Below are 56,594 nucleotides of genomic sequence, written 5' to 3'. Positions count from 1 at the left end.
CAAAATCATGTTCGAAACCATCTCGGCGTTTGCCACCGTCGGCCTCTCCACCGGCATCACCCCGAGCCTGAGCGGCCCGGGCAAGTTCATTCTGGTGCTGGTGATGATCTGCGGCCGTCTCGGCCCGCTCACCCTCGCCTTTATGCTGGCCCGCCCGAGCGAGACCCGCATCAAGTATCCGGAAGAGAGCGTCTACACCGGCTAATGACCGCTGGCCGTTACGCCGACAAAAAGAGAGGGGCCATCATGGCCCCTCTCTTTTTCCTGCTGACACCCCATGGTCAGGCCGCCTGGCTTTTGGTCGTCCGCTTGCCCGTGCTCCTGCCTGCACTTTTGCCTGAACTCTTGCGAGGCGCAGCGCCGCCAGCGGCCGGACTCTTGCGCTTGGCAAAGCGCCGCTTGCCGGCCCCCGGCGCCTCCTTGGGCAGGGCGCTGAAACTGGCACCAGAGTCCTGCCGCGCCCCCTCAATCAGACCGTGCAGCTGCTCGGTGAGCGGCCCCATAAACTGCTGGTAGCTGCCGTGACGCTCGGCGATCTGGCCGAGGCTCTGCTCCCACAGCGCCGTCATATCCGGCGTGGTGGCAGTGGCAGGCAGCGCCTGCACCAGCGCCCGCCCGGTCGGTGTCGCCTTGATGCTCTTGCCCTGACGCACCAGAAAGCGGCGCTTGAACAGCAGGTCGATGATACCGGCCCGGGTCGCCTCGGTGCCGAGGCCATCGGTCTCGCGCAGGGTCTTGCGGATCTCGGGATCCTGCACATAGCGGGCGATACCGGTCATGGCCGCCAGCAGGGTGGCATCGGTAAATGACTTGGGTGGCTGGGTCATCTTCTCCTGCAACTCGCCACGCTCGCAGAGCAGCTGTTCGCCCTCCTTCAAAGCGGGCAGCGTGCCCGCCTTCTCTTCGTCGTCATCCTCCTCCACCCCGAGCAATGCCTTCCAGCCCGCTTTCAGAATGCGGCGCGCCTTGGCCTGAAACAGGCCACCGGCGATGCGCAGCAGCACCTTGCTGTCGTTGTATTCGAACGGGGGGTAGAACTGCAGCAGGTACTGGCGTGCAATCAGGCCGTAAAGCTTCGCCTCGTCGGCCCCCAGCGTGGCGGGGTTGCCCTGCTTCTCGGTGGGGATGATGGCGTGGTGGGCATCCACCTTGCTGTCGTTCCACGCCTTGCTGCGGATCTTGCCGTCAGCCTCGGCAACCGCCCTGGCCAGCGCGGGCGCCGTAGCGGCAATGGCGCCGCGCACCTGCTCCGCCCGCTTGAAGTGGTCGGTCGGCAGATAACGGCTGTCAGAGCGCGGATAGGTGATGAGCTTGTGGCGCTCGTAGAGGCTCTGGCAGATGTCGAGCACCCGCTTGGCATCCATGCCGAAGCGTTTGGCGGCATCGATCTGCAGGCTGGAGAGGTTATAGGGGAGCGGCGCCGCCTGCTTGCGGGCCTGCTCCTCCACCGACTCAACCTGAGCGGGCTGACCGTTGATCCGGCTCACCACCTTGTCGGCCAGCGCCCGGTTGAGCACCCGCCCCTCCTCGTCCTGCCACGGCAGGCAGGCTTCGGACGGCAGCCACTTGGCGGTGAAGCGCTCGTGGCTATCGGTCAGCAGATGGGCCAGCACTTCGTAGAAGGGTTTGGGGACGAAGGCCTCGATCTCGAGATCCCGCCGCACCACCAGCCCGAGCAGCGGTGTTTGCACCCGACCAACCGAGAGCAGCTCGCTGCAACCGGCTTTGCGCCCGAGCAGGGTGTAGGCACGGGTCATGTTGATACCGTAGAGCCAGTCGGCCCGGCTGCGAGCCAGCGCCGAGACCGCCAGCGGCACGAACTCCTTGTTGTCTCTGAGCTTGTCGAGGGCACGGCGCACCGCGGGCGGGTTGAGATCGCTGATGAGACAGCGCTGCACCGGCCTGGTTTTCGGGTAGCCGAGAAAGTCGATCACCTCGTCCACCAGCAGTTGCCCTTCCCGGTCAGGGTCACCGGCGTTGACCACGCAGTCGGCCTGCTTGATCAACCGCTTGATGACGGTGAGCTGGGTTTTGGTCTTGGGCTTGGCCACCAGCTGCCACTGGGCGGGGACGATGGGGAGATGCTCCATCCGCCACTGCTTGAAGGCGGCGTCATAGGCATCGGGTTCTGCCTGCTCCAGCAGATGGCCGATGCACCAGGTGACTACATCCCCCTGGGCGGTCTCGATAAAACCATCGCCCTTCTTGTGGGGCTTGGGCAGGGCATCGGCAATGGCGCGCCCCAGAGTGGGCTTCTCGGCGATGAAGAGTCGCATCGGTGACTACCTGAAACACTGTATATGCAGACAGTATACAGCGCCCACCGATAAAGCCCAACCGCGACTATTCGTCGAACGGATTGTCGTGAATGGCGGCAAACAGCCGCGCCTGATTGAGCACAGGGGCATAGTGGAAGGCGTTGTCGCCATCCTCCGTCAGCAGGTAGTCGGTCAGCTGCTCGCGCACCGCCTCCTGCAAGCTCTCCAGCTTCCACGGCTTGGCGAGGTAGTAGTGCAATCCGCCGCGGTTGACCGCCTCTATGGTCGCCTCCAACCCCGCCTGCCCGGTCAGCAGCAGCTTTCGGCTGGCCCGGGTCGCGCTACGCCGGTTCAACTCCACCAGAAAATCGACCCCCAAGGTTCCCGGCATGATGTGATCGCAGAGGATCAGCGCCAGCCTGCCCCCCTCCCGCTCCCACTCGTGCACCACCTCGCGCGCTTCGTCGACGCTCTCGGCGCCATCCAGCTCGAAATGGCTGCGAAACGGTGCGAGGTCGTGGAGCACCGCCTCCAGCACCTCCCGCTCATCGTCCACACACAGGATCAGATAGTGTTTGTTCATTGCTCCTCCTTGGCGGCGCACCACGGCACGCCCTCTTATGGCAGATGCGTCCGCTCAGGCCGCATGCTCGTTGTGGCGGGGCTCTCCCCCGTAGTCGGCCATCCCTATATCCCCCAGCGGCAGGCAGACCCGCATCCGGGTGTAGCGTCCAGACTCGGAGGCCACCTCGATCCGACCGTGATGCTGCTGCACGATCTGCAGCGAGACGCTCAGGCCAATGCCAAGGCCGAAATGGCCCTCCCGCTTGGTGGTGAAGTTGAGATCGAAGATCCGCTGCCACAGCTCGGGCTCGATGCCGCAGCCGCTATCCTCCACCTCCACCATCACCCAGCCGGGCTCCGGCAGGCCGGTGCGCACCGTCAATCTTCCCGGCTCGCTCATGGCATCCAGACTGTTGGCGATGAGGTTGGTTCACACCTGCTGCAGGGCGGCGGGATGGCAGCGCACCAGAGGCAGGGGTTGGTACTCCTTGCAGAGCTCATGCTGCTTGAGGCGGTTCTCGAACATCAGCAGGGTATCTTCCAGCCCCTCGTGCAAGTCCACCAGCGAGGGCTCGTCCCTGTCCTGCCGGGCATACTGCTTGAGGCTCTTGACCAGATCGCCGATGCGGCGGGCACACACCTCGATATTGCGCAGGAAGCTGCCGGTCTGCTGGAACAGCTCCAGCTGCACCAGCAGTGCTTCCCGCTCGCTGGCGGTGCGCCCGGCAAACCAGCGCTGCCAGCTCAGCTCATCATCCAGATTCATCTGCACCGCCAGCCGCGCCTGCTGACGCTCGCCAAAGCGCCGCTCGGCCTGCCGGGTCTTGTCGCGGATCTCGCTGGTCGAGACCGGCTGGGAGGAGAGCGCCTGACAGAGAGTCTGATTGCCCAGCCCCTTGAGGGCGGCAGGCAGTTCGAGGTTGATGAGATCGGGGATGGCGGCGCGCAGGGTCTCGCTGCCGCGAATGATGGCCGCCACCGGGTTGTTGAGCTCGTGGGCGACACCGGCCACCAGCTGCCCCAGCATCGCCATCTTCTCGCTCTCCATCAGCTGGGCATGAGCCGCTTCGAGGGAGTCGAGGGTCTGTTGCAACCGCATCTCGGTGCGGATGCTGTTTTGCAGGCGGCGGTTGAAGTGGCGCAGCAGCAGGTTGGTAAAGGAGGGGAGCAGCTCGCTGCGCGCCTCCATGACGCGGGAGAACTGCAGCTTGTCGAGCTTGATCACCTCGGCGCCGGTCAGGGTCACTCCGGTGGTAAAGGCGGGTTCGCCGGTGACGAAGGACATGCCCCCCACCAGCGCGCCGGAGCGGTAGTGCACCACCTCCTGATCGACCCCGTGGGCGTCGCGCTTGCGCAGCACCACCTCCCCCTTGGCGATAAACCAGAGGAAGCTGTTGGGCTCCCCCTCGCGGGTCAGCACATGGCCCGGACTGTAGTGGCGGCAGACCCGCGCCTCGTCGTTACCTTCGAAAAACTGGTAGAGGCCGTCGATCACCACCCGCGACAACTCCTCGTCGCTGCAGCGGGTGTAATCCATAAAGCCCTGACGATACTCGGCCAACTGGCGATCGACATGAGCCCGCAGCAGTCGCTGGTTGTCGAGCACGGTTGCATAGCTCAGCAGATCCGCCTCCGGGCAGTGCAGCACGAACTGGCTCGCCTGCTCGATGACGGCGCGGCGCAGGCTGCCGTCGCGCCAGGGGCGCTGCAGGTAGTAGTCGAGGCGGCCAAGGTTGACCGCCTCGATGATCGATTTCATCTCGGGCTGGCTGCCCAGCAGGATCTTGCGGCACGCCTCGTGCTGGCTGCCGAGGCGGATCAGAAAGTCGGCCCCGCGCCCATCCCCCAGATCGCTGTCGCACACCACCACGGCCGGCGGCTGCCCCTTGCGCTCCAGCTCCTCAAGCGCCAGCTCGGCCGACTCCTGCCCGGTGGCGACCACCAGCGCAAAGCGGCTGAGCAGCGGGGCCAGCTCCTGTTCGAACTCGGCCAGCAGCTGGACATCGGCGGCGACACACAGCAGGGAGAAAGGGCTCATCAGCGACACTCCGTTGAGGCTCAATCCTGACTATATCAACGAATCCGTCAGGGTTTTGCGAGGGGGCTAACAGCGGCAGAAGAAAGTAAAATAATCATTAAATCGACAATTTTCAGAACTAAATTCGACAAATCAGTCAATAACAAAACATTAATCACAATGTGACGCGCATCTTAAAATTCAAACCATGATTGAGGTCAACGCCCCCTGCGCCCCTGATGACTACCATGTACCTACTACTATGTTGGTATTCATCGACCACAGGACACAGCCCCCATGATTGGAAAACTGATAAGAAAAACCTGGTTCTGGCTCCTGCTGCTGGGCGCCATGCTGGGTATCGCCGCCCTCGGCGTCACCGTGACCGTGCTGCACAAGACCAGCTCCACCGAATTCTGCGTCTCCTGCCACTCCATGCAGACCCCGCTGGCCGAGTATCAGGGCAGCGTCCACTTCCAGAACACCAAGGGGATCCGCGCCGAGTGTGCCGACTGCCACATCCCGGGCGACCCCAGCTCCTATCTGTGGACCAAGATCCGCGCCGTGAAGGATATCTATCACGAGGCGATCGGCACCCTCGACACGCCCGAGAAATACGAGGCCCACAAGCTGCGGATGGCCCAGACCGTGTGGGACGAGCTGAAAGCCAGTGACTCCGCCACCTGCCGCAGCTGCCACAGCTACGCAGCGATGGACATTCTGGCCCAGCGCCCCAACGCCCGCGCCGAACACCCCATCGCCATCAAGGATGGCCAGACCTGCATCGACTGCCACCGCGGCGTTGCCCACATCATGCCCGACATGAGCGGTCTGGCTGCCGCCGGTGCCAGCGAACTGGCGCAGGCCGCCGCCCAGACCCCGGCCAGCGTCACCACCCGCTACGCCATCGCCACCACCCCGCTCTATCTGGATGCCAGCGCCAAGACCGATGAAGGCACCCTGATGCCCTCCACTCAGGTTGAGATGATGGGCAAGGAGAATGGCCGCGCCCGGGTGCGCATCGACGGCTGGCAGCAGGATGGCGTGAGCGAAGTGTTCTACGCCGCCCCCGGCAAACGGATCCTCAGCGTACTGGTCGGCGATGCCGCCAAGAAAGCGCTGGTCACCGGCAAGAGCGAAACCGACAGCGCCACCAACCTCACCTGGCATCAGGTCAGCCTGACCGCCTGGGTAGACGAGAGCCAGCTCATCGGCGATCAGGGCAAGCTATGGCAGTACGCCTCCACCCTGATGTCCAACAACTGCACCGGTTGCCACGGCCTCACCGCGCTGGATCACTTCAACGCCAACCAGTGGATCGGCGTCATCAAGGGGATGGAGTCTCGTACCTCCCTCACCCCGGAACAGGCACGCATGCTGACCCAGTATGTCCAGAAACACGCCAGCGACATGAGCGCGGCCCACTGAGGCTGGTAGAGGAGAATCCCAATGACCCGTTTTAACGACAAGAAGACCAATCTCTCCCGCCGCAACCTGCTCAAGGGGCTCGGTGCCTGCGCCGCCCTGCCCCTGCTTGGCGGCATTTTCCCGAAAAGCGCGCTGGCGCAAGCCATCAGCACCGCATTGAGCCAGTTCCCGACTCTGGTGCCCGCCCAGAAGGGCATTCTGACTGGCGCCCACTGGGGTGCCTTCGAGGCGATCGTCGAGGATGGCCGCATGGTGCGCGTCCAGCCGGTAGCCGATGATCCGGCGCCGAACGATCTCATCGACATGGCGCCGTTCCAGGTGCACGCCAAGAACCGCATCAAGTACCCCATGGTACGCAAAAGCTGGCTGGAGCATGGCCCGGGCGCCAAACCCGAGCTGCGCGGTGCCGACGAGTGGGTACGGGTGAGCTGGGAGAAAGCCATCGAACTGGTGGCCGGCGAGATCCAGCGGGTCCAGTCTGATTTCGGCCCGCAGGCGATCCACGCCGGTTCCTACGGCTGGAAGAGCGTCGGCATGTTCCACAACAGCCGCACCCTGCTGCACCGCCTGATGAACCTCTCCGGCGGCTTCACCGGTTATGCCGGTGACTACTCCACCGGCGCGGCTCAGGTGATCATGTCCCACGTGATGGGCTCCATCGAGGTGTACGAGCAGCAGACCGCCTGGCCAAACGTGGTGGAGAACGCCGAGCTGGTGGTGCTGTGGGGGGTCAATGCTCAGGTCACCCTGAAGAACAGCTGGAACATGCCGGATCACGAAGGTCAGGCCGGATTCAAGGCGCTGAAAGAGAAAGGCACCCGCGTCATCAGCATCGATCCGGTCTACAACGAAACCGCCAAGCTGGTCGGCGCCGAGTGGATTGCCCCGAACGCCTACACCGATGTGGCCATGATGCTGGGTGTGGCCCACACCCTCTACAGCGAGAAGAAGCACGATCAGGCCTTCCTCGATCGCTACACCGTCGGCTTCGACAAGTTCCTCGCCTATCTGCTCGGCGAGGATGATGGTCAGCCGAAGAGCGCCGAATGGGCGAGCACTGTCTGCGGCGTCGATGCCAAGGTGATCCGCCAGCTGGCCCTCGACATGGCCGCCAAGCGCACCATGATCATGGCCGGTTGGGGCATGCAGCGTCAGCAGCACGGCGAACAGCCGAACTGGATGCTGGTCACTCTGGCCTCCATGCTGGGCCAGATCGGCCTGCCGGGCGGCGGCTACGGCTTCAGCTACCACTACTCCTCCGGTGGCAGCCCCACCGCCAAGGGCGGCATTCTGGCCGGTATCTCTGCCGGCAACGCACCGAAGAACAGCCCGGCACCGATCCCGGTGGCCCGCATCGCCGACTGTCTCGCCAACCCGGGCAAGACCATCGACTTCAACGGCCGCAAGGTGACCTATCCGGACATCAAGCTGGTCTACGTGGCGGGCGGCAACCCCTTCCACCACCATCAGGACACCAACAACCTGCTGCAGGCGTGGCGCAAGCCGCAAACCGTGATCGTCCACGAGCCCTACTGGACCGCCACCGCCAAGCACGCCGACATCGTGCTGCCGGTCACCACCAGCTACGAGCGCAACGATCTGGAGATGGGCGGCGACTACTCCCAGCGCTACGTGTTCCCGATGCACCAGTGCGTACCGCCGCAGTTTGAAGCCCGCAACGACTTCGACATCTTCAGCGCCATCGCCGCCAAGCTGGGCGTGCAGGAGCAGTACACCGAAGGGAAGGACGAGATGCTGTGGCTCAAGCAGATGTACGACGGCATGGCGGCGCAGGCCCGCGGCGCCCGCGTCGCGCTGCCGCCGTTCAACATGTTCTGGGAGTCCAACAACTACATCCGCTTCCCGATCCCCGAGGCCAACCGCCAGTGGATCCGTCACGCCGATTTTCGCGAGAACCCGCTGCTCAACCCGCTCGGCACCCCGTCCGGCAAGATCGAGATCTTCTCCAACACGGTGGCGGGGATGGGTTATGCCGACTGCGCCGGCCACCCCAAGTGGTATGAGCCCAAAGAGTGGGTGAAGAGCGAGGTGGCGGCGCGCTATCCGCTGTCGCTCAACACCTCCCACCCGACCCAGCGGCTGCACTCCCAGCTCGACAACACCCCGCTGCGGGACAAGTTCGCCATCGCCGACCGCGAGGCGATCATGATCCATCCCGCCGACGCCAAGGCCCGTGGCATCGCTCAGGGGGATCTGGTGCGCGCCTTCAACGAGCGCGGCCAGATCCTGGTGGGCGCCCTGCTCTCCGAAGATGTGCGTCAGGGGGTGGTGCGGATCTGCGAAGGGGCCTGGTATGACCCGGCCAAGCCGGGCGAAGCGGGCAGCATCTGCAAGAACGGCAACGTCAACTGCCTCACCTTCGACGAGGGCTCGTCCAGTCTGGCGCAGGGCAACTGCGGCCACATGGCCCAGCTGCAGATCGAGAAGTACACAGGGCCGATGCTGGCCAACACCGCCCACGCGGTACCGGTCAACGGCTAAGGCGGTTGCTACTGGACAAAACGGCGCCATCATGGCGCCGTTTTTTTATCCCGGTTGTGGCGGGGAGATCCCTTGTCGGGATAAGTGCCAGCGCCAATAGCGAAGATCGGCAGATCCCCTCCCACAGCGCTGGCGGCGTTCGCTGGCACCGTGAGGGTGCCTGATTCTCCTGCATAAATTTAATTTATGACTTTTCCGATAATGACCCGATTTTTACTTATACCAATAACCAAGCGCCCCATGGCGGCCCTACCCGGCTCTTGTACCGCCCCACAGGGCAGCGCCCGATCACCATAAGGACGCGCCATCCGCGCCAATAAAAACGGCGCCCGAAGGCGCCGATTTTTTATCGCTGCGATGAGAGGAGAGAGGGAAATCAGAACTCGCCCTCTTCCATATACTCCTGCGCGCACTCCACCAGTTGCGGCCAGAGCTCTTCCGGCACCCAGGCATCCGGGTCATCTTCGTCGCCATCGTACTGGCTCCAGAAGTAGCGGCGCAGGCCGGAGGCAAAGTCGTCGCTGATCTCGGCAAGCTCGGAGAGCGGCCCCAGCCAGGCGATGCGACGCAGGCCGGAGGCGAGATCGTTGATGGCATCCATCAGGGTACGATCGTCGAAGCTCTGCTCCACCAGCAGGGTGAAGCGGTCGCGCGCCTGCTCGGTCTGCTCCTCTTCCAGTTCGCCCACGTCGGCCAGCAGATCGACATAATCCTCCAGCAGGTAGGCAATCAGGCCATCCCGATCTTCAAACCACTGGATCTGGGCACCCTTGATCCCCAGAACCGAAGCATCGAATGAGTCGTCGAGGTGACACAGTGCCCATGGATCATCAGTCATGGTTCTCTTCCTCAGGCTAAAACAGGTGCCATATCTTATGCCTAGCTCTCCACTCTTGCCACCTTGGGCAGCGAGAGTGAAGCAGCCAGCCCGCCCAGTTCGGCGCGCCCCATGATGAAGCTGCCGCGGTAGGCTTCCGCCAGATCGGAGACGATGTTGAGGCCAAGGCCCGAGCCCGGCACCTTCTCGTCGAGCCGCACCCCGCGCAGCACCGCTTTGGCGATCTGATCCTCGCTCATGCCGGGGCCGTCATCCTCGATGCGCAAGGTGATCCAGCCCCCCAGCTCGGCGCTGGAGATGCGCAGCTCGCTGGCGGACCACTTGAAAGCGTTCTCCAGCAGGTTGCCCACCATCTCGTCAAAGTCCTGTTCCTCCACCCCGACCGCCAGTTCGGCCGGCACCTGCAAGTCCACCGTCTTGCCCGGATAGAGGCGGGAGAAAGCACGGCAGATGTACTCCACCCGCGCCCGCACCGGAGTCGAGACCCCGAGGATCTTGGCTGCGCCGGTCACCCGCGCCTTGCCGAGGTGGTAATCGATATGGCGCTGGATCTGGTCGAGCTGCTCGCCGATGGCGGCCTGATCCTCGGGCGAGAGTTGGGCCACCTGATTGCGCATGATGCTGAGCGGCGTCTTGAGGGCGTGGGCCAGATTGCCGGTGTGGGATCGCGCCCGCTGCAACAGCTCGCCGTAGTGGTGCAGCAGCCGGTTGATATCCTCTACCAGCGGCTGGATCTCCAGCGGATAGCGCAGCCGGAACCCCTCCTGATGGCCCTGATGGACCCGCCCCAGCTCCCGCCGCAACAGGTTTAAGGGGCGCAGGCCGTAGACAATCTGGAACATGAAGCCCAGCACCAGACCGGTCGCGGCAAAGCCGAGGCCGAGGAACAGACTGATGCGGGTCTTGTTGAGGGTCTGGGTCAGGGCGCTGCTGTCTTTCGCCATCACCAGGGTAAACAGCCGATCCGAGCCCGGCAGCAGCACGGCCCGGGTCATGATCAGCAGCGGCTCCTTGTTGGGCCCCTTGCCAAAGAAGAGGTCGGGGTCGCCAAAGGCGGACTTGAGGCCGCGGCTCTCCAGATGGGTATCCCACAGGGAGCGGGAGCGCCCCACTACCTTGTGATCCAGCTCCAGCTGCCAGTAGTAGCCGGAGTAAGGCTGGCTGAAACGGGGATCTGACATCGGCTCGGTCACTACCGGCAAGCCGGTCTTCGCCACTTCCAGCCGGGAGAGCAGATCATAGAGCTGCAGACGCAGGCCGTCGGCTTCCGCCTCCTGCCAGTAGTTGCGCATCATGGTCTGCAGGCTGAAGCCGGTGGCGAACAGAAACAGCCCGCACCACACCAGCGCGATGGCGAGCAGTCGCCCCCGCAGGGTTCTCACCAGCCTCATTCGTTGATCCGGTACCCGAGGCCGCGCACTGTCTCAATCAGATCGGGGTTGGTCTTCTTGCGGATCCGGCCGATGAACACCTCGACGGTGTTGGAGTCGCGGTCAAAATCCTGAGCGTAGATGTGGTCGATCAGCTCGCTGCGCGACACCACCTTGCCCCGGTGCTGCATCAGATAACCGAGCACCCGGAACTCGTGGGCGGTCAGCTTGATGGGGGTCCCTTCGTACCACACCTGCGATGCCGCCATGTCGAGACGCACCCCGCCAATCTCCAGAATGGAGCTGGCGTTGCCCGCCGCCCGGCGCACCAGCGCATGGACCCGCGCCACCAGCTCGGCCACCTGAAACGGCTTGGTGAGGTAGTCGTCGGCACCGGCGTTGAGCCCCTCGATCTTCTCGTGCAGCTGGCCACGAGCGGTCAGCACCAGCACCGGGGTATCGATCCCCTTGCTGCGCCACTCCTTCAGCACGCTCAGGCCATCGCGACCCGGCAGACCGAGATCGAGAATGATGGCGTCGTAGGGTTCGGTCTCGCCGAGAAAACCGGCCTCGTTGCCATCGTGGCAGAGGTCGGTGACAAAGCCGGAGAGGCGCAGCTGTTCAGCCAGCTGGCCAGCCAGAATTTTTTCGTCTTCAACAATCAGAATTCGCATGAACAGGCTTCCACAAAGAGGTTACTCATCATCCTCGACCGGAGGCTTGGGTGGCTCGAACAGCCGCTCCAGATGGTGGCCCTTGGCCCACACCATCTCCAGGTTGTCGGCCCGATAGGCCACCTTGAGCACGCTGTTCTCCCGATCGATCACGCGCAGTTCATAGAGCCAGATACCATCCTCTTCCCCCAGATCGACCCGCAACACCCGCACCGGCAATCTGGATGCCACCTCCATCATTTCGTGGAAGGGCCGAACCCGTCCCTCATGGACAGCTTGCTGCAACAGGGCTTCGTCAGGCGTCAGCGCCTGCGCCAGCACTGGCAACAACAACCCGATCAGAGGGAGCGCTCTATTCATGGATGATTCATCTCCAAAAACCTAACATAATGGCGTTTATAGTCTGCCAGCCATGAATCCGGAATGAATATGATCCCGCGCAGTTTCCTGCTGATCCTCTGCCTGCTGAGCGCCTCAAGCTGGGCTGCCCAGAGCCGCCTCGACATGGCCGGACTGGTCAAACTGTTGCTGGCGCAAGGGTATCACGACATTCGCGAAGTGGAGCTGGAAGGGGACAAATTCGAGGTCAAAACCCTCGACCGCCAGAATGAAAAGGTACATCTCATTGTCGATGCCTACACTGGCGAGATCAAAAAACAAGAGGCCGATTAGGCCTCTTTTGCTTTCCAGCGCAGCCGCCACGGGCGCAGCAGCTTCTCCCGCCGCGGCCAGAGCAGAGCGCCAGCCAGCAGCAGATAGATGAGCGGCTCCAGCCAACCGCTCTTGAGCGACCACCAGTAGTGCACCGGCACCAGCAGGGCTACCGCATAAACCCAGTTGTGCAGCTTCTGCCACGCCGCCCCCATTCGCCGCTGCAACGCCGGCAGCGAGGTGATGCCCAGCGCCAGCAACAGCAGCAGCGCCACCATTCCCACCACGATATAGCGGCGCTTGACCAGCTCGCCGCCAATCAGCCCCCAGTCAAACTGCAGATCCAGCCCCAGCCACACCATGAAGTGGAGCAGCGCCCAGACCATGCACCAGAGCCCGAGCGGGCGGCGCAGCTTGATGAGCTGCCCCTGCCGCCAGCGTTTGGCCAGCGGCGAGACCAGCAGGGTAAGCAGCAGCAGGTTGAGCGCACCCTTGCCGAGGTAGTGGATAAGCCCGGGCACGGGGTCGCCCCCCAGCAGACCGGCCGGCAGGGCGTAGCCCAGCCAGAGCAGAAAGCCGAGGGAACCCAGATGCACCAGCGACCGCAAGCCGCTGATATGTGAGGCTTTCAGTTTCAGTACCATTGGCGCAGATCCATCCCCTGATAAAGCGAGGCGACCTCGTCGCCATAGCCATTGAACATCAGGGTCGGCTGGCGCTTGGCACCGAACAGCCCGCCCTCGCCGATGAAGCGCTCGCTGGCCTGACTCCAGCGCGGGTGATCCACCTGCGGGTTGACGTTGGCGTAGAAGCCATATTCGTTGGGGGCGAGCAGGTTCCAGGTGGTGGGCGGCATCTCCTCCACCAAGCGGATCGAGACGATGCTCTTGATGCTCTTGAAGCCGTACTTCCACGGCACCACCAGCCGGATCGGCGCGCCATTCTGGGCGGGCAGAGTCTTGCCGTAGAGCCCCATGGCAAGGAAAGAGAGAGGGTGCATCGCCTCGTCGATGCGCAGCCCCTCGACGTAGGGATAGTCGATACCACCGCCAAGGGAGGCAGAGGCCTGACCGGGCAGCTGTTTCGGATCGAACAGGGTCTCGAAGGCGACAAACTTGGCGCGGCTGGTCGGTTCGGCACGGCGAATAAGCTCCGCCAGCGAGATGCCATTCCAGGGCAGCACCATCGACCAGGCTTCGACGCAGCGCAGCCGGTAGATCCGCTCCTCCAGCTCGGTTTTGTTGATGAGATCCCACACATCCAGAGTGAAGGGTTTGGCGACTTCCCCCTCCACCTTCAACGTCCAGGGTTCAGGTTTGAGGTAATGGGCGTTGCGGGCCGGATCCGTCTTGTCGGTACCGAGCTCGTAGAAGTTGTTGTAACTGGTGGCCTTCTCTTCCGGTGTCAGCACCAGATCAGCTGGTCGCGGGGCCTGCTTGCTGTTGAGCGGCTTGGTGGCTAGCCGGGGCGCATCCTCTTTACCGCGTAGCAGGTCGAGCACACCGGCCTGAGTGGGGAAAGCGAGGGTGGCGGCGCCCAGACCCAGCCCCTTGAGAATGAGGCGGCGATCCTGATAGACGGCTTCCGGGGTGACATCCTGTTCGGTGAGATGATGGGGGGCACGACGTTTGATCAACATGAAAAACTCCCGGGGCAGTTAGAGGCGACAGAGATAAGACCCGCCCCGGCAGATTTTTATTTCACACCGGATTACATCAGGTGGTACAGGGGCAGCGCCTTGGCCATGGTTCCGACCAGAAACAGCACTACGAATACCAGCAGGGGAACGATCACATTTGGCACCATCAGACTCACTCCATGAGCAGGACAGGGCCTCTAACTATGGTCGAGGGTTTGGCCGGTCACCAATGAATTTTTTTCGCGAGCGCAAGCGTATTCCTGAGTTGAAAAAGGTGATGGAGATCACACACAATTCCGCCCCCGCTTGCCGCCCCGATTGCCAGGGGTAGGCTGCCCGTTTTCGTGAAGCCAACTGAAGAGTCACGCCATGAGCCCACTGATCGCCATCGCTATCACCACAGGTATTCTCTCAGCCGTATGGGGCTGGCTGGCCGTCGCGCTAGGCCTGCTCTCCTGGGTCGGCTTCCTCGGTTGCACCAGCTATTTCGCCTCCAGCGGCGGTTACAAGGCGCTGCTGCAAACCATCTTCTGCAATACCAGCGGCATGCTGTGGGCGCTGCTGCTGATCCATGGCGGTGACCTGTGGGGTGCCGGCGTGGCGGGTTATGTGATGACGGGCGTAGTGGCAACCCTGATGTGCGTGCAGGCCAAGCAGCAGTGGCTCGGCTATATTCCCGGCACCTTTGCCGGCTGCTGCGCCACCTTCGGGGCGGCGGGCGAGTGGCGACTGGTGCTGCCCTCGCTGGTGGTAGGTGCCCTGTTCGGTTATCTGATGAAGGCGAGCGGCCTCTGGCTCTCCCAAAAGACCCTGAAGCCCCGCAACGCGGATGGCGTCACCGACCCCGCCTGAGCGATATCCACTGCGAAGCGGCCCTCTGTCCTCTCATTCAGGGCCGTTTCGCACAGCGTTACCCTTTCGATTTGAAGTTTGCCGCCTCGATGCCGTGCCGATTCAATAACTTGTAGAAATCGGTACGATTCCTCCCCGCCATGTTGGCTGCCAGAGTCACGTTGCCCTCGGTGGTGCGCAGCAGCCGGATCAGATACTCCTTCTCGAACTCGGCCCGCGCCTCGTTGAACGAGGGGATGCCACCGCCACCACCGCTCAGGGCCGACTCCACCATGGATACCCCGATCACCGGACTGCAGCAGAGGCTGGCCAGCTGTTCCACCACATTGCAGAGCTGGCGCACGTTGCCGGGCCAGGCCGCCGCTGCAAGCATCGCCAGCGCCTCGGGTGAAAAGCCCATGGCAGCGCAGTCACTGTTGCGACTGCGGTAGTCATCGAGGGCCTGACGGGCCAACAGGGGGATATCCTCGCTGCGGGCGCTAAGGGATGGCAGGGTAATATTGGCGACGTTGAGACGGTAGAAGAGATCTTCGCGAAAGCGCCCCTCCTCCATCGCCCTGACCAGATCCTGATGGCTGGAGCTGAGCACCCGCACCTCCGGGGTGCCCTGACCATACTCCTCCATCACCTGCAGCAACTTGGCCTGCAGCGACTCCGACAGGCTGCCGATCTCGTCGAGAAAGAGGGTCGCCCCCTTGGCCTGCTCGAACAGACCGGAGTGACCATCCTCCCCGAACAGCTGCAGGTCGAGGGCCGCCCAGGGAATGGCGGCACAGTTGATGGTGTGCAGCGGCCGCTCGCGCCGCTGGCTCGCCTGATAGAGCGCCTGCGCCATCGCCCCCTTGCCGGAACCGGACGGCCCCATGATCAGCACGGGCACCTCCATGGTGGCGATGCTGTGCGCCTGGATCAGCAGCTGCTCCAGCTGGGGATTGCGGGTCAGGATCAGCGACTGCCACTCCAGCTGCTGCTTCGGGCGGGTCAGGCTGAGGGCCTGCTCTATGGTGGCCAGCAGCTCATCCTTGTCGATGGGCTTGGTCAGAAAGCTGAACACCCCGGAACGGGTCGCCTGAATGGCGTCGGGTATGGTGCCGTGGGCGGTCATGATGATGACTGGCAAGCCGAGCCATTGGGCCTGGATCCGCTCGAACAGCGCCAGCCCGTCCATGCCCCCCATCCGCAAGTCACTCAACACCAGATCGGCGCGCTGCTGACGCAACCGATCGAGCGCCCCCTCCGCACTGTCGGCTGTATCCACTTCATAGCCCTGACTGCGCAGCCGCATGCTCATCAATTTGAGCAGGCTGACGTCATCATCCACCAGCAGGATCCGGCTCATGGTACTACCTCGCGATGTTCATCCAGTTTGCGCTGGTTGAGCTGTTCATCGATAGCGGTGAGCTGCTCGATCTGGCGACGCAGCTTCTGGATCTCCTGACTCTGGTCATCACGCCTGCTGTCGCGAACCAGCAGCTCCTCGCCAAGGGCGATCCAGCTGCGCAAAAACGCCTGGGCGTCGAGCCCCAGCTCCGGCAGCATCTTCTTCAGGCGTGCCAGACCGGCGCGGCGAGTGGCCACCGCCTCGGCGGGGTGGGAATCGACCATCGCCAGACTGACCCGGCTCTCCAGATCGTCAGCCCCCTTGAGACGCTGCCGCTCCTGTACCCGCTGCTGGGGATGGCTGGCCAGCAACCAGTCGGAGTATTGCAGGCGCACCTGCATCTCCTTGTTGGCAAACTCCATTCGCTTGGCAAAAGCGATATCGGAGGACTCCTGCTGTGCCTGCGGCGGCAGCCAGGAGCAACCCGCGAGCAGCCCGGCTAGCAGGGCTGGAAATACGCGCTGTATTTTCATAGACCTCATTTCAACGTCAACCTGAAGCAGACATCCGCCTGTTCATCCTTCACCAGAACCAACTCCCCTCCCAGGCTGGAAGCAGACTCGCGAGCGATGGAAAGCCCCATGCCAGAGCCTTTCAGGACACCTTGCCGCACTGTGCTGCCCTGCTCGAAGGGTTCAAAAATGCGCTGCTGATCTGCCTCGGGGATCTCGGGCCCCTCATTGGCAACCTCCAACCAGCTCGCCTGCTCCTCTGCTCCGGCGCGGATCCAGATATTGCCACCCTGGGCACCATAACTGACGGCGTTGGAGAAGAGGTTATCGAGGATCAACCTCAACCGGTAGGGCTCTGCCCACAAGGTAACCGGTTCGGTCGGCAAGTGTACACGGATCTGCTTGGACTCCAATGCCAGCCGATACTCGGCAGAAAGTTCTGCCAGCATGGGCAACAGGGGAACCGGCTCCAGTTCGAACGCCTCCTGCTGGGTGAGGCGGTTGAAATCGAGCAGACGCTCGATAAGGGTCTGCAAGCGGCGGCTGTTCTCATCCAGCATCTGGCAGATCTCCAGCTGATCCGGTGTCAGAGGCCCGACCAGCTGCTCGCAGAGCAGATCCGATCCCTCGCGCAGCACCGCCAGCGGGGTCTTCAGTTCGTGGGAGACATGACGCAGGAACTGGTATTTTTGCAGCTCCAGCTCCTTGAGTTTGTCGTGCAGCCAGAGGATCCGCTCCCCCAGCAACACCAGTTCGGCGGGGCCATCCACCGGCTGCGGATCCGGCTCTACCCCTGCGCCCAGACTCAAGATACGCGACTCAATTTGTCGTACCGGATGGGTGATCAGGTAGGTGAAGATAAAGACCAGCAGCAGGCTGATCCCCGCCACCAGACCGCTGACCCACCAGAGCTCTTTGGTCAGGGCATCGATGGCCAGACGTACCCGATCCATCTGTTCGTCAACCCGGCTGCGGGTGCCTGTCTCCAGCTGCTGGCTCAAGCGACTGAACTGGTCGAGGATATCGCCGGCAACCGCCTTTCTCGCCTGCCCCCCCTCCTGCAGATTGCCAAGGGAGGCGAGCAGCTCGTCCAGCCCGCCATAGAGCTGGGGATCGGAGAGGGAGTTGCGATGCTCCGCCAGCAGGCGGTGATACCCCTCAAGCTGCAACCGGTAACTGGCCAGACTGCGGCTATCACCCAGCACCGCAAAGCGGCGCAGGGTGCGCTCGATATCGATGGCTTGGGCAGTAAGCAGGGTGGCACGGCGGGTATCCTTGACCGCTCTTTCCATCTCGTCGCTGGTGAGCTGGCTCAGGTGGGTCAGGGCATTGGTGTTGTGCCAGATCATGCCGCCGAGCGGCATCAGCACCAGCACAAATCCCATCAATACCACCTGCAGCAGGGAGCGTGGGCGAACCTTGGTCATCGTCTCTTCTCTTGCGTTCTCACCGGTGCGCCAGCATAGCCCCCACCGCCCAAAAAACAAAACCGGCCAACAGGCCGGTTCGGATTATCTGGATTGTGGTGACTTACGCCAGAGCGACAGACGCCAGACAGATGGTCAGGATCATCGCCAGCGCGCCCGAGGCGGTCAACAACGCCCATTTCAGCTCAACACTCATGCAAACCTCCTTTCTGCCAATCAGTGCTGGATCACAATAGATAATACAATGTTACAGCATAGTTAATCCGATAACCGTGAGCTGCGTATACATTTCAGATGAGCCCTAACCAAGGACGGTGAGCATGTTCTATCTGTGTAGCATTGGTTCCAATCTTGACCCAAACACTCATGTCACCCGGGTGCTGGAGGAGTTGGCCAGCCGCTTTGGCCGTTTGCAGATCAGCTCGGTGATCAGCACCAAGCCGGTGGGGATGCACTCCAGCCATGACTTTCTCAACTGTCTGCTGATCCTGGAGAGCGAACTGGATGCCTCCGCCCTGAAACAGGCCTTTGTGGCGATGGAAGTGGGTCATGGCCGCGACCGCAGCGACCCTCTCTGCAAGGTACACGACCGCCCGCTCGACATCGACATTCTCGCCAGCAACCCGCACGGCGACTTTGCTGCGGAGCAGGTCGACTCCTACCTCATCGAGCTGCTGGCCGAACTCTACGGACACGGCGAGGTGCACGATCCCAAGGTTGCGCTGCAGCTGCATCTGCCCACCGGCTCGGGTAAAACCGTACATATCCAGTCGATAGGTCTGGAGCCAGCCACGGTTTGCATGCCATCAGAGCACGGCCAGAGCGCGCCCCCCATCCACCTTGATGCTGGCCCCGGTCATATAGCTGTTCGCCATCAGTAACTGCACCGCCTGCCAGATAGGCTCCAGCCCTCCCTCCCGCGCCAGCGGCGTTTTCGCCAGCACCTGCTGGCGCCACGCCTCGTCATGCTCGTCGAGAAACAGGATGGGGCCCGGCTCTATGGTGTTGACCCGGATTGACGGGGCCAGCTCGCGGGCAAAGCTCATGGCCAGCGAATGGGCTCCCGCCTTGGTGGCCACATAGCTGGCAAAACGCGGGGCCGGGGCGTGGATGTAGATATCGGTGATGTGGATGATGCTGGCGTTGGCGTTGTTCGCCAGTTGCGGCGCCAGCGCCCGGTTGAGCTGGAAGGGGGCCGCCATGTGCACCCGGTAGAACTGATCAAACTGGGTAAGCTGCGCCGCGGGCTCGGCCGCCTGTGGCTCGAAGGCCGAGGCGTTGTGGATCACCAGTGCCAGATCCTGATGGGATGCCAGCACGTCGATCAATTTGCCCACCTGCTCTTCACTCGCCAGATCGGCCTGTACCAACTCGACACCCAGACCCCGCAGCCGCGCCAGCTCGGGTCGCTCGCTGCGATAGCTGCCGGTCACCTGCCAGCCCGCAGCCACCAGCTGCTCGCACAGATAAAACCCTAGCCGACGGCCACAACCGGTTACCAATGCACGCATAAGACCTCCCTCTCCTTTCATCCTCATCCATGAGTTGCGCCGTTAACGCAGTATCAGCCGGGTCGCACCGACGCCACTTCCGGTCACAGAGCTAGATCTGGTAGCGCCCCTTGTCACCAATATCAAAATGGAGGGGCATCCGCCACTTGGCCAGCGCCAGCAGGGTAAGCAGAGCCCCGCTTACCAGTGCAACCAGAGCTGCGACCCATGCCACTTGCAACCACTCCAGCAACCACAACAGCGGCAGCAGCAATGGCACCAGCTTGATCCCGGGGATCGCAAAACAGAACTGCTCCTTGAAGGCCAGCCCGGACAGGGTGACCAGGGCGGCCCCCAGCACCAGTGCATCCGGTGCTCCGATAGACAGCAAGGCCAGTGCGGCCCATCCAGAACCCTGAAGTATCAGCCGAATCCGCTTGTCATAGATGTGCAGCGAAAAGGCGCAGATAGCGCTTGCCAGCGCCAGCAACATCAACCATTGTGCCGGTGGCAACAGGCCACCATGACTCAGCAAGGCCGCACCGCGACAGAGTAGCAACAGCGCCGCACCGCTCAAGCCAAGGCGATACAGGAGGACGGTCAACTTGTCTATCCCGTCCAGCGGGCTCTCGATTTCAGGGTTTGCCATACACTGTCGTCTCTACCAATCAGGAGCCACCCAATATACGGGGAGCAGGCTCCAAAGTTCTTCATTCGGGTTCAGGAGGGGTAGTTTGCGCGTAACCCATCTGCTTTGGCTACTACTGTTCCCGCTCAGCCTATGCGCCAAAGAGCTGGTAGTCTGCGGCACCATGGAGCACCCGCTCAAATTTCTCGATGCCAATCAGCAGCCCCGTGGCCTCGATATCGACATTGTCACCGCCATCTTCGGCAAGCTGGGGATCCCTGTCCGAATCGAACTGATCGACTCCGGCGCCCGCCTCACCCGCAATGCCGAAACCGGTCTCTGCGATATAGTTCTGACCCACTCCTACAATGCCGCACGCGAGCGCTATCTCATCTACCCCCAGCAGGCCCACGTTCGCCACAGCTGGCACTTCTTTGTACGCAAGGCAGACCTGCTGAAGATCCGTTACGAGACGCTGGCCGACCTCAAACCCTGGCGCATCGGCGTTACCAGGGATTTCTCCTATACCCCCGAGCTCACTGCGACCATGGCCGATCCAACCTACCACTTCCAGCAAATTCCGATGAATCGGCTGCAACTGCGCAAACTGCTTGCCGGACGGATCGATACCGTGCCCATGCCGCTGGTCACCGCCTTCGCCCAGATCAGGGACGAGGGTCTGGAGGGCAGGCTCGACTACCTGCCCAAACCGCTCAAAAGCAGCCCCTACTTCAACACCTGGACCCGCGCCAAAGCGGACAAGAATACCCAGGCCCAGATGGCCGCCTACGATGCCGAACTGCTGCGCATGAAACGGGATGGCCGGCTCAAGGCGCTCTACGACAAGTACGGCATTCCCTATATCGAACCCTGATCAGTTGCTCAGGGCTTCACGTCCCGCAGGATCGGATTCTGCAGCGAGATCAGGGTTTCAGTGGACTGGATCTCGTCGATGGTCTGGATCTTGTTGATCAGCACTATCTGCAGCTCGTCGATGGAGCGGGTCATCACCTTCATAAAGATGCTGTAGTGGCCGGTGGTGTAGTAGGCCTCCACCACCTCGTCCAGCGCCTGCAGCTTGGCCAGCGCCGAGGGGTAATCCTTGGCGCTCTTCAGATTGATCCCGATAAAGCAGCAGACGTCATAGCCCAGCTTCTTGGGGTTAACCTGCACCCGCGTCCCCTCGATGATCCCCGCCTGCTTCATCTTCTCCACCCGCACATGGATGGTGCCCGGGCTGACCGCCAGCTGCTTGGCCAGTTCGGCATAAGGAATACGCGCATTCTCCATCAGGGCGGTGAGGATGGCCTGATCGAGATTATCGATCCGGTAATTTTCCGGCATTTTTTTGCACTCCCGTTAGCGATATCTCATTAAATGCTCGCTCATTTTGAAGAAAAAAATACACAAAGCCTATTTTTATTATCGAATATTGAATCTGGTTGGCAATCCGTTGAAGAATCACCACATCCAACGGGGTTTGAAACAGGAATTCAGCATGAAACAGCACTACATTCGCAGCCAGCAGCAGATTAGCTTCGTCAAAGAGATGTTCTCCCGCCAACTCGCCCAGCAACTGGGTCTGATGGAGGTACAAGCCCCCATTCTGAGCCGGGTCGGTGATGGCACTCAGGACAACCTCTCTGGCCACGAGAATGCAGTGCAGGTCAAGGTGAAAACCCTGCCGGAGCACAGCTACGAAGTGGTCCATTCACTGGCCAAATGGAAGCGCCAGACTCTGGGTCGCTTCGGCTTCGGCCCGGGTGAAGGGATCTACACCCACATGAAGGCGCTGCGCCCGGATGAAGACAAGCTCACCCCCATCCACTCCGTCTACGTGGATCAGTGGGACTGGGAGAAGGTGATGCCGAGCGAGCGCCGCGATCTCGCCTATCTGCAGGAAACCGTGCGCGGCATCTGGGCCGCCATCAAGGCCACCGAGCGCGCAGTCTGCGCCGAACATGAGCTGACCCCCTTCCTGCCGGCCGATATCCAGTTCCTGCACAGCGAAGAGCTGCTGGCCCGCTACCCGGATCTCGATGCCAAGGGGCGTGAGCGGGCCATCGCCAAGGAGCTGGGTGCCGTATTCCTGATCGGCATCGGTGGTGCCCTCTCCCACGGTGAGCGCCACGATGTACGCGCCCCGGACTATGACGACTGGAGCAGCCACAGCGAGCTGGGTCTGGCAGGTCTGAACGGCGACATTCTGGTGTGGAACCCGGTACTGCAAGACAGCTTCGAGATCTCCTCCATGGGGATCCGGGTCGATGCTGAGGCGCTGCGCCGCCAGCTGGCCATCACCGGCGATGAAGATCGCCTGCAGTACGACTGGCATCAGGATTTGCTGGCAGCACGGATGCCGCAAACCATCGGTGGCGGTATCGGCCAATCCCGTCTGGCCATGCTGCTGCTGCAAAAAGAGCACATCGGCCAGGTCCAGGTCGGCGTCTGGCCAGCCGAGATGAAAGCTGCTGTGCAAGGCATGCTGTAACGAATAAAGGCCATGCCGGCACCATCGCAGCCGGCATGGCAACAGGCAGGTGGCCATCGGGGTTGAGCGAGCGCATCCCCGGCAGGCTGTAAGACGCAAGGCCGTTAGCGGCTTTGTTTCGAAATCGGGGGCTTGCCCCTGCGACCCGCTCAACCCACGTCAGGTCGCTTCACTACATTCCTCCCGGCAATCTTCGGATTGCCGTTTTTTTATTTTCCATCGCCCAGATATGGCAACGCCAGCCCGAGGGCTGGCGTTGCAAACATAGATATGAGACTGGTTACTGGGTCATGGTGAGGCCGTTGCTGTCGGCTCCCAGCAGCAGTTTCTTGCCGGGGACGATGCGGCCGGAGAGCAGCGCCTGCGCCAGCGGGTTCTCCACCTTCTGCTGGATCGCCCGCTTGAGGGGGCGTGCCCCGTAGACGGGGTCGAACCCGGCGTGAACCAGCTTGTTGAGCAGCGCTTCGCTCACCTCCACCTCGTAACCCTGAGCCTCGAGACGGCCCATCAGGCTCTTGAGCTGGATCCGGGCGATGGACTTGATGTGCTCCTCGCCGAGCGGATGGAACACCACCGTCTCGTCGATCCGGTTGATAAACTCCGGCCGGAAACTGCGGGTCAGCACATCCATCAGCATGGCCTTCATCTCGTCGTAATCCTTCTCGGAGTGGTGCTCCTGAATCAGATCCGAACCAAGGTTGGAGGTCATGATGACCACGGTGTTGCGGAAATCGACGGTACGACCCTGACCATCGGTCAGACGGCCATCATCCAGCACCTGCAGCAGGATGTTGAACACATCGGGGTGTGCCTTCTCCACCTCGTCCAGCAGGATCACCGAGTAGGGACGACGGCGTACCGCCTCGGTCAGATAACCGCCCTCTTCATAACCCACGTATCCGGGAGGTGCCCCCACCAGACGGGCCACGCTGTGTTTCTCCATGAACTCGGACATATCGATCCGCACCATGGCATCCTGGGTATCGAACAGGAACTCGGCCAGCGCCTTGCACAGCTCGGTCTTGCCCACCCCGGTGGGCCCCAGGAACAGGAAGGAGCCGATGGGGCGGTTCGGATCGGACAGCCCGGCGCGAGAGCGACGAATGGCATTGGAGACCGCATCGACCGCCTCTTCCTGGCCAATCACCCGGCTGTGCAGCTGATCTTCCATCCGCAGCAGCTTGTCGCGCTCCCCTTCCAGCATGCGGGCGACCGGAATCCCGGTCCAGCGCGCCAAGACGTCTGCAATCTCCACATCTGTGACCCGGTTGCGCAGCAGACTGGTCTCCTGCATCTCGGCTTGCGTGGCGAGATCCAGCTGTTTCTCCAGCTCCGGAATGCGGCCGTACTGCAGCTCGGACATCCGGCCCAGGTCGCCTGCGCGGCGCGCCACATCGAGATCCTGACGGGCCTGCTCCAGCGCAGCCTTGATATGCTGGGTGCCGGCGAGGGCAGCCTTCTCGGCCTTCCACACCTCGTCCAGCTCGTTGTATTCACGATCTTTTTCGCCAATCTCCTGATTGATCAGCTCCAGCCGTTTGCGACTGGCGTCATCGTCCTCCTTCATCAGCGCCTGCTGCTCCAGCTTGAGCTGGATGATGCGCCGCTCGAGGCGATCGAGCACCTCGGGCTTGGAGTCGATCTGCAGCCGGATGCTGGCTGCCGCCTCGTCGATAAGGTCGATGGCCTTGTCCGGCAGCTGGCGATCCGCGATATAGCGGTGCGACAGCTGAGCCGCCGCCACGATGGCGGGGTCGGTGATCTGGACATGGTGGTGCAGCTCGTAACGCTCTTTCAGGCCGCGCAGGATGGCGATGGTATCTTCGACTGTCGGCTCTTCCACCAGCACCTTCTGGAAACGGCGCTCAAGCGCGGCATCCTTCTCGATGAACTGGCGATACTCGTCCAGGGTGGTGGCACCGACGCAGTGCAGCTCGCCCCGCGCCAGCGCAGGCTTGAGCATATTGCCCGCATCCATGGCCCCTTCGCCCTTGCCGGCGCCGACCATGGTGTGCAGCTCGTCGATAAAGAGGATGACGTTGCCCTCCTCCTTGGCGAGATCGCTCAGCACAGCCTTGAGCCGCTCCTCGAACTCGCCGCGATATTTGGCTCCGGCCACCAGTGCCCCCATGTCCAGCGACAGCACTCGCTTGTTCTTGAGCCCCTCCGGCACCTCGCCGTTGATGATGCGCTGGGCCAGCCCCTCGACGATGGCGGTTTTACCGACACCGGGAGCCCCGATCAGCACTGGGTTGTTCTTGGTACGACGTTGCAGCACCTGAATGGTGCGGCGGATCTCGTCATCCCGGCCAATCACCGGGTCGAGCTTGCCGAGTTCGGCCCGCTCGGTCAGATCGATGGTGTACTTCTCCAGCGCCTGACGGTTCTCCTCGGCGTTGGCATCCTCCACCTTCTTGCCGCCACGCACCTTGTCGATGGCTGCTTCGAGCTTCTCTTTGGTCAGCCCCTGAGCGCGCAGCAACTCGCCCAGCGTGCCCTTCTCGTCGAGGGCCGCCAGCACGAACAGTTCGGAGGAGATGAACTGATCCTTGCGCTGCTGGGCCAGTTTGTCGCAGACGTTAAGCAGGCGGCCGAGGCCGTTGGAGAGCTGCACGTCCCCTTCCACACCGCTGACCCGCGGCAGGCGATCCAGCTCCTCGCCGAGGCGGGAGCGCAGGGCATTGATATCCATCCCGGTCAGGGTGAGCAACGGACGGATGGAGCCGCCATCCTGATTGACCAGTGCGGTCATCAGATGAACGGGTTCGATGAATTGGTGGTCACGACCCAGCGCAAGAGACTGGGCATCGGAAATAGCAATCTGGAATTTGCTGGTAAGGCGATCGAGGCGCATTGCACTCCCCCTTCAAACAGGCAGACGCCGCTTGCGCGGCAAACAACATAACTTTCTGAGATGAAAGATGAGGCCCGTACGGGCTATTTCAAGGGGCGGTGCTGGTTATTTTTTCTGCAAGACGGGGCGAGAGGGGATCCCCGCCCTTGCCAGATGCAGGGCGGGGAGCTTCATCAGGACGCCAACCAGATGATGGAGGCCATCCGGCCGGTCTGGCCGTTGCGACGATAAGAGTAGAACTGCTCGCTGTCGCTGAAGGTGCAGTATTCGCCACCATAGACGGCGGTGACGCTGGCGCGGGCAAGGCGCAGCCGGGCCAGCTGGTAGATATCCGCCAGCCATTTCCCCTCATTGGACGAAGGCACGAACGCACCTGCCGCCTCGGCCTGCTCGGCTATAAAGGCCTCCCGCACCTCGCCACCCACTTCAAACGCGGTAGGGCCGATGGCCGGGCCCAGCCAGGCCAGGATCTCGCCCGGCTCGCAGCCCATGGCGGCGATGCTTGCCTCCAGCACGCCATCTTTCAGTCCGCGCCAACCGGCGTGAGCGGCGGCCACCACTGTGCCGGCCCGATCGCAAAACAGCACCGGCAGACAGTCGGCGGTCATCACGATGCAGGCCTGATCCGCCTCATGGGCGCAGGCGGCATCGGCATCCGGTGCCTGTTCATAATGGCTGCTGACCGGATGAACGACGGTGCCGTGCACCTGATTGAGCCAGTTGAGGGGCCCCGGGATGGCGGCCACCTGCTGCAGCCGGGCCCGGTTGGCCTCGACCCTGGCCGGTTCGTCCCCTACGTGGGCGCCCAGATTGAGACCGGCAAAGACCCCTTCGCTGACACCACCATCACGGGTGGTCGAAAGAGCCCGGACGCGTGCTGGCGCCGGCCAGTCGGGTTCAATCCATTTCATTGCTCACTCCTTCACGCTCTATCGTTCAAATGGAAACGGGGCTCTTGGCTGCAACCAGTCAAGACGCCCCGTTTCAAGGTTCTGTGTGCTACGCGCTGTATCGGCGGGTTACGGCAGAAGTCGTCGCAACACTGCCAGATTTACCACTATTTCCAGACCAGCTCGTCCGGATTGGCCAACGTATCCGCACGCAGCACTTCCATCAGATCCAGCATGTCCTGCGGCGTGGGGGAGTGCCACTGCATGACCTCACCGGTAATGGGGTGGGCCAGCTGCAGCATAGTCGCGTGCAGAGCCTGACGACGGAAGCCGCGCAGGGCCTCGGTCAGTTCCGGCGTGGCGTTGCGCAGCGGGCGCAGACGGCCACCGTAGGCCGGGTCACCCACCAGCGGATGCTTGATGTGGGCCATGTGGACACGGATCTGGTGGGTACGACCGGTTTCCAGACGCAGACGCAGACGAGTGTGGCCACGGAACTTCTCGTGCACCCGATAGTGGGTCACGGAAGGACGGCCATTGGGCACGACGGCCATATGGGTACGCTGGGTCGGGTGACGGCCGATGGGGGCATCGACGGTGCCGCCGGCGGTCATGTGACCGATGGCGATCGCTTCGTACTCACGGGTGATCTGGCGCGCCTGCAGCGCTTCTACCAGATGGGTCTGGGCAGGTACGGTCTTGGCAACCACCATCAGACCAGTGGTGTCTTTATCCAGACGGTGCACGATACCGGCACGGGGGACCTCGGCAATACCGGGGTAGCGGTGCAGCAGGGCGTTGAGAATGGTGCCATCCGGCGTACCGGCGCCCGGGTGGACAACCAGACCGGCCGGCTTGTCGATCACCAGAATGTGTTCATCTTCGTAAACGATGTTGAGCTCGATATCCTGCGCATCAAAGCGGGTGTCATCTTCCAGCTCTACATCCACATGCACCTGTTGCCCAGCAATCACCTTCTCGCGCGGGGTGTTGGCAACCTGACCATCCAGGGTCACTTTGTCCTGTAAAATCCACTCCTTGATGCGGGTTCGGGAGTAGTCGGGAAACAATTCGGCCAGGGCCTGGTCGAGTCGCTGCCCGAATTGGTGATCCTGGAATTCGCCTGTCAGTTCAATATGCTGGCTCATGTATGGTCTCTTGAGCGGGGGGTATCAATTCGAAATAATCCGGGTATTCTAGCTTTTCTTTTAGCCAAGCATAACGGATACTTTGCCAATTTCGTGGAAATGGACCGGATGTTGTTGATGGGAAAGAAGTCTCACCTGCTGATGTCGCTCGCCTTGGTCGCTACCTTGATCACAGGCTGTTCCAGCACCAAACCCAAGGTACCCGACGAACCGCCGGAGACCCTGTACCAGAAAGCACGCCTCAAACTGGACGTTGGCAATTACGTGCAAGCCACTGAATTGCTGGAGGCTTTGGACTCTCGCTACCCGTTCGGCGCCTACTCCAACCAGGTGCAGCTTGACCTCATCTATGCCTACTACAAGCAGGATGATACCGCTCAGGCGATCGCCAATATCGACCGTTTTATCCGCCTAAATCCGGCGCACAAGAACATCGATTACGTCTTCTATATGCGCGGCCTGACCAACATGGCAGCGGATTACAACTTCTTCCAGAGCCTCTTTGGCATCTCCCGCGATGACAAAGACCCGGCCTATGCCCGCCAGGCATTCCAGGACTTCAAGACCCTGTTGCAGAACTACCCCAACAGCGTCTATGCCGCCGATGCCCGTGCCCGCATGATTGGTCTGAAGAACCGTCTGGCCAAATATGACCTGAGCGTCGCCGAGTACTACGTGAAGCGCGATGCACTGGTCGCGGCTGCCAACCGGGCCAAGCTGATTGTCGAAACCTACCCCGATACAGCCGAAACCGAAAAAGCGCTGGAGATCATGGTCGAGTCTTACGACACCCTGAAGATGCCGGAGCTGGCCAAACATGCTCGCGAAGTGCTGGCCAAGAACTACCCGGAAAACCGCCTCGCCCGCAGCTGAGTGCGAATTAACCGGTAACAGTAAAAAAACCGATGCCAAGGCATCGGTTTTTTTATATCTGCAATCAGCCCGGCCGGGGAAAGCCCGCCATCAATAGCGGTAGTGAAACCCCGCTCCGCGGGCATCCCCCAGCATGGCAACCGGCGCTACCACAGTGCGATTACCAAACGTACATATTGCGTCATCCGACGATCCTGAAGTGGAAATAAATAGATCAATGGCACTGCTCTGCGGCAACCAGCGTCAGCAGCTGCCCCTTGTCCGAACGAAGCGAGGTCTGTGCCAGCTGCTGATAGGGGATCCCCTCCAGCAGATTTGCCATCTCCTGCGCCGTACCGTTGACCAGCACCGCATCGAATCTGGCATCGTGACAGGCAAGCACATTCCTCACCCCCTTCCCGTCCAGATTCACTACCTGCATCTCTTCATAGACAGAGAGCAGACCTAGCTCGGTTTCACCCAGCCGCCAGCCGGCAATGCGATCCCGCGTCTCGAGCGGGATCCCCTCCAGCAGATGGGTCATCTTGCCCGCCCCCCCCTTGGCGGCATCGATCAGCGGGTAGACCAGCGCAAAGGTGAGCAGAAACATAATGGCCACCGAGCTGGTGACATGAATGGCGCCATGTACCTCCTTGCGCCGCAACAGCAGCTCCAGCGCCATCACGAACAGGATGATGGCGGGAATGTACCGCCACCCCAGCTTGCTGGCGGCTTGCTGCACTTCTGCCGGAATCTGGCTGGCAAACGGCAGAGGCAAACCCAGCAGGGGGAGTGCAATGATGGCAACGCAGAACAGCAGCATGAAGTAGAGCCACCCCCGACCATAACGGGCTGTCCACACCGGCCAGCTCAGGCTGACCTGCCCCAGCATGATGGCAAATACCGGTAATAGCGGGAAAAGATAGAGGGTGCGTTTGGTCGAAGAGAGAGTTAACAATAAAAGAGTCCCAAGCGCCCAGCACAGCAAAAGTAGCCGCTCACGGCTCCACTCCCGCTGTTTCACCGTTTGCCATCCCCAATAAACAATGAATGGCAACCATGGAATGGTATATTCCACCATGCCCCACAAGTAATAGAGATAGGCACCTTTCTTGATATGACCCAGTTCGGTCGAAGTGCCAGTAAGACGGCCAACCTGATTCTTCCAGAACCACTCATGCCACAAGGCATCGCCATCGACATGATTAATTAGCTCACGAACCCAGGCTGCGACTGGCAATATAAAAAACAACAGCACCAGCAAGTGTTGGAATATAAAAACGGGAACACTTTTCTCGTTTACTGCTTTGCGGGCAGCAAAGAGAAAGAGGGGCAACCAGCCGAAAAACACCGTCAGCGGCCCGATCGGGCCTTTTGCCATAAAACAGCCAGCCAGACCCAGTCCGGCAATAATCGCCATCAAGTTGCGATGCGCCAGATAATATTCGGCGAATGCCCAGAGGGTAAATACGACAAAGAAGGCAAGCGCACTGTCCGTCCTGATCCAGTGCGTATTGATAATAAATCCCTCCATGGTGCCCAGCGCGATGACCGACCAGAGTGCCGCCGACCTGTTGCCAAGCAGGCGATAGGCCAGCAGGCCGGTGAAGAGCAGCATGCCTGCCGCCCAGACCACGCCCGCCAAACGCAGGGTGTTTGTTATCCCCAGCCAGGATGCAAACCCATCAAGAAACGGCAGAGCGGCCATGTAGAAGAGCGGCGGCTTCTCGATAAAGCTGCGCCCGCCCAGGGTCGGCACCACCCAGTCACCACTGCGGTACATCTCGAGCGCAATGGCCGCTTCGCGGGGCTCATCAGGCGTCCAGAGCTGATGATCAAACTGGCCAAACAGCAGCACCAGAGTCACCAGCAGCAACATCCAGCCGAGCTTGCGCCCCGAGATTTCAGGACGTGGCATGGCTCATTCCTTCTGCAATGGTCTCCCCGCGTCCGATGGCGTAGTAGGAGAAACCCAAGGTTTTCATCTTGTGCGGGTCATAGAGATTGCGACCGTCGATGATGAGCGGCATGGCCAGCATCTTCTTGAGCTGGGCAAAGTCAGGCGCCTTGAACTCGTTCCACTCGGTGCAGATGACCAGTGCGTCGGCCCCTGCCAGCGCAGCCTCCTTGGTGCCCATCAGCGACAGCTCGGGCTGGCAGTCATAAATGCGCTGCGCCTCCTTCATCGCCACCGGGTCAAAGGCCTGTACCCGCGCCCCCTCCTGCCACAGCGCCTCCATCAGCACCCGACTCGGCGCTTCGCGCATGTCATCGGTATTGGGTTTGAAGGCGAGCCCCCAGATGGCGATGGTCTTGCCCGCCAGCGACTCGCCCAGCTCTTGAAAGTGAGTGGAGAGCGTATCGAAGAGCTTGAACTTCTGCCGCTCGTTGACCCGCTCCACCGCGCGGATGAGCGGCGTGTCGTAGTCGAGGGCGGCGGCTGTCGCCAAAAACGCCCTCACATCCTTGGGAAAACAGGAGCCGCCATAGCCGCAACCGGGATAGATAAACTGGTAGCCGATGCGCTGATCGGCACCGATCCCCTGCCGCACCAGCTCGATATCGGCACCAACCCGCTCGGCCAGCCCGGCAATCTCGTTGATAAAGCTGATCTTGGTAGCCAGCATGCAGTTGGCGGCGTACTTGGTCAGCTCGGCACTGCGCACGTCCATGAAGAGAATGCGGTCGTGATTGCGGTTGAAGGGTTCGTACAACTCGCGCATCACGGCTCTGGAACGCTCCTTGCCGGTGCCGATGACGATGCGATCCGGACGCTGGCAATCACGCACAGCCGCCCCCTCTTTGAGAAACTCGGGATTGGAAACTACATCGAACTCGAACTGCTTGCCGAGCTCTGCCTGCTGCTCCCTGACCCAGTGGAATACCTTGTCTGCCGTACCAACCGGCACGGTGGATTTATTGACGATGATCACCTCGTCGGCACGATGTTGGGCAATCGACCTCGCCACCGCCCTGACGGCGCTCAGGTCGGCCGAACCATCCTCATCAGGGGGTGTGCCGACGGCGATGAATTGCACATCACCGTGGGTAACCGCCATGGATATATCCGTGGTGAATTTCAGCGAGCCATTTTGTAGCGTCTGATGCAGCAATGAATCCAGCCCGGGTTCATAAATAGGTAATTCGCCACAGGACAACCGACTTATTTTTTCTGCATCGAGATCAATACAAATAACCTGATGGCCGACATCGGCCAATACAATTGCCTGTACCAGGCCGACATAGCCACTGCCAAAAACGGTGATATTCATAACGACTATTCCATAATGCGTGATGCTGGAAACTTTACATCCTTTCTCCAATTGCACTACGGGCAATTTGTAACAAGCAATTTCAATACTGAATGACATTGCAACTATTCAGCAATGGCCAATAAATCGAGTAACAACACTAAAAATAAGTGGCTAAACACCAATTCAAAATAAAACCAAGCAATATTTTGTTACGAGATATTTCCAGATTTTGTTATCCATAAAAACGCCAGCAATTGTTACCAAGTGTTGCTGTGCGCTTGAATAAAAACTCGCTATTCAGCTACTTTCGAAAATATATCGAGCGATATAGATATCTGTGCCGTGCATATTTCCAGTGAAAATCGGCAATACCGGTTTTCATCGCCATTTGATCTCTTGCGACATTAAGACTGGAGTCGTATGAAAAAATTTCTGCCATTCTCGAAACCCGCCATGGGTGAGGCCGAGATCAACGCCGTCAGCGAGGTTCTGCAATCAGGGTGGATCACCACAGGCCCGAAAAATCATGAGCTGGAGCAGCGTTTCTGCGAGACCTTTGGCTGCCAGCATGCAGTGGCGCTCTGCTCCGCAACGGCCGGTATGCATGTCACCCTGATGGCACTGGGGATTGGCCCGGGTGACGAGGTGATCACCCCCTCCCAGACCTGGGTCTCCACCATCAACATCATCACCCTGCTGGGGGCCACCCCCGTCTTTGTCGATGTGGACAGGGATACCCTGATGGTCAGCGCCGGGCAGATAGCGCCGCTCATCACCCCCAACACCCGGGCTATCATCCCGGTTCACTACGCCGGGGCGCCGGTCGACCTCGACCCTATCCTCGCCCTGGGTCGTCAGCACGATATTCCGGTCATCGAAGATGCCGCCCATGCGGTCGGCACCCGCTATCGCGCCCGCTGGATCGGCGAGACCGGCACCGCCATCTTCTCCTTCCACGCCATCAAGAACCTCACCTGTGCCGAAGGGGGCATGCTGGTGACCGATGACAAAGCGCTGGCCGACAAGGTGCGGATGCTGAAATTCCACGGGCTGGGGGTCGATGCCTTCGACCGGATGACGCTGGGCCGCAAGCCGCAGGCAGAGGTGATCATGCCGGGCTTCAAGTACAACCTGGCCGACATCAACGCCGCCATCGCACTGGTACAGCTGGCCCGCCTGCCCGAGCTCAACGCCCGGCGCGCCATCCTGGTTGCACGCTATCGTGAGCTGCTGGAGGGATTGCCGTTCGAACCGCTCGCCATTCCTGATTATGCCCATCTGCACGCCTGGCACCTCTTCATGGTGCGGGTCGATCCGGCCCGTTGCGGCCTCGATCGCGATCAGCTGATGCAGGCACTGCAGGAGCGCGGCATCGGCACCGGCCTGCACTTCAAGGCGGCCCATACCCAGAAGTACTACCGGGAGCGCTACCCGACGCTCTCGCTGCCCAATACCGAGTGGAACTCGTCACGGCTCTGCACCCTCCCCCTCTTCCCCGACATGACGCTCTCCGACGTGGATCGGGTCGTGGCAGCCCTGACCGACATACTGGAGTAACGACACGTGAACCATAACGATATCAAGCGGGTATCCGTCATCATCCCCGTCTACAACGAGGAGGAGAGCCTGCCCGAGCTGCTGCGGCGCGTCACCGAATCCTGCGAGCAGCTGAGTCAGGATTACGAGGTGATCCTGATCGACGATGGCAGCCGCGACCGCTCCGCCACCATCATCAGCGAGGCAGCGGCCCGCGAAGGGAGCAAGCTGGTTGCTGTGCTGCTCAACCGCAACTATGGCCAGCATGCCGCCATCATGGCCGGTTTCGAGACCGCCAAAGGGGATCTGGTGATCACCCTGGATGCCGACCTGCAGAACCCGCCGGAAGAGATCCCGCGGCTGGTCGCCACCGCCATGGAAGGGTATGACGTGGTCGGCACCATCCGCCGCAACCGGCAGGACTCATGGTTTCGCAAGACAGCCTCGCGCTTTATCAACAAGTCGGTACAGCGGGCGACCGGCGTCCAGATGAGCGACTACGGCTGCATGCTGCGCGCCTATCGTCGCCACATCATCGACGCCATGCTCTGTTGTCAGGAGCGCAGCACCTTCATCCCCATTCTGGCCAACAGCTTTGCCCGCCGCACCACCGAGCTGGAGGTGGGCCACGCCGAGCGCGCCCACGGCGAATCCAAATATGGCCTGATGCATCTCATCAACCTGATGTACGACCTGGTCACCTGCATGACCACGGCCCCGCTGCGCCTGCTCAGCATCGTTGGCAGCGTGGTGGCGGGGATCGGCTTCACCTTCTCGATCCTGCTGATCCTGCTGCGCCTGCTGATGGGCGCCGACTGGGCAGCAGACGGCGTCTTCACCCTGTTTGCCATTCTCTTCACCTTTGTCGGCGTGCAGCTGATCGGGATGGGGCTGCTGGGTGAGTACATCGGCCGCATGTATACCGATGTGCGCGCTCGCCCCCGCTACTTCATTCACCAAATCGTTCGCTCCACCCCGGATGCTTCGCAACAGGAAACTCAATCATGAAAGTTGTCGTCTTTGCCTATCACGATATCGGCTGCACCGGTATCGAGTCCCTGCTTCAGGCCGGCTATCAGATCCAGGCAGTCTTTACCCACGCCGACGATCCGGGCGAGAACCGCTTCTTCGACTCGGTCGCCCAGCTCTGTGCCGAGCACGACCTGCCGGTCTTCTCCCCCGAAGACGTGAACCATCCGCTCTGGATTGAGCACATTCGCGAGCTGGCCCCCGAGGCCATCTTCTCCTTCTACTACCGCAACATGCTCAAGCAGGAGATCCTCGATATCCCGACCGTCGGGGCCTTCAACCTGCACGGCTCCCTGCTGCCCGCCTATCGCGGCCGCGCCCCCATCAACTGGTGTCTGGTCAACGGCGAGACCGAGACCGGCATCACCCTGCACCGGATGACGACCAAACCCGATGCCGGCGATATCGTCGCCCAGCAGGCGGTGACCATTGCCGACGACGACACGGCGCTGACCCTGCATGGCAAGGTACGCCAAGCTGCCCATGCCCTGCTGGAAGGTGAACTGGTCAAACTCAAGCGCAGGGAGAGCCGCTTCACCCCGCAGGACGAGAGCAAGGCGAGCTACTATGGCCGCCGCACCCCGGCCGATGGCGAGCTGCACTGGCACCGCCCGGCCCGCGAGCTCAACAATCTGGTACGCGCCGTCACCCAGCCCTATCCGGGGGCCTTCAGCTTTGCCGGCGATCGCAAGCTGACGGTCTGGAAGGCGCGGCCGCTGGCGCTCCAGAGTAACCAGCAGCCGGGCACCATTCTCTCCCATGACCCGCTGCGCGTGGCCTGTGGTGAAGGAGTGCTGGAGATCCTGGCCGGTCAGGCCGAAGGGGGGCTCTATGTGCGCGGCGCCCAGCTGGCCCGCGAACTGGGGCTGGTCGAAGGAATGAAGATCGGCGCCAAGGCGAGCAATGCCCTGCACAAGGCACGCCTGACCCGGGTGCTGATCCTCGGCGTCAACGGCTTTATCGGCAACCACCTCACCGAGCGTCTGCTCAAGGATGGCGGCTACGAAGTGTATGGTCTCGACATCGGCTCCAGCGCGGTGGACCGTTTCATCGGTCACCCCAACTTCCACTTCGTGGAGGGGGACATCAGCATTCATACCGAGTGGATCGAGTATCACATCAAGAAGTGCGACGTGATCCTGCCGCTGGTAGCCATCGCCACCCCCATCGAGTACACCCGCAACCCGCTGCGGGTGTTCGAGCTCGATTTCGAGGAGAACCTCAAGATCGTCCGCTACTGCGTCAAGTACCACAAGCGCATCATCTTCCCCTCCACCTCCGAGGTGTACGGGATGTGTGACGATCACAGCTTCGACGAGGATGAATCCCGCCTCATCGTCGGCCCCATCAACAAGCAGCGCTGGATCTACTCCGTCTCCAAGCAGCTGCTGGATCGGGTCATCTGGGCCTACGGCAAGAAAGAGGGGCTCAACTTCACCCTGTTCCGTCCCTTCAACTGGATGGGGCCGCGCCTCGACAGTCTGGACTCTGCCCGCATCGGCAGCTCCCGCGCCATCACCCAGCTCATTCTCAATCTGGTGGACGGTACCCCGATCCAGCTGGTGGATGGCGGCGCCCAGAAGCGCTGCTTCACCGATATCGAGGATGGCATCGAAGCCCTGTTCCGCATCGTCGAGAACAAGGGCGATCGCTGCAACGGCCAGATCATCAACATCGGCAACCCGGATAACGAGGCGAGCATTCGCGAGATGGCAGAGGTGCTGCTCGCCAAGTTCGATGCCCACCCGCTGCGCGACCACTTCCCGCCGTTCGCCGGTTTCAAGCTGGTGGAGAGCAAGTCCTTCTACGGCGACGGCTATCAGGATGTCTCCCACCGTCGTCCGAGCATCCGCAATGCCCGCAAGCTGATCGACTGGGAACCGACCATCGAGATGGAAGAGACCATCGGCAAGACGCTGGACTTCTTCCTGCAAGGGGCGGTCACCACAGGAGTCGAGCATGACTGAAGTGGGTCTGCGGATCGACGTCGATACCTTCAGGGGGCCCGTGACGGGGTGCCCCGCCTGCTGCAGTTGCTCGACCGGCATCAGGTGAAGGGGAGTTTCTTCTTCTCGGTCGGTCCCGACAACATGGGGCGCCACCTGTGGCGCCTGCTCAAGCCCCGCTTCATGCTCAAGATGCTGCGTTCCAATGCAGCATCTCTGTATGGGCTCGATATCCTGCTGGCCGGCACCGCCTGGCCCGGCAAGCCTATCGGCAGAGAGCTGGGCTCCCTGATGCGCGACACCGACAGCGCCCGTCACGAGGTGGGGCTGCACGCCTGGGATCACCACGGCTGGCAGGCCAACACCGGTCGCTGGGACGAGGCCGAGCTGATCCGCCAGACCCGGCTCGGAGTCGATGCCCTGAACGACATTCTGGGGCGCGAAGTGGATTGCTCCGCCGCCGCCGGCTGGCGGGCCGATCCGCTCACCACCCAAGCCAAGGAGCAGTTCGGCTTTCGCTACAACAGCGACTGCCGCGGCTGCGGCCTGTTCCGCCCCATTCTGGAGGATGGGCGGCCCGGCACCCCGCAGATCCCGGTCAACCTGCCCACCTTTGACGAGGTGGTGGGGCATCAGGTGACGGTCGACGGTTTCAACCACTTCCTGCTGGATCAGCTGACCGCGACACCGCAACCGGGCCCCCATGTCTACACCATCCACGCCGAGGTGGAGGGGATCGTCATGGCGGAGCAGTTCGATGCCCTGCTCGGCGAGGCCAAAGCGCGTGGCATCCGCTTCGTCCCCCTTGGCGAGCTGCTCCCGCCCGACCCGACTCAACTACCGACCGGTCACCTGCTGCGCGGCACCCTGCCGGGGCGCGAAGGGTGGCTCGGCTGCAAGGCAGCCCCATGAACCAGCTCACCAGATTGCAACCGAGGATCTCATGAAGATGACCCGATGGGCTCTGCCCCTTTTCTTTCTGCTCTTTTACCTGCTGCCGCTCAACCAGCGGATGCTGTGGAGCCCGGACGAAAACCGTTACGCCGAAATCAGCCGGGAGATGGTCACCACGGGTGACTGGGTGGTGCCCCACTTCCTCGGCCTGCGCTACTTCGAGAAACCCATCGCCGGTTACTGGTTCAACAGCCTCAGCCAGCTGATGTTTGGCGAGAGCAATTTTGCCGTCCGCTTCGCCTCGGCAGCCTCGACCGGGCTGAGCGCACTGCTGGTCTTCTGGTTTACCCTCCAGCTCTGGCAGTGCCGGCGCAAGGCGTGGTTCGCCAGCCTCATCTATCTCTCGACCCTGATTGTCTACGGCATCGGCACCTACAGCGTACTGGATGCCATGGTGACCCTCTGGCTCAACGCCGCCATGGTGAGCTTTTACCTCATCCGGCAGGAGGGGCCGCCCGGCCGCAGGATGGCGGGCTATCTGCTGTTTGGTCTCGCCTGTGGCATGGGCTTCCTCACCAAGGGGTTCATCGCGCTGGCGGTACCGGTGATCGTGCTGGTCCCATATATGCTGACCCAAGGACGCCTGCTCGAACTGGTGCGCTTCGGGCCGCTGGCCATCCTGAGCGCCGCCCTGCTGGCCGCCCCCTGGGCCATCGCCATTCATCAGCGAGAGCCGGACTTCTGGCACTACTTCTTCTGGATTGAGCACATCCAGCGCTTCGCCTCGGAAGATGCCCAGCACAAGTCCCCCTTCTGGTACTACCTGCCGATGGGGCTGCTCGGCACCCTGCCCTGGCTGGGGCTGCTGCCGGGCGCACTGAAGCAGGGGTGGCAGGAGCGCAAGATCGGCCCGCAGACTCTCTATCTGCTGGCCTGGCTGGCACTGCCCTTTATCTTCTTCAGCATCGCCAAGGGCAAGCTGCTCACCTATATCCTGCCCTGCTTCGCCCCGCTGGCCATCCTGCTCGCCAACAGCGCGGTCAATGCCCTCAGGGAGAGTCGCGCTCAGCCATTTCGCCTCAACGCCTGGATCAACGGCCTGTTCGGTCTCATATGCGTAGGGGTGCTGGCGGTACTGGCCTTCTCGCCCCAACATGCGGTCTACGGCCGCTACGAGATGGGCAAGCTGGCCATTGCCATGGCGATCTTCGCCAGCTGGTCGCTGCTCGGCTTTATCCAGCTGGTGGCTCCCGTCCGCAGCTGGCAGCTGAGCGCCCTCTGCCCCATGGTGCTGGCCGTAGCCCTGCCGCTGGCACTGCCGTTATCGCTGGTGGACTCCAAACTGCCGGAGCACTTCATCAAGGCCAACCGGGAGATCCTGATGGAATCCCACACCCTGCTGGCCAACGAGGTGGGCACCGCCTCCTCCATCGCCTGGGAGACCAAGCGCAGCGAGGTCAACCTGTTCGACAGCATGGGCGAGCTGAGATATGGCCTTGGCTATCCGCAGGGCAAGGGGCGCTATGTCACGCAGGAGGAGTTCCCGAACTGGCTGGCACAGGCTCGCCAGGAGGGGCAGGTCGCCCTGCTGCTGCGCACCGACGATGACGAGCAGATCGCCGCGCTGCCCCCGGCAGACAAGACCATCAGCAGCCACCGTTTCACCCTGCTCGTCTATCACGGGAATCGCTGATGGATATCCTGCTCCTCCTGCTGGTCAGCCTCCTCACCAGTGCGGGCCAGATGCTGCAAAAGCAGGCGGTCATCAGCTGGCAACGCGCACCGCACGACCACTGGCAGAAGCTCGCCTCACCCTGGCTGCTGGGGAGCATTGCAGCCCTTGGCAGCGGCATGCTGCTCTGGATCTATCTGCTGCAGCGGCTGCCGCTGAGCATGGCCTACCCCATGCTCAGCCTCAATCTGGTGCTGGTGCTGCTCGGCTCGCGCCTCTTTTTCCGCGAACCGGTGAGCAGCCGCAACTGGCTGGGGGCTGCCGCCATCATTGTCGGCGCCCTGCTGCTGGGAGGTCTGCTATGAAGGGTTATCTCTACGTACTGGGCAGCATAGTACTGGTGACAGTGGCGCAGCTCTGCATGAAGTGGGGGGCGATAAGCCTACCTGCGTGGCAGGCCGAGCCCGCCGTGATGCTGGCTCACCCCCTGCCGCTCCTCACCATCGCCATCGGCATCCTCTGCTACGGGCTGTCGCTGCTCTGCTGGCTGGCGGCGCTGCACTCGACGCCACTCAATATCGCCTACCCGCTGCTCAGCACCAGTTACGGGCTGGTCTATCTGCTGGCGGTGAGCATGCCGGCCTTTGCCGAGCCGCTGGTGGCGAGCAAGGCGGCAGGCGTTGCGCTTATCTTCTTCGGCGCCGTGCTGGTCGGCAGCAAACCGGCGACAGGCAAGCCGGAGCGGCAAGATCCCCCTGCTAATCCCTGAGGCAGCTTTAAGCAAAAAGAAGAGGCGGCACCTTGTGCCGCCTCTTCTCATTTTCCGCCTGACCAGCGCCTGTTACTTCGCGACGTTGCCCGCCACGTTCAGGGCATCCCAGGTGCGGGAGAAGGGCGGCGCGTAGGCAAAGTCCAGCATGCCGAGCTGCTCGGTGGTCACCCCCATGGTGATGGCAACCGCCAGCGCGTCGATGCGGTGTACCGCCCCCTTGCGACCGAGGATCTGGCCGCCCAGCAGCCGCTTGCTGCCCGCCTCGTAGACCAGCTTGACGTGAATGTCGGACTGACCCGGGCAGTAGTTGGTGTGGCACTTGTCCTTGATCACCACGGTGCGATAGTCGATCCCCATCGCCCTGGCCTCCTGCTCGGAGAGGCCGGTACGGCCCGCCTCCAGCCCCAGCACCTTGAGTGCGGCGGAACCCAGAGTGCCCGGGAACTCCTGCTCGGCACCGGCCAGGTTTTCACCCACCATGCGCCCCAGCTTGTTGGCGATGGTGGCGAGTGGCACATAGACCTGCTGCTGCTTCACGGCGTGCCAGACGCTGGCACAGTCGCCGGCCGACCAGACGTTGGCCAGCGAGCTGCGCCCTTGGCGATCCACCTTGATGGCGCCGTTGCCGAGCCGCTCGATGCCGGTATCGGCCAGAAACTCGGTGTTGGGCTTGACCCCGGTACAGACCACCACGATATCTGCCTCGTACTCACCCTGGCTGGTACGCACGCCGGTCACCCGGCCATCCCCCAGCAGCGCTTCAACCCGCTCACCCAGATGGAGGGAGACTCCCTGCTCGCGCAGTTCGGTTTCGATATGCTGGGTGAGCTCGCCATCAAACGCATCGGGAATAACCCGATCCGCCAGCTCGATGAGACGCACCTCTTTGCCCTGATGCACCAGCGCCTCGACCACCTCCAGCCCGATAAAGCCGGAGCCGATCACCACGGCACGGCGATTGTTCTTGTCTTGTACCGCCGCCTTCAGCGCCAGTCCGTCGGCCATCCGGCGCAGACCGAATACCCCTTGCTGCTGCAAGCCGGGGATGGGTGGCATCACTTCGCGGGCGCCGGTGGCGATCATCAGCCGATCGTAGCGCTCGGTGAAGGTGTCGCCGTTGTGCTCGACAGTCAGCGTCTGCGCGGCAGTATCCAGACTCAGCACCCGGTGGCCAATCTTGACATCGATCCCCTTGGCGGCGAACTGCTCCGGGGTGAACTCGGCCATGTAGCCGGGCTCCTGAAACTCGTCGCCGACGAAGTAGGGCAAGCCGCAGGCGCCGAAGGAGATCACCTCGGATGCTTCATACACCACGATCTCGGCCTCTTTGGCCAGTCGACGCGCCTTGGCGGCCGCACTCATACCGGCGGCTTCGCCACCGATGATCACGATTCTCATAGTTGCTCCTGTCAATGACGCAGGGAGGGCATGCCCTCCCTGTGGTTGATGGCGGGAAGGTTGCCCCTCCCGCAGCGGATCAGATGGTGGACTCTTCGCCGTCCAGACTCACTTCGTGATCGCTGTTGAATACGTTCATGTCGGTCTCCCCCAGCAGACGGCTGGTGACCGTGCCCGCGGTGATGGAGCCGGAGACGTTGAGCGCGGTACGGCCCATGTCGATCAGTGGCTCGATGGAGATGAGCAGACCGGCCAGCGCCACCGGGAAGTCCAGCGCGGAGAGCACGATCAGCGCGGCAAAGGTGGCGCCGCCGCCAATCCCTGCCACCCCGAAGGAGCTGACGGTAATGATGGCGATCAGGGTCATGATGAAGCTCGGGTTCATCGGGTTGACCCCGACAGTCGGTGCAATCATCACAGCCAGCATGGCCGGATAGATACCGGCACAACCGTTCTGGCCGATGGTGGAACCGAAAGAGGCGGCGAAGTTGGCGATCCCCTCCGGAATACCCAGCGACTTGGTCTGGGTCTGCACGTTCATCGGGATGGAGCCCGCACTGGTACGGGAGGTGAAGGCAAAGGCCAGCACCGGCGTGATCTTCTTGAGGAAGCGAGCCGGGTTGATGCCGACCATGCCGACCAGCAGCAGGTGCACGGCGAACATGATGGCAATCGCGCCGTAAGAGGCCATCACGAAGCTGAGCAGATTGATGATGTCAGCGTAGTTGGAACCGGATACCACCTTGGTCATCAGGGCCAGCACACCGAACGGGGTCAGGCGCAGCACCAGGGTCACCATCCGCATCACGATGGCGTGGGCCACGGCGATGAAATGGCTGAAGCTGGCGAAGATCTCCGGCTTCTTGCGAGCAATGCCGGTAGCCGACAGACCGATGAAGATGGAGAAGATCACCACGGCGATGGTGGAGGTCTTGCGACCGCCGGTCATGTCGAGGAAGGGGTTGGCCGGAATGAACTCCAGTACCATCTTGGCAAAGGACATGCTCTCGACGCTGCCGAGGGTGCTCTGCAGCGCAGCACCACGAGCGCTTTCCGCAGCACCGGCAGTGAGCCCTTCCGCAGTCAGACCAAACAGGTTGGACATCAGGATGCCAGCCCCGGCGGCGATGGCGGTGGTGAAGATCAGCACGCCGATGGTCATGGCGCTGATCTTGCCAAGGGCGGTACCGCCGTTGAGCTTGAGAATGGCGCTGATGATGGAGACCATGATCAGCGGGATGATGATCATCTGCAGCAGCTTCACATAGCCGCTGCCGACGATATCGAGATAGTCGATGGTCTGGCCAATCACCGCAGACCCCGCTCCGTAGAGCAGCTGCAGAGCGGCCCCGAACAGGATACCCAGCCCCAGACCGGCAAACACCCGGCGGGTGAAGCTCACATGTTTTTGCTGCAACCGATAGAGGAAGAACAGCAAGAAGGCCGCAATGGCCAGATTACCGATAACGCTAAGTGTCATGAGATGACCCCCCAAAAAGCGGGCAATGCCCGGGAAACAAGAGCAAGCACGACGCATGCCCTGGCAACCGTGTCGGACGGCCTGACCCGTCACGACATAAACAAGGGGGTCTGAGCCCCCTTTGTTTCTACAAACTTATGGCTTCTGCTGTTTCGCTCGCATGATGTTGATGATCTCGATATCCGTATCCAGCATCCCCTCTTTGGAGAGGCGGCCCAGATTGGCGATGGTCTGGTTCACATCGTCGGAGACGATCCCCTCACTCTGGGGCACATGCAGGTTGTTGATGGCCATCAGCGAGGATTTCACCGCCGCCGAGGTGGAGGTAGAGACCTTCATGGAGCAGGCGCTGCCGGCGCCGTCACAGATGATGCCGGAGACATCGCCAATCATGTTGTTGATGCAGTGGCTGATCTGCTCGAACTGGCCACCCAGCAGCCAGGTGATGGCCGCACCGGAGCCCATGGCGGCGGTGCTGGCGGCGCAGAGGGCCGACAGCTTGTTCTGATAAGTCTTGATGTAGATGGCCACCAGATGGCTCATCACCAGCGCCCGGGTCAGCTGCTCGTCGCTCGCCTTGAGGAAGCGGGCGGCAGCGACCACCGGCATGGTGGCGGCAATGCCCTGATTGCCGGAGCCGGAGTTGGACATGGCGGGCAGCATGGCACCATCCATCCGCGCATCGGAAGCAGCGGAGGAGAGGCGCATCGCCAGCGTCATCAGGTCATCGGAGAGCAGCTTGCGCTCCACCTGCTCGGTGAGGATCTTGCCGATGCGCAGGCCATATCCCTGCAGCCCTTCGTCCGCCAGCGCCTGATTCATGGTGGCCGCCTCCCGGATGAAGTCGATCTCCGCCAGCGGTACCTGCAGGGCAAAATCGACGATCTCGCGCAGGGTCATGGCAGGCTTGCTGGAAGGAGCAGCCTGGATCTGCACACCGGGTGCGTTGTCCTGCTGCATCAGCACCTCGCCATCCTTCTCCATCAGGATGATGCGGGTGTGGTCGGTGCAGATCACCACCCGGGCGCTGTGACCATCCACCTCGGCCAGCACCTCGGCGTAGAGCACGTCCGGCACATCCTTCACGTCCACCTTGATGGCGGGCAGCAGCGCCTTGGCGGCTTCCACCTGCTCTGAAGTGAGAGTCTTGAGCACCTCCAGCCCGGCATCGGGATTGCCCCCTGTGATGCCGACCGCAGCGGCCACCGGCAGACCGATCATGCCGGTGCCCGGCACCCCGACCCCCATGCCGTTCTTGAACAGGTTGCCGCTGACCCAGACACTGATACGGGTCGGATCCTGCCCCAGCAGCTTGCGGCAGTTGGCCGCAGCCAGGGCGACCGACATCGGCTCGGTGCAGCCAAGGGCCGGCACCACTTCACGCTTGAGCAGGGTAATAAAGTCGGTCCATTGTGCTTTCATCTGTGCAATCTCATCTTGGTGGCGCAATGCCTGTCATCGCCACAGGCAACAGCATGGCAAAAAAGGGTGACCCGGGGTCAGCATCAATTCGGGGCGCGCCGCAACGGCGTCGCGAGAGAGGTAGCCGCCTGATGGCAGCTCCATGCAAATCAACTAGATTTGATTCTAATATCAATAAAATCAAATTAAGTTGCGCAATATCGCTTTTTTCAGCGCCATTATGCCCGTCTTTTAACAAAGTGCGACAAATTGTGAGGCAACGCACAGAGGGCGGGCCCGCCTAGAGGTGATAGCGGGCCAGCAGCTGCTTGTAGGCGGGGGTCTGCTTGAACTGTTTCAGGGCGGCAGAGAAACGGATAGCCAGCTGATCGTGGCCGGGTTTGTGGGTAAATCCGAGAAAGTTGCGGCTATCGTCAGTCAACATATAGGAGCCGTGGCTCACCTGATCCTGCAGCCCCTGGGTGTGCAACAGATAGCGCCCGACCAGCTCGTTGAGCACCACCCCGTCCAGCCTGCCCGCCATCATCAGGTGGAGCTGCTTGACGGCATTCCCCTCTCCCGTCATCGGCACCCGGATCACCCCGGTATCGGTCAGAAAGGATTTGCTGTAGGCATAGTCGGCCTGAATGCCGACCCGCAACCCCTTGAGGTCGGCCAGCCGGGCAACGTGGAGCGGGCGATCCACCGGATAGAAGAGTACCTCGCCACTGTAGGAGAGCGGTTCTTCGGGATAGTGGAGCCAGCTCTTGCGGGCCTCGACATAGAAGATATCGATCACCGCATCTCCTTCGCGCAGCATCGCCTGCTGCAATACCCGCTTCCAGGGGAGCACCCTGATTTCGGTGCGATAGCCAAGCTGCTGCAGCACGGCACAAGCCAGATCGAGATCGGCCCCCACCAGTCGACCACCCTCATCACGCATCACGTAGGGCGGCCACAGCTCGGTCAGCAGCGTCAGGGTCGGCGGTTTGTCCGCCGCAGCCGCCAAACCGGCACCAAGCAGGGAGGCCAGCAACCAACCGTAACACCCGATCCTTCGCCAACCCTGACACCACATCATGGAGATCCCTCATGGTCCGTATGGATTGAGGATATACAAGGGATGGGCAATAAAAAAGGAGGCCGAAGCCTCCTTGATATCCACTCTCTGAATGGCACTTACAGTGCTTTCAGGATTGCCTCGACGCTGGCCTTGGCATCGCCAAACAGCATCTGGGTATTTTCCTTGAAGAACAGCGGGTTCTGGACACCGGCGTAGCCAGTGTTCATGGAGCGCTTGAAGCCGATGACGTTCTGCGCTTTCCACACTTCCAGCACCGGCATACCGGCGATCGGGCTGCCCGGATCTTCCATCGCGGCCGGGTTGACGGTGTCGTTGGCACCGATCACCAACACGGTATCGGTATCGGCGAAGTCCTCGTTGATCTCGTCCATTTCCAGCACGATGTCATACGGTACTTTCGCTTCCGCCAGCAGCACGTTCATGTGGCCAGGCAGACGACCGGCAACCGGGTGGATACCGAAGCGTACCTTGACGCCGCGGTCACGCAGCTTCTGGGTGATCTCGGCAACCGGATACTGAGCCTGCGCCACCGCCATACCGTAGCCCGGGGTGATGATGACGGAGCTGGAGTTCTTCAGCAGGTCAGCCACTTCCTCGGCGCTGGTTTCGCGGTATTCGCCCATCTCCTGATCAGCCGTGGAGGCCACGCCATCAGAGCCGAAGCCACCGGCGATCACGGAGATGAAGGAGCGGTTCATCGCCTTGCACATGATGTAAGAGAGGATGGCACCGGAGGAACCCACCAGGGCACCGGTGACGATCAGCAGGTCATTGGAGAGCATGAAGCCCGCCGCCGCCGCCGCCCAACCGGAGTAGGAGTTCAGCATGGAGACCACGACCGGCATGTCGGCACCGCCGATGGAGGCAACCAGATGCCAGCCAAAGGCGAAGGCGATCAGGGTCATCACCAGCAGAGCGAAGGTGGAGCCACCGGCGTTGACGAAGTAGACCATCAGGGCCAGAGAGGCGACCACGGCCAGCAGGTTCAGCTTGTGGCGGTGCGGCAGCATCAGCGGCTTGGAGGAGATGAGACCACGCAGCTTGCCGAACGCCACCACGGAACCGGTGAAAGTCACCGCACCGATGAAGACGCCGAGGAAGATCTCGACCAAGTGGATGTTCAGCATGGCGCCGGTCAGGTGCTCGACCTGGGCAACGCTGGCAGCCTGCTCGAACGCCGCACGGGCGGCTGCCAGAGTGGCATCCAGGTTGGAACCGACGGAGACAACCACTTCAGCCGGTGCGGAGGGGTGCAGATCGATGAAGCTGTTGAAGCCCACCAGCACTGCCGCCATACCCACGAAGCTGTGCAGCACGGCCACCAGCTCGGGCATCTCGGTCATTTCGACCTTGAGCGCCAGACGCACGCCGATGGCACCGCCGATCACCATGGCCAGAATGATCCAGTGAACACCACTGGTCTCCGGGTTGAACACGGTCGCGATCAGGGCGATGGCCATACCCGCGATACCGAACAGGTTGCCATGTTTGGCCGTCTCTTGCTTCGACAGTCCCGCGAGACTGAGGATGAAGAGCACGGCGGCAACGATATAGGATGCTGTTACCAGTCCTTGAGACACGTTAAACCCCCTTAATCCTTACGGAACATCTTCAGCATGCGCTGAGTGACGGTGAAGCCGCCGAAGATGTTGATACTGGCAATCAGCACGGCGATGAAGGCCAATGCGGTAACCAGAGTCGACCCTTGCCCGATCTGCAGCAGGGCACCGACCACGATAATGCCGGAGATGGCATTGGTGACCGACATCAGCGGCGTGTGCAGGGCGTGAGAGACGTTCCACACCACGTAGTAACCGACCACACAGGCCAGGATGAATACGGTGAAGTGGGAGAGGAAGGCTGCCGGGGCAACGGAGGCGATCCAGCCGAAGGCGGCGATGCCGAGAGCACCGAACACGAACTTCTTGTTGGAAGGCTTGGCCTCTTCCTTCTTGGCTGCCGGTTTGGCGGCGGCCGGTTTCTGCGGGGCGGCAGAGACCGAGATGGCGGGCGGCGGGAAGGTCACTTCACCGGCCTGGATTACCGTCATGTTGCGCTGAACCACGTCTTCGAAGTCGATAGCAACGTTGCCGTCCTTCTCCTTGCACATCAGCTTCATCAGGTTGACCAGGTTGGTACCGTAGAGCTGGGAGGATTGGGCAGGCAGGCGACCCGGCAGATCGGTGTAACCGATCACCTTGACGCCGTTGGCGGTGACATGCAGTTCGCCCGGCACTGTGTATTCACAGTTGCCGCCGGCCTGAGCGGCCATGTCCACGATGACGGAGCCCGGCTTCATGCTGTCGACCATCTCTTTGGTGATCAGCTTGGGAGCCGGCTTGCCCGGGATCAGGGCGGTGGTGATGATGATGTCCACCTCTTTGGCCTGCTGGGCAAACAGCTCCATCTCGGCCTTGATGAACTCTTCGCTCATCACTTTGGCGTAACCATCGGAGGAGGAACCATCCTCACCGCCGAAGTCGAGCTTGAGGAACTCGCCACCCATGGACTCGATCTGCTCGGCCACTTCCAGACGGGTATCGAAGGCACGCACGATGGCACCGAGGGAACCGGCAGTACCGATGGCAGCCAGACCGGCTACGCCGGCACCGATCACCAGTACCTTGGCAGGCGGCACTTTGCCGGCAGCAGTGATTTGGCCGGTGAAGAAGCGACCGAACTGGTGCGCAGCTTCCACCACGGCACGATAGCCACCGATGTTGGCCATGGAAGAGAGGGCATCGAGGGACTGGGCACGGGAGATCCGCGGCACCATATCCATCGCCATTACATTGATGTTGCGCTCGGACAGCTTCTTGACCAGCTCGGGGTTCTGGGCAGGCCAGATGAAGCTAATCAGAGTGGCGCCATCTTTAATTTGTGCGATCTCGGCATCGGTCGGCGCATTGACCTTGAAGATAAGGTCGGCTTGCCAGACATTCGGCACCACGCTGGCACCGGCAGCCTCGAAGGCGGCATCATCGAAGCTGGCCGACAGGCCTGCGCCGGTCTCGATGGCGACCTCGAAGCCGAGCTTTTTCAGCTGCTCGACGGTAGCCGGGGTCGCTGCGACCCGGGTCTCACCGACGAGACTCTCTCTCGGTATTCCAATCTGCATGACTATTCCCTGATGGTTAATAAACAATCGCTGCCCAGTGTCTCATTTCTGGCGAAACAAGACATGACCAAAGTGCAGGTCTTGGGCTCTTTGTTATGAAAATCAGTAGGCTTTACCTCAACCTCCTGTCATGGTCAGGCCCCCGCTTTTCAGGCGCGAAGGTGATTAGTATCAAATTTTGGAGTTTTATTACAACCGCACGCCCGACAGCACGCGTACAGATTTCAGCCCATCCCCGCCGAGGATTAAAAAAAACAAACCAAATTAGAGGCTTATACCAGTAAAAACGGCTGAAAAAAGTGATCCAACCAGTCAAAAAAAATGTTTCACCGGCTCTCTATCTTAGCGTTTTTTGTTCTTACGAAATGCGCCGGAGCTCTGTACGGCTGCGGCAAAGGCCGAAAAATAACAATTTCACAACAATGACAGGGCCGCACTCCCGCCAGCTGGCAGGAGGCGGCCCTCGATATTCAATCGTTTCGCCGGTTGGCGCCCGCTTCGGGGCTTTTACCAGGCAGCTTCATAAATATGCTGACTCTGCACCAGATCGATATCGCCGTGCTCGCCCAGACGGCTCATGCCGTGCTCACCCAGCTTGCCGATCAGGGTATCGATACCCAGATCTTTGAGACCGTAGTCGCGCAGCCGGGTCTTGACCCCCATCCGCTCGAAGAAGTCGCGGGTCGCGGCGATGGCATCGTCGATGCGCTCCGCTTCGCTGCCGCTGTGCAGACCCCACACCCGCTCGGCGTATTGCAGCAGCTTGGCATGCTTCTGTTTGCGCTTGGCCTGCAGCAGGGCGGGCAGCACGGCTGCCAGAGTCTGGGCATGGTCAAGGCCATGCAGAGCGGTCAGCTCGTGACCCAGCATGTGGGTAGCCCAGTCCTGCGGCACACCGGCACCGATCAGGCCGTTCAGCGCCATGGTGGCACTCCACATGATGTTGGCGCGCACCTCATAGTTGTGCGGTTCGGCCAGCGCCTTGGGGCCCTCTTCAATCAGGGTCAGCAACAAGCCTTCGGCGAAGCGATCCTGCACCTTGGCGTTGACCGGATAGGTGAGGTACTGCTCCACGATGTGGACGAAAGCATCCACCACTCCGTTCGCCACCTGACGCTCGGGCAGGGTGTAGGTGAGCACCGGATCGAGCACGGCAAAGCGCGGCATCACGAACGGCGAGAAGAAGTGCACCTTGTCACCACTGCTGCGACGGGTGATGACGGCACCCATGTTCATTTCGGAACCGGTTGCCGGCAGGGTCAGCACCGAACCGAGCGGAATGGCGGAGCGCACTTCGCTGCCGACGGTCTCGAGAATGTGCCAGGGATCCATGGCCGGATCGTAGTGCGCGGCAGCGGCGATAAACTTGGTGCCATCGAGCACCGAGCCACCGCCAACGGCCAGCAGGAAGTCGACCCGCTCGGCACGGGCCAGCTCCACGGCGCCCATCAGGGTCTCGTAGGCCGGGTTGGGCTCGATGCCGCCAAATTCAAACAGAGTGAAGCCAGCCAGTTCGCTGCGGATCTGCTCCAGCAGGCCGCTGCGTACCACGCTGCCGCCACCGTAGGTGATCATGACACGGGCATCGCTCGGGAGCTGGTCGCGCAGCTGGGCGATCTGCCCCTGGCCGAACAGGATTTTGGTCGGGGTATGGAGAGTAAAGTTGTTCATCGACATTGCCTTCTTCTGATAGTCAGGGCGGCCTGGCCGCGAAATCGTGATTGCATTTTTCTCCAGAACCACCCTACCATCAAGACAACATCCTGCTTGATTCTTGCCTATTTCTACAAAGCAGCGAAAACTGGAACAGACGAATCAAAGAGCCCCCATGCAAAACCGTTACAGCGACCTCGCCGCCAGAGTGGCCCGCCACGTCACCATCCCCGGCATCTCCCCCTCCCCGGTGAAACAGGTCAATCTCATCTACACCACCGAGTACCACGGCCGTACTCCGGTGCTCTACCAGCCGCGGATGATCGTGATCCTGCAGGGGCACAAGGTGGGCTATCTGGCGGATCAGGTATTTCGCTACGACCCCAACCACTACCTGCTGATGACCCTGCCGCTGCCCTGCGAGTGCGAGTGTTTCGCCTCCCCCGAGCAGCCCCTGATCGGTTTCTCCATCGAGATCGATCTGGTCATCCTGCAGGAGCTGTTGCTGGAGCTGGGCGATGCCCTGCCCGCCCCCGCACCGCAAAAGAGCGGCGTCCACTCGGTCCCCCTGTCGGAGACCATGTTCTGCGCCGCCGAACGGCTGATCGAGCTGATGGACAACCCGCTGCACGCCAAGGTGCTGGGGCCGCAAACAGTGCGGGAGATGCTGTTTCACGCCCTCACCGAGGGGGGCGGCCCGGCGTTGCAGGCGCTCGCCAACCGCCACAATCATGTGGGCCAGATAGCCCGGGTGCTGCGTATGATAGAGCAGCGCTACGCCGACAACCTCACCATGGAGGAGCTGGCGCGGGAGGTGAACATGAGCGTCTCCGCCTTTCACCACCACTTCAAGGCAGTCACCGCCACCTCGCCGCTGCAGTACATCAAGTCGTTTCGCCTGCACAAGGCGCGTCTGATGATGCTGCACGACGGCATCAAGGCGGGGGCAGCCGCCGCCAGAGTCGGTTACGAGAGCAACTCCCAGTTCAGCCGGGAGTACAAACGGTTCTTCGGCAGCACGCCGACAGATCAGGCCTCCCGCTTTCGGGATGGCCAACTTCGCATCATAGAGGGATAACGAGAGAGGGATTACCTATGCGTTCACTGCTTTGTCTGTTTACCGTCTGGCTGCTGACGGCCTGCACCGGCCTCGCCGACGGCATCCGCCCCGTCACCGGCTTCCAGCTCGACCGCTATCTCGGCACCTGGTACGAGATTGCCCGCCTCGACCACGGTTTCGAACGCGGGCTGGAGCAGGTGAGTGCCACCTACAGCCTGCGCGACGATGGCGGCGTCAAGGTGCTCAACCGCGGCAAGCAGAGCGATGGCAGCTGGCGCGAAGCCGAGGGCAAGGCCTACTTCGTCGGCAGCCCTGACGAGGCACGGCTCAAGGTGAGCTTCTTCGGCCCCTTCTACGGCGGCTACAACGTCATCGATCTCGATCCCGATTACCAGCTCTCGCTGGTGACCAGCTACAACCACGACTACCTCTGGATCCTCTCCCGCTCACCCAACCCACCCAAGGCAAAGGTGGATGCGCTGGTCGCCAAGGCGAAGTCGCTGGGCTTTGCCACCGACCAACTTATCTGGGTCAAACAGAGTCATTGACCCCGCTACCGGTGGCGAAACGCCTTCGCCACCGGCTTGTTTTTCCTTTCCAGTTAATATCCCAACGCTACCTTCGCGGCCATAAAAATACCGCTGGTTGGTTGTTGCCAATATATTGCGAAGCTGCATCAGGCCCTGCCAATAACGCAACAAATAATAGCCATATTGTCAGTTCTGCCTTGCCACACAGGCACCGGCAATCATTGCCACCGCTGATTAAGGTGAAACGAAATAGCGTCAAAATAACGGGATTCACCGTTGACCAGAGAGCAATAAACAAACAGCGAAACGTAATTAAAAACCAAACGAATCCCACCAAAGTGATTATTTGTTGCCATCCCCGGAGTCTGGTGATAAACAACTCGGCTACCAAAAATTACACATAAATATTCACTTTAACGAGGTGGCTAATTGGAATGGATTAAACTGAGCGGCATTCTTATTATTTTGTTGGGTTTTTATTTCAAACTCGACACCCTGGCTGTCGTACTGGTGGCCGCCGTCACCACGGCGCTGGTCTCCGGTCTCTCCATGACCGATTGCCTCTCCCTGCTGGGGGAAGCCTTCGTCTCCAACCGCATGGTGACGCTGTTTCTGCTGACCCTGCCGATGATCGGCATCTGTGAACGCTACGGCCTCAAACAGCAGGCAGTCACCCTGATCGAGCGGATCAAGAAGCTCACCCCGGGCAAGTTCATGACCCTCTATATGTTTATCCGCGAGCTGGCCGGTCTCTTCTCGGTACGGGTTCAGGGTCATACCCAATTTATTCGTCCGCTGGTCAACCCCATGACTCAGGCAGCCGCCACCAAGGTGCACGGAAAATTAAGCGAAGAGGACGAGGAATATATCAAGGCGCGAGTTTCCGCCACCGAAAACTACGGCAACTTCTTTGCCCAGAATACCTTCGTCGCCTCCGCCGGGGTATTGCTGATCGTCGGCACATTTGAATCTCTTGGATATAGCGTCTCTGCCGTCGATATTGCCAAGGCATCCATGCCAATCGCCATTATCGCCCTGCTGATGGTGGCGATTTCCAATATGTGGTTTGACCGTCAGATGGCCAAGACATATACCGTGAGCAGTGACAAGGAGGGGCAACAATAATGGCGACCCTCATCCCCAACATGCTCGAACTCTTTTATGTGCTGATCGGTGTCATCCTGTTCAGCAGCGCCTGGCGCGTCCTGCGTGACCCCAGCCACCCGGCCAAAATCGGTACCGCCCTGTTCTGGACCATCCTGGGTGTGCTGTTTGCCTTCGGCAGCTATATCCCCAATGTCATCAATGGCGTGCTGATCCTCACCATGGGGGTCATCACCCTGCTCAAGCAGGTGAAGATCGGCAAGCTGGAGCAGGCGAGCGAGGAGGAGTCCCAGCGCCACGCCAACCGCATCGGCAACCGGATCTTCCTCCCCTGCATCCTGCTGGCCGCGCTGGCGGTGGTGATCGCCCAGTTCACTCCCCTTGGCGGTCAGGTCGGTATCGGTCTGGCGGCGGTCATCGCCTTCGTCATCACGGTACTGCTGACTCGTGCCACCCCCGCTACCGTAGTGGGTGACTCGGATCGGATGATCCAGCAGGTCGGCATCACCGGCATTCTGCCGCAACTGCTGGCCGCCCTCGGGGTGATCTTCAACAAATCCGGCGTCGGCGATGTCATCTCCCACGGCATCTCCACCGTGGTGCCGGTCGGCAGCCCCTTCGTCGGGGTGGTGGCCTACTGCCTCGGCATGATGGTCTTCACCATGATCATGGGCAACGCCTACGCCGCCTTCACCGTCATCACCGCTGGCATCGGCATCCCCTTCGTCATTGCCCAGGGCGGTGACCCGGTGGTGGCCGGTGCGCTGGCGATGACCGCCGGCTTCTGCGGCACCCTGATGACCCCCATGGCCGCCAACTTCAACGCCCTGCCCGCCGCCCTGCTGGAGATGAAGGATCTCAACAAGGTGATCAAGGTGCAGGTGCCGATGGCGCTGACGCTGGTGCTGATCCATATCGCACTCATGTATTTCTGGGCATTCTGACCATTCGGGAGAAGATGATGAAAGTACTGATTACCGGTTTTGACCCCTTCGGCGGCGAGCCTATCAACCCGGCATGGGAGGCGGTCAAGCGCCTGCCAGAGACCATTCTGGACGCCACCGTGATCAAGGCGCAGATCCCCACCGTATTCGGCAAGTCAGCCACCCTGCTGGCGGAGCTGATGCGCCAGCACCAGCCCGACGTGGTGATCAACGTCGGTCAGGCGGGCGGCCGCTTCGCCATTACCCCGGAGCGGGTCGCCATCAACATCGACGATGCCCGCATCCCCGACAACGAGCAGCAGCAACCCATCGACGAAGTGATTCAGGCCGATGGCGCACCGGCCTACTTCTCCCGTCTGCCCCTCAAGGGGATGGTGCAGCGCATCAAGGAGAACGGCATTCCGGCGGCGGTCTCCAACACTGCCGGCACCTTCGTCTGCAACCACATCATGTACCAGCTGCACTACCTGATCGAGAAAGAGTTCCCGGCGGTGCGCGGCGGCTTTATCCACGTTCCCTACATCACCGAGCAGGTAGCGGACAAGGTGAACCAGCCCTGCCTCGCCATGAGCGAGATTACCCGCGCGCTGGCGCTGGCCATCGAGGCGGTGGTGCTGCAGCAGGATGGCGATATCAAGGTCGTGGGCGGCGAGATCTCATGAGCCTTTGCCAGCCACGCCCGCTGTTCGTCTACGGCAGCCTGATGGACGGGCTGTTCAACTACCGCCGCTATCTGGCTCACCACGTGAGCCAGACGCCCCGGCGCGCCCGGGTGCGCGGCGCCCTCTACCACCTGCAGCACAAGGGCTACCCCGCCCTGCTGCAGGGGGATGACTGGGTCTATGGCGAGCTGTTTGTGCTGGACGACTTCCCTGCCGCCATCGCGGCCCTCGACGAGATGGAGAACTTCCACGGCGAGGATGATCCCCAGAGCGAATATCTGCGCCAGCTCATCGAGGTAGAGATCTTCGACCCGGCGCAAGGGCGTTATGTCGGCCAGCAGCAGGCCTACCACTACCGCTACGTGGTGCAGCACGATCCCAAATGGCAGCAGGGCAAGCACTACCTGCCCGACGGCAACTGGCGCGCCTTCCATCTGGCGCAGCTGGAGAGCGCAGCCTGACGGTCAGCGACAATAAATAACAAAGGGCAGCCCGCGGGCTGCCCTTTTTCATGGAAGATGGCCTGAGGATCAGAGCCGGAAACGGCCGATCTCCTGTTCCAGCCGCTCGGTCAGCGCCTTCAGCTCCGCCGCCTGCGCCGCCTCCTGATTGGCCTGCTCGGCCAGCTCTTGCGAGACGTGGCGGATATTCTCGGTGTTGCGGCTGATCTCGCTGGTGACCGAGGTCTGCTCTTCGGCCGCCGCCGCAATCTGGGTCGCCATGTCGCTGATGGAGCCGATCGCCTCGTTGATCCGCGCCAGACTCTGGTTGGCGGACTCCGCATCCTCCACGCTGGTGCCCGCCAGCTGGCGACTGGTCTCCATGCCGCCCACGGCGCGACGGGTGGTCTGCTGCAGGGTCTCGATCATCTGCTGGATCTCGTCGGTAGAGTCGTGGGTACGGCGCGACAGCACCCGCACCTCGTCCGCCACTACCGCGAAGCCGCGCCCCTGCTCACCGGCCCGCGCCGCCTCGATGGCGGCGTTGAGCGCCAGCAGGTTGGTCTGCTCGGCAATGCCGCTGATGGTGGCCAGAATGCCGCTGATCTTCTGGGCGTGGGCATCCAGCTCGTTGATGATCTGGCTGGCATCAGCCACCTCGTCCGCCAGCCCGGTGATGCTGCGCTGGCTCTGGCCGACCTGCGACTGGCCCGCGACCGCCAGTTTGACCGCCTCGCCGGAGGTGGTGGCGGCAAATTCGGCGTTGCCGGCGATCTCCTGCGTGGCGGAGGCCATCTCGGTCACCGCGGTCGCCACCATCACGATCTCGTCCTGCTGCTGACGCACCCGCTGGCTGCGGGAGTGGGCGCCAGCCGCCTGAGCGCGGGACTGGGCCGCCAGCTCGACGGTGACATCCCGCAACCGGCTGACAATGCCGTGCAGCCGGGCCACGAACTGGTTGAAGTTGCGCGCCAGCTGACCCACCTCATCCTGACTGCGGGTGTCGATATGGACGGTGAGATCCCCCTCGCCGTGAGCGATGTCGTGCAGCGCACCGGCCACCCGGCCCAGATCGGCAAACAGATATTTGAACATGGCGGTGAGGAGGGCGCTGAACACCAGCATCAGCAGCAGTGTCAGCCCCACCAGCTGCCACAACAGGGAGGCGAGCGGCGCCTCCAGCACGTCACGATACATCACCATCGCCAGCAGCCAGTCGGTGCCCGCCACCGGCTGTACCGCCAGCAGCACGTCGCGCCCGTCGAGGGTAGCGGCGTGCAGTTCGTTGTTCTCGCGGCCCCACTGCTGGAAGGTGGCCGCCGACAGATCGGGGGAGAGCTCGCCAATCTGCTTGAGCGCCAGCTCCTTGTTGGGGTGACCAACGATGAGGCCGCTGCTGTCGAGCAGCATGGCATACCCCTCGCCCTGCACCTGCATCGCCAGCACCTCGTCGATCAGCTTGTCGAGCGCCAGGTTGGCCCCCACGGCGCCGACCAGCTCGCCCTGATGGCGCACCGGCTCGGAGAGGGTCACCACCAGCTTCTGCATGGTGACACTGACATAGGGAGCGGTGACGATGAGCTGCCCCGCCTTCACCGCATCCTGATACCAGGGGCGCTCGCGCGGGTCATAGTTGCCGGTGTTGAGGGAAGGGTCCTGGCGGGTCATCACCCCCTGGGTGGAACCAAAGTAGGTGAGGCCGAAGCCGCCCGAGGTGTAGGCCTGCTTCAGGTGCGGCACCAGCTCGGCCTGCGGGTTGTCGGCGATCAGGTTCACCAGCGCGTGCACCGTGTTCTTGCGATCCGCCATCCAGTCGCCGATGGCGACCGAGTAGGCGTGACCATAGTTGACCGCCTCGCTCTGGATGGCGCTCATGGTGCGGGATTTGAGGGTGTGAAAGGCAACGATGCCGAGCAGTGATGCCATCAGCAGCACCACCCCGAGACTGGTTGCCAGCAGCTTGCCGCGCAAAGAGAGGGTCATGACGACAGATCCTTGTTGTTGTGACGAAGCAGGGAAAGACCCTGATGTAATAGAGGCTATCGGCCACTCTCTGAACAGACTTTAGTGAATCTGTATACTTTTACATCTATCAACAACAGAAGCCGCTATCCGTGTGAGCAAGATCGCTATTCCATGCTACTGACCATCACCACAACAAAGCAGCAGGCCGCCCGAAGGCGGCCTGTCACTTACCCCTGATATGCACCG

At 61.6% G+C, this 56,594-nt stretch carries 52 protein-coding genes and 1 pseudogene (2 of these 53 running past the window's edge); 22 read left to right on the top strand and 31 right to left on the bottom strand.

Annotation, left to right across the window (positions count from 1 at the left end; translation table 11 throughout):
- Positions 1 to 205, top strand: partial view of a TrkH family potassium uptake protein gene (locus WE862_RS05395; RefSeq protein ID WP_042031858.1) — the 3' portion only. Its footprint begins 1,151 nt before the window's first position; only the last 205 of its 1,356 coding nucleotides appear in the window; its start codon lies off the left edge, out of view; its stop codon occupies positions 203 to 205.
- A gap of 76 nt (positions 206 to 281) precedes the next feature.
- On the opposite strand, the gene WE862_RS05390 is transcribed toward WE862_RS05395, so the two are convergent.
- The 4 genes from WE862_RS05390 to WE862_RS05380 all read right to left on the bottom strand — a co-directional run bounded on the left by WE862_RS05390 (position 282) and on the right by WE862_RS05380 (position 4,860).
- Positions 282 to 2,276, bottom strand: a complete 1,995-nt coding sequence (locus WE862_RS05390) for a DNA topoisomerase III (protein WP_042031860.1) — start codon at positions 2,274 to 2,276, stop codon at positions 282 to 284.
- Positions 2,277 to 2,343: 67 nt separating this feature from the next.
- The gene (locus WE862_RS05385; protein WP_042031861.1) at positions 2,344 to 2,841 is read right to left on the bottom strand and encodes a response regulator; all 498 of its coding nucleotides are present in this window, start codon (positions 2,839 to 2,841) and stop codon (positions 2,344 to 2,346) included.
- A 54-nt stretch (positions 2,842 to 2,895) separates the two neighbouring features.
- Positions 2,896 to 3,243, bottom strand: coding sequence for a sensor histidine kinase (locus WE862_RS21360; RefSeq protein WP_422388485.1), 348 nt, complete (start codon positions 3,241 to 3,243; stop codon positions 2,896 to 2,898).
- A 9-nt stretch (positions 3,244 to 3,252) separates the two neighbouring features.
- On the bottom strand, positions 3,253 to 4,860 hold the full coding sequence (locus WE862_RS05380) for a cyclic nucleotide-binding domain-containing protein (RefSeq protein WP_422388482.1): 1,608 nt from the start codon (positions 4,858 to 4,860) through the stop codon (positions 3,253 to 3,255).
- Between the two features lie 276 nt (positions 4,861 to 5,136).
- On the opposite strand from WE862_RS05380, the gene WE862_RS05375 reads away from it, so the two are divergent.
- Together WE862_RS05375 and torA are read left to right on the top strand one after the other, a co-directional pair.
- The gene (locus WE862_RS05375; RefSeq protein ID WP_042031863.1) at positions 5,137 to 6,267 is read left to right on the top strand and encodes a NapC/NirT family cytochrome c; all 1,131 of its coding nucleotides are present in this window, start codon (positions 5,137 to 5,139) and stop codon (positions 6,265 to 6,267) included.
- A 21-nt stretch (positions 6,268 to 6,288) separates the two neighbouring features.
- Complete coding sequence (torA, locus tag WE862_RS05370; protein ID WP_042031864.1) at positions 6,289 to 8,769, top strand: trimethylamine-N-oxide reductase TorA; 2,481 nt, start codon at positions 6,289 to 6,291, stop codon at positions 8,767 to 8,769.
- A gap of 376 nt (positions 8,770 to 9,145) precedes the next feature.
- Here torA and WE862_RS05365 read toward each other — a convergent pair whose 3' ends face one another.
- From WE862_RS05365 to WE862_RS05350, 4 genes are read right to left on the bottom strand one after another with little or no spacing between them, the layout of a single operon-like run.
- Entirely contained in the window at positions 9,146 to 9,607 is a 462-nt protein-coding gene (locus tag WE862_RS05365) for a hypothetical protein (protein ID WP_041209567.1), read from the bottom strand.
- 41 nt (positions 9,608 to 9,648) lie between these two features.
- Entirely contained in the window at positions 9,649 to 10,998 is a 1,350-nt protein-coding gene (locus WE862_RS05360) for a sensor histidine kinase (protein WP_042031866.1), read from the bottom strand.
- Complete coding sequence (locus WE862_RS05355) at positions 10,995 to 11,651, bottom strand: response regulator transcription factor (RefSeq protein WP_005339826.1); 657 nt, start codon at positions 11,649 to 11,651, stop codon at positions 10,995 to 10,997. The genes WE862_RS05360 and WE862_RS05355 overlap by 4 nt, the downstream gene beginning before the upstream one ends.
- A gap of 21 nt (positions 11,652 to 11,672) precedes the next feature.
- Positions 11,673 to 12,011 (bottom strand): PepSY domain-containing protein, encoded by a 339-nt coding sequence (locus WE862_RS05350; protein ID WP_033114843.1) that lies wholly within the window; start codon positions 12,009 to 12,011, stop codon positions 11,673 to 11,675.
- A gap of 63 nt (positions 12,012 to 12,074) precedes the next feature.
- On the opposite strand from WE862_RS05350, the gene WE862_RS05345 reads away from it, so the two are divergent.
- Complete coding sequence (locus WE862_RS05345; RefSeq protein WP_041209565.1) at positions 12,075 to 12,323, top strand: PepSY domain-containing protein; 249 nt, start codon at positions 12,075 to 12,077, stop codon at positions 12,321 to 12,323.
- Here the strand turns inward: WE862_RS05345 and WE862_RS05340 are convergent.
- Positions 12,320 to 12,946 (bottom strand): protein-methionine-sulfoxide reductase heme-binding subunit MsrQ, encoded by a 627-nt coding sequence (locus tag WE862_RS05340; protein ID WP_042031868.1) that lies wholly within the window; start codon positions 12,944 to 12,946, stop codon positions 12,320 to 12,322. The genes WE862_RS05345 and WE862_RS05340 overlap by 4 nt on opposite strands.
- Positions 12,937 to 13,941, bottom strand: coding sequence for a protein-methionine-sulfoxide reductase catalytic subunit MsrP (msrP, locus tag WE862_RS05335; RefSeq protein WP_042031869.1), 1,005 nt, complete (start codon positions 13,939 to 13,941; stop codon positions 12,937 to 12,939). The genes WE862_RS05340 and msrP overlap by 10 nt, the downstream gene beginning before the upstream one ends.
- Before the next feature lie 369 nt (positions 13,942 to 14,310).
- Here msrP and WE862_RS05330 point away from each other — a divergent pair, with 369 nt between their 5' ends.
- Entirely contained in the window at positions 14,311 to 14,793 is a 483-nt protein-coding gene (locus WE862_RS05330) for a DUF1097 domain-containing protein (RefSeq protein ID WP_042031870.1), read from the top strand.
- Between the two features lie 58 nt (positions 14,794 to 14,851).
- Here WE862_RS05330 and WE862_RS05325 read toward each other — a convergent pair whose 3' ends face one another.
- The 4 genes from WE862_RS05325 to WE862_RS05310 form a co-directional block, all read right to left on the bottom strand.
- Positions 14,852 to 16,132, bottom strand: a complete 1,281-nt coding sequence (locus WE862_RS05325) for a sigma 54-interacting transcriptional regulator (RefSeq protein ID WP_042031871.1) — start codon at positions 16,130 to 16,132, stop codon at positions 14,852 to 14,854.
- Entirely contained in the window at positions 16,129 to 16,656 is a 528-nt protein-coding gene (locus WE862_RS05320) for a hypothetical protein (protein WP_404800990.1), read from the bottom strand. The genes WE862_RS05325 and WE862_RS05320 overlap by 4 nt, the downstream gene beginning before the upstream one ends.
- Positions 16,653 to 18,053 carry a sensor histidine kinase gene (locus WE862_RS05315; protein ID WP_042031873.1) on the bottom strand — a complete coding sequence of 467 codons (1,401 nt, stop codon included), beginning with the start codon at positions 18,051 to 18,053 and terminating at the stop codon, positions 16,653 to 16,655. The genes WE862_RS05320 and WE862_RS05315 overlap by 4 nt, the downstream gene beginning before the upstream one ends.
- A 103-nt stretch (positions 18,054 to 18,156) precedes the next feature.
- Complete coding sequence (locus tag WE862_RS05310; protein ID WP_005341891.1) at positions 18,157 to 18,249, bottom strand: YnhF family membrane protein; 93 nt, start codon at positions 18,247 to 18,249, stop codon at positions 18,157 to 18,159.
- A 124-nt stretch (positions 18,250 to 18,373) separates the two neighbouring features.
- On the opposite strand from WE862_RS05310, the gene WE862_RS05305 reads away from it, so the two are divergent.
- Entirely contained in the window at positions 18,374 to 18,934 is a 561-nt protein-coding gene (locus WE862_RS05305) for a 2-amino-4-hydroxy-6-hydroxymethyldihydropteridine diphosphokinase (RefSeq protein ID WP_042031874.1), read from the top strand.
- Here the strand turns inward: WE862_RS05305 and WE862_RS05300 are convergent.
- Positions 18,860 to 19,564, bottom strand: a complete 705-nt coding sequence (locus WE862_RS05300; RefSeq protein ID WP_042031875.1) for an SDR family oxidoreductase — start codon at positions 19,562 to 19,564, stop codon at positions 18,860 to 18,862. The two genes, WE862_RS05305 and WE862_RS05300, sit on opposite strands and share 75 nt — an antisense overlap.
- Positions 19,565 to 19,655: 91 nt before the next feature.
- Positions 19,656 to 20,192, bottom strand: a complete 537-nt coding sequence (locus WE862_RS05295) for a DUF2301 domain-containing membrane protein (RefSeq protein ID WP_042031876.1) — start codon at positions 20,190 to 20,192, stop codon at positions 19,656 to 19,658.
- An 85-nt stretch (positions 20,193 to 20,277) separates the two neighbouring features.
- On the opposite strand from WE862_RS05295, the gene WE862_RS05290 reads away from it, so the two are divergent.
- The gene (locus WE862_RS05290; RefSeq protein WP_042031877.1) at positions 20,278 to 21,045 is read left to right on the top strand and encodes a substrate-binding periplasmic protein; all 768 of its coding nucleotides are present in this window, start codon (positions 20,278 to 20,280) and stop codon (positions 21,043 to 21,045) included.
- Between the two features lie 8 nt (positions 21,046 to 21,053).
- Here the strand turns inward: WE862_RS05290 and asnC are convergent, their stop codons facing one another.
- The gene (gene asnC / locus WE862_RS05285; protein WP_005339783.1) at positions 21,054 to 21,515 is read right to left on the bottom strand and encodes a transcriptional regulator AsnC; all 462 of its coding nucleotides are present in this window, start codon (positions 21,513 to 21,515) and stop codon (positions 21,054 to 21,056) included.
- A gap of 154 nt (positions 21,516 to 21,669) precedes the next feature.
- Here asnC and asnA point away from each other — a divergent pair, with 154 nt between their 5' ends.
- Positions 21,670 to 22,662 carry an aspartate--ammonia ligase gene (gene asnA, locus WE862_RS05280; RefSeq protein ID WP_042031878.1) on the top strand — a complete coding sequence of 331 codons (993 nt, stop codon included), beginning with the start codon at positions 21,670 to 21,672 and terminating at the stop codon, positions 22,660 to 22,662.
- Between the two features lie 280 nt (positions 22,663 to 22,942).
- On the opposite strand, the gene clpB is transcribed toward asnA, so the two are convergent.
- The 3 genes from clpB to rluD form a co-directional block, all read right to left on the bottom strand.
- Complete coding sequence (clpB, locus tag WE862_RS05275; RefSeq protein ID WP_042031879.1) at positions 22,943 to 25,516, bottom strand: ATP-dependent chaperone ClpB; 2,574 nt, start codon at positions 25,514 to 25,516, stop codon at positions 22,943 to 22,945.
- Positions 25,517 to 25,689: 173 nt separating this feature from the next.
- On the bottom strand, positions 25,690 to 26,427 hold the full coding sequence (gene pgeF / locus WE862_RS05270) for a peptidoglycan editing factor PgeF (protein WP_042031880.1): 738 nt from the start codon (positions 26,425 to 26,427) through the stop codon (positions 25,690 to 25,692).
- Between the two features lie 146 nt (positions 26,428 to 26,573).
- Positions 26,574 to 27,554, bottom strand: a complete 981-nt coding sequence (gene rluD / locus WE862_RS05265; RefSeq protein ID WP_041209551.1) for a 23S rRNA pseudouridine(1911/1915/1917) synthase RluD — start codon at positions 27,552 to 27,554, stop codon at positions 26,574 to 26,576.
- A 117-nt stretch (positions 27,555 to 27,671) separates the two neighbouring features.
- On the opposite strand from rluD, the gene WE862_RS05260 reads away from it, so the two are divergent.
- Complete coding sequence (locus WE862_RS05260; protein ID WP_033114826.1) at positions 27,672 to 28,427, top strand: outer membrane protein assembly factor BamD; 756 nt, start codon at positions 27,672 to 27,674, stop codon at positions 28,425 to 28,427.
- 214 nt (positions 28,428 to 28,641) lie between these two features.
- On the opposite strand, the gene WE862_RS05255 is transcribed toward WE862_RS05260, so the two are convergent.
- Both WE862_RS05255 and WE862_RS05250 read right to left on the bottom strand, forming a co-directional pair.
- Entirely contained in the window at positions 28,642 to 30,324 is a 1,683-nt protein-coding gene (locus WE862_RS05255; RefSeq protein WP_042031882.1) for an ArnT family glycosyltransferase, read from the bottom strand.
- A complete protein-coding gene (locus WE862_RS05250; RefSeq protein WP_042031883.1) occupies positions 30,311 to 31,678 on the bottom strand; it encodes a UDP-glucose dehydrogenase family protein in 1,368 nt (455 codons plus the stop codon). The genes WE862_RS05255 and WE862_RS05250 overlap by 14 nt, the downstream gene beginning before the upstream one ends.
- Positions 31,679 to 32,080: 402 nt before the next feature.
- On the opposite strand from WE862_RS05250, the gene arnB reads away from it, so the two are divergent.
- From arnB to arnF, 7 genes and pseudogenes are all read left to right on the top strand, one after another.
- Positions 32,081 to 33,217: a UDP-4-amino-4-deoxy-L-arabinose aminotransferase gene (gene arnB / locus WE862_RS05245; protein ID WP_042031884.1), complete on the top strand. Its 1,137-nt coding sequence runs from the start codon at positions 32,081 to 32,083 to the stop codon at positions 33,215 to 33,217.
- A 6-nt stretch (positions 33,218 to 33,223) separates the two neighbouring features.
- Complete coding sequence (arnC, locus tag WE862_RS05240; protein ID WP_042031885.1) at positions 33,224 to 34,204, top strand: undecaprenyl-phosphate 4-deoxy-4-formamido-L-arabinose transferase; 981 nt, start codon at positions 33,224 to 33,226, stop codon at positions 34,202 to 34,204.
- Positions 34,201 to 36,192 carry a bifunctional UDP-4-amino-4-deoxy-L-arabinose formyltransferase/UDP-glucuronic acid oxidase ArnA gene (gene arnA / locus WE862_RS05235; protein ID WP_042031887.1) on the top strand — a complete coding sequence of 664 codons (1,992 nt, stop codon included), beginning with the start codon at positions 34,201 to 34,203 and terminating at the stop codon, positions 36,190 to 36,192. Before arnC ends, arnA begins: the two co-directional genes overlap by 4 nt.
- Positions 36,185 to 37,083: pseudogene (arnD, locus tag WE862_RS05230) on the top strand (4-deoxy-4-formamido-L-arabinose-phosphoundecaprenol deformylase). The gene arnA and the pseudogene arnD overlap by 8 nt, the downstream one beginning before the upstream one ends.
- Positions 37,084 to 37,114: 31 nt before the next feature.
- A complete protein-coding gene (arnT, locus tag WE862_RS05225) occupies positions 37,115 to 38,758 on the top strand; it encodes a lipid IV(A) 4-amino-4-deoxy-L-arabinosyltransferase (protein ID WP_042031889.1) in 1,644 nt (547 codons plus the stop codon).
- Positions 38,758 to 39,102 carry an EamA family transporter gene (locus tag WE862_RS05220; RefSeq protein WP_042031890.1) on the top strand — a complete coding sequence of 115 codons (345 nt, stop codon included), beginning with the start codon at positions 38,758 to 38,760 and terminating at the stop codon, positions 39,100 to 39,102. Before arnT ends, WE862_RS05220 begins: the two co-directional genes overlap by 1 nt.
- The gene (gene arnF, locus WE862_RS05215) at positions 39,099 to 39,506 is read left to right on the top strand and encodes a 4-amino-4-deoxy-L-arabinose-phosphoundecaprenol flippase subunit ArnF (protein ID WP_042031891.1); all 408 of its coding nucleotides are present in this window, start codon (positions 39,099 to 39,101) and stop codon (positions 39,504 to 39,506) included. The genes WE862_RS05220 and arnF overlap by 4 nt, the downstream gene beginning before the upstream one ends.
- A 72-nt stretch (positions 39,507 to 39,578) precedes the next feature.
- Here the strand turns inward: arnF and WE862_RS05210 are convergent, their stop codons facing one another.
- The 7 genes from WE862_RS05210 to yqhD form a co-directional block, all read right to left on the bottom strand.
- The gene (locus WE862_RS05210; RefSeq protein ID WP_042031892.1) at positions 39,579 to 40,907 is read right to left on the bottom strand and encodes a CoA-disulfide reductase; all 1,329 of its coding nucleotides are present in this window, start codon (positions 40,905 to 40,907) and stop codon (positions 39,579 to 39,581) included.
- A 79-nt stretch (positions 40,908 to 40,986) separates the two neighbouring features.
- Complete coding sequence (locus WE862_RS05205) at positions 40,987 to 42,387, bottom strand: L-cystine transporter (RefSeq protein WP_339058709.1); 1,401 nt, start codon at positions 42,385 to 42,387, stop codon at positions 40,987 to 40,989.
- Positions 42,388 to 42,522: 135 nt separating this feature from the next.
- Complete coding sequence (locus WE862_RS05200; protein WP_339058708.1) at positions 42,523 to 43,809, bottom strand: serine dehydratase subunit alpha family protein; 1,287 nt, start codon at positions 43,807 to 43,809, stop codon at positions 42,523 to 42,525.
- 280 nt (positions 43,810 to 44,089) lie between these two features.
- Positions 44,090 to 44,869 carry a substrate-binding periplasmic protein gene (locus tag WE862_RS05195; RefSeq protein WP_042031896.1) on the bottom strand — a complete coding sequence of 260 codons (780 nt, stop codon included), beginning with the start codon at positions 44,867 to 44,869 and terminating at the stop codon, positions 44,090 to 44,092.
- A gap of 98 nt (positions 44,870 to 44,967) precedes the next feature.
- A complete protein-coding gene (pntB, locus tag WE862_RS05190) occupies positions 44,968 to 46,452 on the bottom strand; it encodes a Re/Si-specific NAD(P)(+) transhydrogenase subunit beta (RefSeq protein WP_041209536.1) in 1,485 nt (494 codons plus the stop codon).
- Positions 46,453 to 46,463: 11 nt separating this feature from the next.
- Positions 46,464 to 47,990, bottom strand: a complete 1,527-nt coding sequence (gene pntA / locus WE862_RS05185; protein ID WP_042031897.1) for a Re/Si-specific NAD(P)(+) transhydrogenase subunit alpha — start codon at positions 47,988 to 47,990, stop codon at positions 46,464 to 46,466.
- Positions 47,991 to 48,497: 507 nt separating this feature from the next.
- On the bottom strand, positions 48,498 to 49,661 hold the full coding sequence (gene yqhD, locus WE862_RS05180; RefSeq protein ID WP_042031898.1) for an alcohol dehydrogenase: 1,164 nt from the start codon (positions 49,659 to 49,661) through the stop codon (positions 48,498 to 48,500).
- Positions 49,662 to 49,818: 157 nt separating this feature from the next.
- Between yqhD and WE862_RS05175 the strand changes: the two genes are divergently transcribed.
- The 6 genes from WE862_RS05175 to WE862_RS05150 all read left to right on the top strand — a co-directional run bounded on the left by WE862_RS05175 (position 49,819) and on the right by WE862_RS05150 (position 54,404).
- A complete protein-coding gene (locus tag WE862_RS05175) occupies positions 49,819 to 50,721 on the top strand; it encodes an AraC family transcriptional regulator (RefSeq protein WP_042031900.1) in 903 nt (300 codons plus the stop codon).
- Positions 50,722 to 50,738: 17 nt separating this feature from the next.
- On the top strand, positions 50,739 to 51,251 hold the full coding sequence (locus WE862_RS05170) for a lipocalin family protein (protein WP_033114808.1): 513 nt from the start codon (positions 50,739 to 50,741) through the stop codon (positions 51,249 to 51,251).
- A gap of 411 nt (positions 51,252 to 51,662) precedes the next feature.
- Positions 51,663 to 52,358 (top strand): DUF969 domain-containing protein, encoded by a 696-nt coding sequence (locus WE862_RS05165; RefSeq protein ID WP_041209532.1) that lies wholly within the window; start codon positions 51,663 to 51,665, stop codon positions 52,356 to 52,358.
- Positions 52,358 to 53,281 (top strand): DUF979 domain-containing protein, encoded by a 924-nt coding sequence (locus tag WE862_RS05160; RefSeq protein WP_042031903.1) that lies wholly within the window; start codon positions 52,358 to 52,360, stop codon positions 53,279 to 53,281. Before WE862_RS05165 ends, WE862_RS05160 begins: the two co-directional genes overlap by 1 nt.
- A 14-nt stretch (positions 53,282 to 53,295) precedes the next feature.
- On the top strand, positions 53,296 to 53,943 hold the full coding sequence (gene pcp / locus WE862_RS05155; protein WP_244463207.1) for a pyroglutamyl-peptidase I: 648 nt from the start codon (positions 53,296 to 53,298) through the stop codon (positions 53,941 to 53,943).
- Complete coding sequence (locus WE862_RS05150) at positions 53,940 to 54,404, top strand: gamma-glutamylcyclotransferase family protein (protein WP_042031904.1); 465 nt, start codon at positions 53,940 to 53,942, stop codon at positions 54,402 to 54,404. Before pcp ends, WE862_RS05150 begins: the two co-directional genes overlap by 4 nt.
- 69 nt (positions 54,405 to 54,473) lie before the next feature.
- Here WE862_RS05150 and WE862_RS05145 read toward each other — a convergent pair whose 3' ends face one another.
- A complete protein-coding gene (locus WE862_RS05145) occupies positions 54,474 to 56,366 on the bottom strand; it encodes a methyl-accepting chemotaxis protein (RefSeq protein WP_042031905.1) in 1,893 nt (630 codons plus the stop codon).
- Positions 56,367 to 56,575: 209 nt separating this feature from the next.
- Positions 56,576 to 56,594 carry the 3' end of a lactoylglutathione lyase family protein gene (locus WE862_RS05140; protein ID WP_042031906.1) on the bottom strand. It continues 479 nt past the right edge of the window, so only the last 19 of its 498 coding nucleotides appear in the window; its start codon lies off the right edge, out of view; it ends in the stop codon at positions 56,576 to 56,578.

The sequence above is a fragment of the Aeromonas jandaei genome (assembly GCF_037890695.1).
GTDB lineage: Bacteria > Pseudomonadota > Gammaproteobacteria > Enterobacterales > Aeromonadaceae > Aeromonas > Aeromonas jandaei.
The sequence above is the reverse complement of the archived record's forward strand: the minus strand, read 5'-3'. Positions and strand labels throughout refer to the sequence as shown.

What these genes read in the sequence shown, in the direction of transcription:
- WE862_RS05250 (WP_042031883.1), bottom strand. Translation starts at nt 31,678, where the DNA reads ATGAATATCACCGTTTTTGGCAGTGGCTATGTCGGCCTGGTACAGGCA.
- msrP (WP_042031869.1), bottom strand. Translation starts at nt 13,941, where the DNA reads ATGTTGATCAAACGTCGTGCCCCCCATCATCTCACCGAACAGGATGTC.
- WE862_RS05330 (WP_042031870.1), top strand. Translation starts at nt 14,311, where the DNA reads ATGAGCCCACTGATCGCCATCGCTATCACCACAGGTATTCTCTCAGCC.
- WE862_RS05315 (WP_042031873.1), bottom strand. Translation starts at nt 18,053, where the DNA reads ATGACCAAGGTTCGCCCACGCTCCCTGCTGCAGGTGGTATTGATGGGA.
- WE862_RS05150 (WP_042031904.1), top strand. Translation starts at nt 53,940, where the DNA reads ATGAGCCTTTGCCAGCCACGCCCGCTGTTCGTCTACGGCAGCCTGATG.
- clpB (WP_042031879.1), bottom strand. Translation starts at nt 25,516, where the DNA reads ATGCGCCTCGATCGCCTTACCAGCAAATTCCAGATTGCTATTTCCGAT.
- WE862_RS05145 (WP_042031905.1), bottom strand. Translation starts at nt 56,366, where the DNA reads ATGACCCTCTCTTTGCGCGGCAAGCTGCTGGCAACCAGTCTCGGGGTG.
- WE862_RS05205 (WP_339058709.1), bottom strand. Translation starts at nt 42,387, where the DNA reads ATGACACTTAGCGTTATCGGTAATCTGGCCATTGCGGCCTTCTTGCTG.
- WE862_RS05345 (WP_041209565.1), top strand. Translation starts at nt 12,075, where the DNA reads ATGAATATGATCCCGCGCAGTTTCCTGCTGATCCTCTGCCTGCTGAGC.
- WE862_RS05300 (WP_042031875.1), bottom strand. Translation starts at nt 19,564, where the DNA reads ATGCGTGCATTGGTAACCGGTTGTGGCCGTCGGCTAGGGTTTTATCTG.
- WE862_RS05210 (WP_042031892.1), bottom strand. Translation starts at nt 40,907, where the DNA reads ATGAGAATCGTGATCATCGGTGGCGAAGCCGCCGGTATGAGTGCGGCC.
- pntA (WP_042031897.1), bottom strand. Translation starts at nt 47,990, where the DNA reads ATGCAGATTGGAATACCGAGAGAGAGTCTCGTCGGTGAGACCCGGGTC.
- arnB (WP_042031884.1), top strand. Translation starts at nt 32,081, where the DNA reads ATGAAAAAATTTCTGCCATTCTCGAAACCCGCCATGGGTGAGGCCGAG.
- arnA (WP_042031887.1), top strand. Translation starts at nt 34,201, where the DNA reads ATGAAAGTTGTCGTCTTTGCCTATCACGATATCGGCTGCACCGGTATC.
- WE862_RS05325 (WP_042031871.1), bottom strand. Translation starts at nt 16,132, where the DNA reads ATGAGCCGGATCCTGCTGGTGGATGATGACGTCAGCCTGCTCAAATTG.
- WE862_RS05295 (WP_042031876.1), bottom strand. Translation starts at nt 20,192, where the DNA reads ATGGCAAACCCTGAAATCGAGAGCCCGCTGGACGGGATAGACAAGTTG.
- arnT (WP_042031889.1), top strand. Translation starts at nt 37,115, where the DNA reads ATGAAGATGACCCGATGGGCTCTGCCCCTTTTCTTTCTGCTCTTTTAC.
- WE862_RS05385 (WP_042031861.1), bottom strand. Translation starts at nt 2,841, where the DNA reads ATGAACAAACACTATCTGATCCTGTGTGTGGACGATGAGCGGGAGGTG.
- WE862_RS05305 (WP_042031874.1), top strand. Translation starts at nt 18,374, where the DNA reads ATGTTCTATCTGTGTAGCATTGGTTCCAATCTTGACCCAAACACTCAT.
- WE862_RS05360 (WP_042031866.1), bottom strand. Translation starts at nt 10,998, where the DNA reads ATGAGGCTGGTGAGAACCCTGCGGGGGCGACTGCTCGCCATCGCGCTG.
- WE862_RS05260 (WP_033114826.1), top strand. Translation starts at nt 27,672, where the DNA reads ATGGGAAAGAAGTCTCACCTGCTGATGTCGCTCGCCTTGGTCGCTACC.
- WE862_RS05310 (WP_005341891.1), bottom strand. Translation starts at nt 18,249, where the DNA reads ATGAGTGTTGAGCTGAAATGGGCGTTGTTGACCGCCTCGGGCGCGCTG.
- WE862_RS05365 (WP_041209567.1), bottom strand. Translation starts at nt 9,607, where the DNA reads ATGACTGATGATCCATGGGCACTGTGTCACCTCGACGACTCATTCGAT.
- rluD (WP_041209551.1), bottom strand. Translation starts at nt 27,554, where the DNA reads ATGAGCCAGCATATTGAACTGACAGGCGAATTCCAGGATCACCAATTC.
- asnC (WP_005339783.1), bottom strand. Translation starts at nt 21,515, where the DNA reads ATGCCGGAAAATTACCGGATCGATAATCTCGATCAGGCCATCCTCACC.
- WE862_RS05390 (WP_042031860.1), bottom strand. Translation starts at nt 2,276, where the DNA reads ATGCGACTCTTCATCGCCGAGAAGCCCACTCTGGGGCGCGCCATTGCC.
- WE862_RS05160 (WP_042031903.1), top strand. Translation starts at nt 52,358, where the DNA reads ATGGCGACCCTCATCCCCAACATGCTCGAACTCTTTTATGTGCTGATC.
- WE862_RS05350 (WP_033114843.1), bottom strand. Translation starts at nt 12,011, where the DNA reads ATGAATAGAGCGCTCCCTCTGATCGGGTTGTTGTTGCCAGTGCTGGCG.
- WE862_RS05195 (WP_042031896.1), bottom strand. Translation starts at nt 44,869, where the DNA reads ATGATGTGGTGTCAGGGTTGGCGAAGGATCGGGTGTTACGGTTGGTTG.
- WE862_RS05220 (WP_042031890.1), top strand. Translation starts at nt 38,758, where the DNA reads ATGGATATCCTGCTCCTCCTGCTGGTCAGCCTCCTCACCAGTGCGGGC.
- WE862_RS05175 (WP_042031900.1), top strand. Translation starts at nt 49,819, where the DNA reads ATGCAAAACCGTTACAGCGACCTCGCCGCCAGAGTGGCCCGCCACGTC.
- torA (WP_042031864.1), top strand. Translation starts at nt 6,289, where the DNA reads ATGACCCGTTTTAACGACAAGAAGACCAATCTCTCCCGCCGCAACCTG.
- WE862_RS05200 (WP_339058708.1), bottom strand. Translation starts at nt 43,809, where the DNA reads ATGAAAGCACAATGGACCGACTTTATTACCCTGCTCAAGCGTGAAGTG.
- WE862_RS05355 (WP_005339826.1), bottom strand. Translation starts at nt 11,651, where the DNA reads ATGCGAATTCTGATTGTTGAAGACGAAAAAATTCTGGCTGGCCAGCTG.
- arnF (WP_042031891.1), top strand. Translation starts at nt 39,099, where the DNA reads ATGAAGGGTTATCTCTACGTACTGGGCAGCATAGTACTGGTGACAGTG.
- yqhD (WP_042031898.1), bottom strand. Translation starts at nt 49,661, where the DNA reads ATGAACAACTTTACTCTCCATACCCCGACCAAAATCCTGTTCGGCCAG.
- WE862_RS05340 (WP_042031868.1), bottom strand. Translation starts at nt 12,946, where the DNA reads ATGGTACTGAAACTGAAAGCCTCACATATCAGCGGCTTGCGGTCGCTG.
- WE862_RS05380 (WP_422388482.1), bottom strand. Translation starts at nt 4,860, where the DNA reads ATGAGCCCTTTCTCCCTGCTGTGTGTCGCCGCCGATGTCCAGCTGCTG.
- pgeF (WP_042031880.1), bottom strand. Translation starts at nt 26,427, where the DNA reads ATGAAATGGATTGAACCCGACTGGCCGGCGCCAGCACGCGTCCGGGCT.
- WE862_RS05170 (WP_033114808.1), top strand. Translation starts at nt 50,739, where the DNA reads ATGCGTTCACTGCTTTGTCTGTTTACCGTCTGGCTGCTGACGGCCTGC.
- WE862_RS05255 (WP_042031882.1), bottom strand. Translation starts at nt 30,324, where the DNA reads ATGCCACGTCCTGAAATCTCGGGGCGCAAGCTCGGCTGGATGTTGCTG.
- WE862_RS05320 (WP_404800990.1), bottom strand. Translation starts at nt 16,656, where the DNA reads ATGAGGTCTATGAAAATACAGCGCGTATTTCCAGCCCTGCTAGCCGGG.
- pcp (WP_244463207.1), top strand. Translation starts at nt 53,296, where the DNA reads ATGATGAAAGTACTGATTACCGGTTTTGACCCCTTCGGCGGCGAGCCT.
- asnA (WP_042031878.1), top strand. Translation starts at nt 21,670, where the DNA reads ATGAAACAGCACTACATTCGCAGCCAGCAGCAGATTAGCTTCGTCAAA.
- WE862_RS05375 (WP_042031863.1), top strand. Translation starts at nt 5,137, where the DNA reads ATGATTGGAAAACTGATAAGAAAAACCTGGTTCTGGCTCCTGCTGCTG.